Origin of the sequence: Streptomyces sp. CC208A (genome assembly GCF_030010625.1) — a bacterium.
Lineage (GTDB): Bacteria > Actinomycetota > Actinomycetes > Streptomycetales > Streptomycetaceae > Streptomyces.
This window is the reverse complement of the sequence record NZ_JASCXN010000005.1, coordinates 287,035-344,059: the sequence shown is the minus strand read 5'-3', so window position 1 is coordinate 344,059 and position 57,025 is coordinate 287,035. Positions and strand designations below refer to the sequence as shown.

Sequence of the window (57,025 nt, the reverse complement as noted above, 5' to 3'; positions counted from 1 at the left end):
GCACGAGCGAGGTGCCGATGTGCGGGGCGCCGTTGATCTGGGTGCCGACCACCAGCACGATCCGCTCGGGCGGGGAAGCCAGGATGCGCGGGGTCAAGACGTCCTCGGCGTGGTGGAGGGCATTGGCGAGAACGGTGTTCGGCGAGACGGGATGGGTGGTCACGAGGTGCCTCCCTGGGGGCCGGTGGTGTGGGGCGGCAGGGGCGCGGCCCCGTTCTTGGCACGGTCGAATGCGGCCCAAACGCACTTTCCGGGGCCCGTCCGCTCCTTCACGCCCCAGCTGTCGGCGGTCGCGGCGACGATCAGCAGACCGCGGCCGTTGACGGCGGACTCCTCGGGAACGCGCTTCGTCGGCCTGTTCTCGCCGCTGTCGTGGACCTCGATCCGCAGCTCCTCGTCGAGGGACTCGACGCGTACGAGGACCAGCCGGCCCACGGGCACCCCGTGGAGCACGGCGTTGGTGACGAGTTCCGAGGTGCACAGCCGCATGTCGTCGAGGCGGCTCGTCTCACCCCATTCGGTCAGTGTGGCGGCGACGAAGTCGCGAGCGGTACGCGGTGTGGTCCGGCGGCGGGGGAACAGCGTCGTGCGGTGCCGACCCGTGCCCGAAAGGAAGTCCGGGGCGGCGTCGGTTGCCTGGTGGGTGAGTCTGCTTGCCATGGCCAACAGCAAAGCGACTTAACTCATTTGGGTCGGGAGCCAGCACGGGGGCCAAGACAGGGGCCACTATGGGGGCCAGAGGTCACGTGCTCCTGGGAGACGGCATGGGCGACACCGGGATCGGAGCCTTGCTCGTCCGGCTGCGCACCGCGCGCGGCTGGAGCCAGCAGAGGGTTGCCGACGAGTACAACGCCCTGGAGGGGCGCTCCGCCAAGACCGGCAAGGAGATCGGGCGGTACGAGCGCGAAGCGCGAGTTCCCGTTCCCTACGCCCGGAAGTACCTGGCGCAGGTCTTCGGTGTCGATGTCGCCGTGCTCGACCATGCTGTTGCCGTCAGCAAGGGGCAGCGGGATGGCTCCGATGCCGCCGAGGTGGAGATCGTGCTGCCGGTGCTGCCGCCCGAGAACACCCATGTCCGTGGAGACCCACTCTCTGAGGACGCGGTGCGGTCGGCGGACTTCGCCCGCTTCATCGCGCAGCGGAACGCCGACGAGTTCGTTGTAGAGCAGCTGGAGGCAGACGTCGGCCGGCTCGCCCGTACGTACGTCAGCCACCCGCTGATGGAGCAGTACGTCGAGATCAGGCGGTTACGGGACGGGGCCTTCGAGCTGCTGCGCGGGCGCCAGCACCCCCGGCAGACCGCTGACCTCTACCTCTCCGCTGCTCGCCTCTGCGGCCTGTCCGCGCACGTCTGCCTTGACCTTGGCGCCTACGACTCCGCCGCCACCCACGCCCGCACCGCTCGGGCCTGTGCCGAGGCGGCCGGGCACGAGGGGATGCTGGCCTGGGTACGGGCCGTGGAGTCGTTAATCGCGTACTGGACAGGGCGGTACGAGCAGGCGGCCCGGCTTGCGCAGGCCGGTCGGCGGCACAGGACGAATGGCAGTATCGGCGCACGGCTGGCGAGTCTGGAGGCGCGGGCGTTGGCGATAGTCGGCGACTCGGCAGGCGCGCTCGCCGCCCTGTCGGATGCCGAACGATCGCGCGAGGCGATCTCGGGTGGGGACGAGGTGCTGGGAGTCTTCGACTTCCCTGCGGCCAAGCAGTTCGCTTACGCCGGAACGACCCTCTTGGCCGTGGGCGGACAGGAACACGTCCACCGGGCCATCGTCAGCGCGGAGACGGCGATCCGCCTCTATCGAAGCGCGGAAGGAGACGACCAGTCGGTTGGTGACCTGTTCGCCGCGCACCTCGACCTCGCCAGTGGCCACCTACTCCTGGGCGACCTGGATGGCATGGAAGAGATGCTCGGCTTTGTGCTCCAGTCCTCGCCGGAGCGCATGTCGGCCAGCATCGTGCGCCGGCTCACCATTCTCGGGCGGGAGCTGGAAGGGCCGCAGTACGGTGGAGCCGCGCAGGCGGTGCACCTGCGCGAACGACTCCAGCACACGGCCGTCCGTGCGTCCCTGCCCACCGCCCGCCCTCCGGAGTTGCCGACGTGACCGACCTGTCCGCTGCCCACGACGCCGCCGTCACCGACCGGGCCCGCTTGGCGGGCAGCGCCTACAACGGAGACCGGGACTTGGCCGCCCGGCAGTCGCTCTACCAGTGGCAGACACCGCGGTACGACCTCCCCGGCCTCGTGGCCGAGCAGCTGGGCGACGTACGTGGGCGGGTCGTCGACATCGGCTGCGGCAACGGCAAGTTCATCCAGCGGCTCCGCCAGGACCGCCCGGACCTGTCCCTGCTCGGCTTCGACATCGCCCCCGGCATCCTCGCCGGCGTCCCCGGCCCGGTCGCCGTGGCGGACGCCACGCGGCTTCCGCTGGCGGCGGGCAGCGTCGACGCCGCTCTCGCGCTACACATGCTCTACCACGTGCCTGACATTCCCCAGGCGGCCAGGGAGGTGGCCCGGGTCGTGGCCCGCGACGGGCTGGTGGTCGCCTCCACCAACAGCGACCGCGACAAGGCCGAACTCGACGACCTCTGGCAGCGGGCCGCCGGCGACGTCCTCGGCGTCGAGCGCGGCCCGGCCCGAATCTCGCTCAGCGCCCGCTTCTCCCTGGAGAAAGCCCCGGCCTTCCTCGGGGAGGAGTTCAGGCAGGTCGAGGTCGTCGAACTGCCAGGGACCATCACCGTCCGCGACCCTGAGCCCGTCATCGCCCACATGGCTTCGTACCGAGCCTGGGCAGACCAGCAGGACGTGCCCTTCGACGCGACCATTGATCGGGCCCGTGCCCTCGTCGCCGACGACATCGCCCGCAATGGCGCGTATGAGATCACCTGCCTTGGCGGCATTCTTGTCTGCCGCCGCTGACAGGGAGAGTCGCTACAGCTCGTCGGTCACACTGCCGTCGGGGTGGTGGCGGTAGAAGTACACGCGGCGCTCGTCCGAGGGCTTCTGCTGTTCGGCTTCGTACCAGGGAACCAGGCGAGCCCACGCTTCCCTTTGCTGACGGACGTTCGCTTCCAACCAGTCCGTGAAGCGGATGTAGACCCGAGACGGTTCGGCATCACCCTCGGAGTAGGTCCACACCTCTGGATCGGGCCCTTCGCCGCGCAGGAACTCGAATTGGTAGCCCTGGTGCATGAAGATCACGCGATCGGAGCTGCGCAGGTGAAAGGGCTCTTGGTTCTCTCTCAGCAGCTCGTCCGCTGCTTCCCGAAGGCCGATGACGTGGGGGTAGAAGACGCCACTGCCTTGAAAGAAGTAGCCGGCACCGCCACCGACGAGGCGGAGGAAGCAGGCGTAGGCCGCACTCAGAGGAGCAGGCTGGTCCCGTTCGATTTCGTCGAGCTCGTCGGCTGACAGCCCGCGCAGCCCGTCTGCCGTAGCCGTCGTGCCGTCGGCGACTGACGCCACCAGAGCGCGAACCAGCGCCTCGGGGGAGATGCCTGCTGTCCCGTGCAGGGGAGTAGCAGACGCGGCTATCGCATTCTCGGACTTACGCCGGCTCACACCCTGCTTGGCCTTCTTCCAGAACTGCACGCGATCCCACCCCAGCACTCTGGCCGATCCTGCCCCGGTCCGTCGGCCTGAGGCTAACGGACATCTGCCGCCTCGGTTCGAGTCCTTGCTAGTGCGTGGGTCGGGCCGTGACCAGGAGCGGCGAGGGCATCAGGGCGTTGCTCGAGAGTGAGCCGTCTGTGGTCTGTGGCACGTATCAGCGGCGCTGGTGTCGGAGTCGGCTGGAACACTGCGGTCGTGATCAACGAGATGACCCCAGACCTTCCCGGTACTCCCGCCGGCTCCCTGCCACCCAGAGCACAGGCAGAGCTCGCCGGCACCGCCTGGGAAGAGCTGTCGCACGTCTGTACGGGCCAGCACGGTGTGCCTGACACACCGAACATCCTCAGCGCTGTGCTTGCCCCCGCCCCGGCCCGCCGGGTACGGGCGGTAGGCGATCTGTATCGGCTGCTCCTCAATCAGGAGCAGGTGTTTCCGGCGACCGCTCCGGCAGCCTTGGTCCTGGCCGGTCTCCTCGACGATCCGCGCACCCTCGCCGAAGACCGGTGGGAACGCAGGGCCGGTCGGCGGTCGCTTCGCGCCGAACTGCTGAACTGGCTGGCTTCGTTCGCCGACATCGCCCGCCTGGACGTCGAGGACGGCGCCGGCACGGCACAGAATCTGGCCGCCGCCCGTGCGGCAAGGCCAATACTCCACGACAGCATCGCGGACTTCTGCGACGCCGACGATCCACTGGTGAAGGAGGCCGCGCTCGCGGCCACCGCCCTTCTCCTGGCCGACCCCGCCCTCGCCTCGTCCGTACCCCGGTACGCGCCCGCCGTTCGCGAGGTCCTTGCCGTGAGCGCGGACTCGTACTACCGGTGGATCGCCCGGGAACGGCTGGCTGCCTGGGGTGAAGATGTCACCAGTCTCGTCACTACGGAGGAGGAGCGCCGCGCGGCCCTGGACCGGGCACACGTTCTGGCGGAGGACCCATTCGGGGAGGGGCAGGAGCAGGCGATCCGCTGGCTGGAAGAGCAACCCGAGGACACCGCGGCTCCGGAACGACTCGGCCGCCGACGTGGGCACCGGACCGCACCTATACCGGCCGCCCTGCACGAGCCGGCACCCGAGCTGCCCGTGGCCGCCTTGGGGAGCGAGGTGGGGTACCGCGGCCCGTGGCGGATCGCCCGGGAGGAGGAGCGCGCCGAGTGGACGTTCACGCCGTACGTAGGCGTCGGCCCCCTGCACTTCGGGATGACCTTGGAGGAGATCACCCGTGCTCTCGGCGAAGGACCGGCTGTCTCGTCCTACTCCCACCACGGCGAAGACCAGCAGCTCAACTACGCCGACTTCGCTGAGTGTGGGATCAGGGCCCTCTTCCGCAACGGCCGCCTGGGGTGCGTCGCCGCAGACGCCCTCACCGGCCCCCAGGTGAGCCTGGAAGCGGCCCCGCTGACCGGCTGCGCACCTTCCCACGTGGAGGACTGGCTCGTCCACCGCGCAACACGGCCCGGCAGCCTTACGTACAGCGTCGCCGGCGATCCGGTCTTCGCCGACCTCGGCCTGGCAATCCGCTCCCAGCGGGCCGGCGACGTCGTCCTGACCCGCCCCCTCTTCCTACTCCACGACTGGCTCGACCTGTGGCACGCGCTGCCCAGCGAGGAGTGGAACTGCTCCTGAAACGTGGTTCGCCGGTCGGCCTCACCTGAGCGCGAGGCCGACCGGAACGACATCTTGTCCACTCGAGCGATACCGGGGTCAGCGGTGTCGACTGCGCTCTTCGGGACTCGTAGCCACTGGTGTGACCGGAGGGTGTGGCATGGCGGACGTGGGCAACGTTCCGCTGGTGGTGCTTCGGCTGCGAGCGGCTTGCGTCCGCCTGTTTGGTTGAGCGGTGATGCGCCAGTTGAGGACCTCGGCGGGGTGCTCGGCGCTGTCGAGTTCCCGTTGGGTGCCCATCTCGGCCAGTAGGCGTCGGGGGTTGTGGCCGGCGGTTTCGGCGTGGGCGAGGGTTGTGGTCAGGGCGGTCCAAGTGGGGTCGGCGAGGATTCGGTCGGCGTGGTCGGGGAGGGCCGCACGAACGTCCTGCTCGTAGCGGCTGGCGGTTGCGGCTCGCGGTGCGCGGAGGGCCAGGTCCGCCAGGACGGGGGCGGCGGCCTGTTGGTAGCCCGCCTGGAGGTGGCGGAGGGCTTCCTGGGCCGCTGTGGCCTGCTGCTCGTGGCCGCGTTGCTCGTGCCACTTGGCGGCGGCGCGGGCCAGGTGCACGGTGGCGAAGAGCAGGGCGATGGCGAGTCCGCCTGGCTGGTTGGAGGCGTAGGCGAGTTCCTTGGCGGCCTTGCGCAGGGCGGTGGCGGCTTGGTGGTCGGCGCGGGTGGCGGAGCGGCGGGCGCGGTTGAACGCCATCGCCGCTGCCTGCAGTTCCGCCTGGTGTGGGCCGGTCGTGGCGCTGGCGATGTTGTACAGGGCGTCGCCGAAGGCGGCCAGGTGTCCCTGGGCGGCGGCATCGTCATCGGAGTCGAGTACGGCGCGGGCCGTGTGTATGGCGGTGGTGGTGTGGCGCCATGGGTCGGCGGGGTCCGCCACATGCCGGGGGCGGTCGGCCATCTCCTGGCCAGGGAGGCGTTCGCGTAGGCGGTTGATGGAGAGGTCGGGGGCGAGTTTGGAGCCGCCGTACCAGACGGGTTCGCCGGCCGCGTTGGTGTCGCCGGGGGCGGCGAGGCTGTAGCCGATGACGTCGCCGGTCTCGGGGCCGAGGCGTGTTTTGACCTTGATGCCGAGGGACTGCAGGACGGTGAAGTAGTCGGCTTCGTTGCGTACGGCGGCGGCGACCGCGTACGCCTGCTCTCGCAGCCAGTGCCGTGCCGTGACCGTCTGGCCCTGGCGCTCGGTCTTGGCGCGTTCAGCGCCGGTGGGGGTGCGGGGCGCGGTGAGGTCGCCGGACTTCAGGCGGCGCAGGCCGAACTCGGCTTCGATCTTGCGGCATTCGGCTTGGGCGCGCTGTCCGTCGTGGTGGGTGCGGGGGCGGCGTCCGTCGGCGCGGACGGTGGTGGCCATGATGTGGATGTGGTCGTCGGCGTGCCGCACCGCGATCCACCGGCATGCCTTGTCGTCGCCCTCGGGGGCGATGCCGGTGGCGTGCACGATGCGGCGGGCGACCTCCGCCCACTCGGCGTCGGTGAGGTAGCGGTCGCCGGGCGCGGTACGGACCGGGCAGTGCCAGACGTGCTGGGGTGGCTTCTTGCCGCCCAGCTCGCGGGTGCGCAGGTCGACGTGGTGGTCGAGGCGCTTGGCGAGCTGGGAGTAGGTGGCTGCCGGGTCGCGGCCCGGGTCCGGGGCGCCGGCCATGTCCCAGGCGGCGACGATGTGAGGGTCGGTGTGTTCGTCTCGGCGGCCGGGGCCGAAGAGGTAGACGATGAGTCCGCGGGTGTCGGAGCCGGTGGAGACGTCAGGAACCATGCACGGTGCCTTCCGTCAGGAGCTGGTCGATCAGTCGGTAGCTGCTCTCGGCTGCTTGCTCGACGCGGTCCAGCACCTCCTCGGCGCGCTCGGGCACCGTTCCTCGGTGGATGGCTGCGGTGATCTGGTTGAGGTTGCCGCCGATGCGGTTCAGCGCGACCGTGTGTGCCTCGACGGCCTCGATCAGCGGGCGGACCGGGTCGTCCTCCGGGCTGCCGACCAGCTCCGCCTTGCCGAGGGCGACGGCGAGGGCGGCGTCGCCGACGAATCCGGCGAACTTCTGACCGCGCTGGTGGGCGGCGGCGCTGATCGTGCTCACAGCGGTCCGGGTGAAGCGGATGGTCTTCTCCTGGTCGCGCTTCTCCACGGTGCGCTTGCGGTTCATCAGTGCGGGCAGGGCGGGGGCGTCGAGGTCCCGCCAGGAGGGCTGCTCGACGGGCGGTTGGACGTCGGTCGGTGCCTGGGGACGGAGGGCGGCGGAGTCGGCTATGACCCCTTCCAGCTCGGGCGCCCCCTGGCGCTCGGCCTTCTCGTCCGCCACCCCTGGGGCGGGGGCAAGCGCGGACGAAGCCTCGTTAGAGGCTCGTTCGCTCCAGCTTGCTGCTGATCGGCGGGTCAGGCCGAAGAGCTTCTTTCGGCGGCGGGTGGGGGAGTTGTCGGTGCTCGTGTCGGGCATGGTGGTGCTCCGGTGGTCGTGTGGGGTGGGGCTTCGTCACGTCCGTTGCATCCGTCCCGTAGCTGGTCAGGACAGGTACGGAGGCGGTCGCAGGTACGGAGTGATCCGTATCGGCGAGGAACTCCGTCCCCGCGCTGACCTGCGCGGGGACGGATGCGACGGATTGATACGGAGCTAGTGTCAGCGAGTGGGCCTGGGGCCGGCAGGCCCGCCGGGCGGGCCGATGGGCAGGGTCCCGGTCGGAGGGGTCAGTGGCTTGCCCTGGGCTCGACGTGCGACCACGGTCTCGCCGGCTGCGGTTGCCGGTGGGACGGGGTCGGGGCAGTAGCGGGCCCAGGCGTCGAGGAACTGGTTGCGGGCGTACGCCTTCGCCTGCCTGCCGTTCTCGAAGCGGTGGTTGGCCGGACTGATGCCGAAGTCGCGCAGCAGGTTGGCCAGGTGGTAGGCATTCAGGCCCTTCGTCCCGTACTCGGCCCACGGCGCCTCGGCGTCCTGGATGAGCGCGGCGAGCAGGTCGTGGCTGCGCAGCGCTTCCTGGTCGCCCTGCTGCTCGAAGACTCGGCGGATGTCCCGTAGCAGCCGGGTCTTCAGCGTCGTCTGCTCGTCCTGGACCACCTCGTTGCGCGTCATGGCCAGGCAAGCCGCACGGGCCCGTGAGGGCCAGTGCCCGCCGGCCAGGTCGGCGACGATGACCAGCGGTTCCCACGTGTCGGCGGCCCGGTCTTCGACCGGCATCTGCGGAACCAAGCCCTCTGCGGTGCTCCGCAGCGGGCCCAGCCAGGCGGTCAGCCGGTCGCGCAACGCGTTCAGTTCCGGGACGGAATACCGCGAGCGGAACGGGGCTATGCGCTCACCCGGCTTTCGCTTCTGCATGCGGAGCACGACCGCCCGGTCCATGATCGTGTCCGGCAGGTCGCCGATGCCAGCCAGCGCGGCCATGGCGAAGGTCGGGAACGCGGTCGCCTTGTGTTCCGGGCCGGAGATCCGCCAGGCGGGGCGATTGCGCTGGTGTCCGGCGTTCAGCAGGCCACGCAGGTCCTCCTTGTCGCCGGCCTTGGGGCCGAAGATGGTGTCGGCCTCGTCCACCAGCAGCGTCGGCGGGTCCTCGCCGATGACGCGGAAGACCACCGCCGGTGAGGTGTTTACCGTCATCATCGGCTTGTGCACGGTCTCGTGGAGCACGTCCAGGACGCGGGACTTGCCGCAGCCCTTCGTTGGTCCCACCACCGCCAGGCGCGGCGCGTGCTGGAGGGCGGGCTGGATGTGGGAGGCCGCCACCCACAGGGTGACCGCGGTCAGGGCCTCCTCGCTCGGCAGCACGACGTACCGGCCGATCGCGGCGCGCAGATCGTCCAGTACGGCGGTCCCGTCCGGGTCCCGGTCCGCCGTGAGGCTGACACTCTCGCGGTCCCCAGTTCCCCTGCCGGGTTCGGGGACCGTCCCCGGAGCACCGTGGTCAACCCGGACCGGCGGTCCGGGTTCGCCGTCCGACTGACCGGAATTCTCCGTCCGGTCCTCGGCTTCCGGACCGGGCCCATGGTCCGGGTTCCCGGTCCGGTCCGGTAGGCCGCTGAGCTGCGCGTTCTCCGTCGGTCCGGGTTCCTGGTCCGGGCTGACCGGATCTCCGGTCCGCGTTTCGGTCGCGGGTCGGTCCGGTCGATCGTCGGTCCCGAGAAGGGCGGGCCGGCCGTCCGCTCGGTCCGGGTTGAGCCACGGGATGCCCTGGCCGGGGACCGCGGCGGCAGGCCAGACGGCCTTGTGGGATGTGTTCGAGGTGGCGGGGGACGTAGAGTCCTCCATCGGCGTTCCTCTCAGGTGAGGGACGGGACGTGCAAGGTCCCGCCATTCACTGGTTCGTTCGTTCAGGGATGGGCGATGTGCAGGGGAATCTCCGGCCCTCGGCGTTGGCGCGCCGGGGGCCGTTGCTGTGTCCGGGGCTGGCGGCGGCTCACGAGGCCAGGCCCCATTCCTCCTGGCCGGCGATCAGCGTGCGCTCGTAGCGCAGCAGCTCGGCCTCGGGGTACAGCACCCGCTTGCCGACCTTGATGCCGCGCGGCCCCTTCTTGATCTGGCGCCAGTAGCGGACTGTGCTCTCGGCGGTGCGGTAGCGCTCGGCGACCTCGGCGGTGGTCAGGTATCGCATGCATTCCCATTCGGCTAGGTGGCGATTCGATCTGCATAGAGTTGTACCCGACGATCCCCGGTTACCCAAATCGGGAAGCGCATGTTTCAATTTGGATAGCAAGGGTGACGATGGAGGTTCGATGGCAGGCGACAGGCCCGAAGGCGGCGAGGTGCCGCTGCTCTACAGCGAGGGGAACGTGGCCGCGCGCGTGGCGCTGGAGCGCGAGGTCAGAGGGTGGAGCACGACCGAGCTGGCCGAGCGGGTGACCAGAGCCGGCGTCAAGATGAACCAGACAGCGGTCTGGCGCATCGAGAACGGCACTCCCCGTCGTCGCATCAACCTCGACGAGGCCCTCGCCTTCTCCCGCGTCTTCGAACTCCCCCTCGAAGAGCTGATGTCACCGCCCCTGGAGGGGCTCGACATCGACAGTCGGCGCCTCGTCCAGGAGGCCGTCGAGGCGTTCTACGAGGCCCGAGACGCGCGCGACCGCCTGCACCACGCTGTGGTCGCCATCGCCGACCACATCAAGGCTCATCCCGACAGCTCGCGGGCGATCCACGACCAGTGCCTCCGCCTCATGGGCGACGAGCGCGACGCGCGCACGCTCAGCAACGACATCGCGGACGGCGGCCACTACTGACAACCGACACGAAGGAGAAGCCACTTGGCCAACATCCAGAAGCGCCCCAACGGCAAGTGGCGGGCCCGCTACCGCGATCTCGACGGCAAGGAGCACGCCCGCCACTTCGAGCGGAAACTCGACGCCCAGCGCTGGCTCGATGAGGTCACGGCGAGCATGGTCACCGGCCAGTACGTCGATCCGCGCGCCGGTCGCGTCACCTTCGAGAAGTACGCCGAGAAGTGGGAGGGCTCGCTCATCGCCAGCGAGGCGGGCGAGCGCATCACCGACAACGCGCTCCGGCTCCACCTCGTACCTGCGCTGGGCGCCCGGTCCATGGCGGCGATACGTCGCAACGACATACAGGTGCTCTTCAAGCACCTCTCCGACCAGCTCGGCCCCGGCAGCGTGCGGAACGTCTACGACGTCCTCGTGCGCGTTATGACGGCGGCCGTGGACGACAAGGTCATCGCCTCCAGCCCATGCCGCCGGATCACCCTCCCGGCCATGCCGGACGAGGAGGTCACCCCGCCCACGGTCGAGCAGGTCGAGGCGATGGCGCGCGTGATGCCGCCGTACATCCGCGCGGCGATCGTCACCCTTGCCGGATCAGGGCTGCGCATCGGTGAACTGCTCGGCCTGAAGGTGTCGGACGTCGACTTCAAGGCCGGCACCATCCGCGTCGAGCGCCAGCGGCTCCAGTCGGGGAAGGTCGGCCCGCCGAAGACCGCCAAGTCCCGGCGTACGGTCCCGGTCGGGGAGGTCGTCACCGACGCGCTCCTCGCGCATCTTGCCGCACGTCCGTCCAGGGAGTGGCTGTTCACCATGGAGGAGGGGGAGCCGCTGAACTACCGGCGGTGGAAGACCGAGTGGAACGGGGCTCGCAAGGCGCTCCAGGCGGCCGAGAACGGGGCCGCCGAGCAGGAGGGGCGTAAGCCCGTTGCGCTGCCGCACATGGTCACCCACGACCTGCGGCACTTCTACGCCTCCGCGCTCATCGCCGGCGGCGCGAGCGTCAAGCAGGTGCAGGTGGTCCTCGGGCATGCGTCCGCCGTCATCACGCTGCGGATCTACGCGCACCTGTGGCCGGGGGAAGAAGACCGCACCCGGGCCGTCATGGACGCCGTGCTCGGCGGCCTGCGGACCGGGTGCGGACAGCTAAGCGGCACGACCCGCGAAAGTGCAGGTCAGGCCGCCTAGAGGGAGATCAAGCCTTCTTCGTCTCCCAGAAGATGCGGTCGATCTCGGCGATGAGCTCCAGGGCCTTCTCGCCGGTCTTCGGGTCGGTGGACGCCTTGGCGGCCGAGAGGGCCTTCAGGGTGTCGTTGACCAGCTGGTTGAGCTCGGGGTACTTCTCGAAGTGCGGGGCCTTGAAGTAGTCGCTCCACAGGACCGAGACGTGGTGCTTCGCGAGCTCCGCGCGCTGCTCCTTGATGACCGTGGCGCGGGCCCGGAAGTGCGGGTCCTCGTTCGCCTGGTACTTCTCCTGGACAGCCTTGACGGACTCGGCCTCGATACGGGCCTGGGCGGGGTCGTACACGCCGCAGGGGAGGTCGCAGTGGGCGCTGACCTTGACCTTGGGGGCAAACAGGCGGGAGAGCATTGAGCCGTCCTTCCTCGTGATCGTCTTCTCAGGTGGGAGATTACTCGGTGAGAAGGGCGTTTTCGCGAGTGCCCCCTGGGGCTTAGGTCAAAAGTCCGGGGTTCGGACGGGACTCGTGTACGAGTCGACGAGAGGAGCGGGTGTGGAGCGGGAGGCTGCGGCGCCGGCCGGGGCGCCGTTCGGGATCGCCGAGGTGACGGGGGTGTCGATGGTGCCGACGCTGTTGCACGGGGACCGGCTGTTCGTGCGGTACGGGGGGCGCGTGCGGGTCGGTGACGTCGTGGTGCTGCGCCATCCGCTCCAGCAGGATCTGCTCATCGTGAAGCGGCTGGTCGGGCGACGGGACACCGGGTGGTGGGTGCTCGGGGACAACCCGGCGGCCGAGGGCGACAGCCGGGTCTTCGGAGCCGTACCGCCCGAACTGGTGCTCGGGCGGGTGGTGGTCCGGTACCGGCCGCTGACGCCGGGGCGTCAGCGTTCGGCGGGGGTGGTGCTCGGCTGGCTGTTCTCCGTGGTGCGACTGGTGCGGTCGGCGCCGTCGGCCCGTTCGGCCTCCAGGCGTTTGCGGGCCCGGTAGGCGGCCACGTTGGCGCGGGTGGCGCAGCGGTCGGAGCAGTAGCGCCGGGAGCGGTTGGTGGAGGTGTCGAGGTAGGCGTTGCGGCAGGGCGGGGCCTGGCAGAGGCCGAGCCGGTCGGCGCCGAACTCGGTCAGGTGGAAGGCGAGCCCCATGGCGGAGATGGCCGCGTAGCCGGCGGTCGCGTTGGAGGAGTGGTCGGCGAGGTGCATGTGCCAGCGGGGCCGGCCCTCCTCGTCGAGGGTGTCGTGGCCGGAGATCTGCGGGCTGACCGGGAACTCCAGGAGGAGGGAGTTCAGGAGGTCGACCGCGCCGGTGTGGTCGCCCTCGTCCGCCGCGGTGAAGACCGCCCGCAGCCGGCTCCGGATCGCGCGGAAGCGGGTCAGGTCGGCGTCGGTGACCCGGCGGGCCATCTGGGACGCCTCGCCGAAGAGCTCCTTGACCGCCTCGACGGAGGTGAGGCCGTCCCTGCCGCGGGCCGGCTCCTCGGTGTTGACCAGACGCACGGCGTAATCCGAGTAATAGGCCAGTTCCACTTGTAGTCCTTACGGTGGCGGGCTAGGGTCGGCGTCGAGGGGGTAACCGGTGTGCCCCCTTCGAGGGTATTACGTTCTCGGGTTTTCTGTGGCTTCGACGGCGGAGGATACGGACATGGGCGGCACCGACTGGGCGGGCTGGCAGCGGAGCTGGGACCGCCAGCAGGAGTGGTACATGCCGGACCGCGAGGAGCGGTTCCGCGTGATGCTCGACATGGTCGAGGCGCTGGTGGGACCGGAGCCCCGCGTCCTCGACCTCGCCTGCGGTACGGGAAGTATCACGGACAGGCTCCTCCGGAGGTTCCCGGGCGCGGTCTCCACCGGCGTCGACCTCGACCCCGCGCTGCTCGCCATCGCCCGCGGCACCTTCGAGGGCGACGGACGCGTCACCTTCGTGACGGCCGACCTCAAGGACCCGGGGTGGACCGCGCGCCTGCCGTGCGACACGTACGACGCCGTCCTCACCGCCACCGCGCTCCACTGGCTGCACAGCGAGCCCCTCGCCGCCCTGTACGGGCAGGTCGCCGGGCTCGTCCGGGAGGGCGGGGTCTTCATGAACGCCGATCACATGATCGCCCCGGCCACCCCGCGGATCAACGCCGCCGAGCGCGCGCAACGGCACGCCCGGATGGACGAGGAGAAGGCCGCCGGGGTCCTCGACTGGGCCGAATGGTGGGCGCTCGCCGCGAAGGACCCGGTCCTCGCCGAGCCCACCGCCCGCCGCTTCGAGATCTACGGTGAGCACGCCGACGGCGACATGCCCTCGCCCGCCTGGCACGCCGAGACCCTGCGGACCGCCGGCTTCGGCGAGGCCCGGCCGGTGTGGTGCTCGCCCTCGGACACCTTGCTGCTGGCCGTGAAGTAGGCCGCCGCGCCGGGCGTACGGAGGGGACCGGCGGTACGGGTGGGGCGTGGCCGCTCTGGGCGTACGGGGGAGGTCGCTGGGGCGTGGTCGGCTCCGGGCGTGCGGGGTGGCAGGCGCGCGTGCCCGTGGCCGCCCCGGACCTGCGGAGGCGACCGTACGGCGTCCCGGCCGCCGGGTGCGTACGAAGGGGCGGTACGGGCGCCGGGCCCGTACCGCCCCTTTCGTATCGGCCCTTACAGCACCTTGGACAGGAACGCCTTCGTCCGGTCGTGCTGCGGGTTGGTCAGGACGTCCCTCGGGTGGCCGGACTCGACCACCACGCCGCCGTCCATGAAGACCAGCGAGTCGCCGACCTCCCGGGCGAAGCCCATCTCGTGGGTGACGACGATCATCGTCATGCCCGACTCGGCGAGGTCCCGCATGACGTCGAGGACGTCACCGACGAGCTCCGGGTTGAGCGCCGAGGTGGGCTCGTCGAAGAGCATCAGCTTGGGCTCCATCGCCAGCGCGCGGGCGATGGCGACGCGCTGCTGCTGGCCGCCGGAGAGCTGCGAGGGGTAGTTTCCCATCCGGTCCCGCAGGCCGACCCGGTCGAGCAGGCGCTCGGCCCGCTCGCGGGCGACGGCCCTCGACTCGCCCTTCACTTGAACGGGTGCCTCCATCACGTTGGCCAGGGCCGTCATGTGGGGGAACAGGTTGAAGCGCTGGAAGACCATGCCGATGTCCCGGCGCTGCGCCGCGACCTCGCTGTCCTTCAGCTCGTACAGCTTGTCGCCCTTCTGGCGGTAGCCGACGAGCTGACCGTCGACCGAGAGCCGGCCGCCGTCGATCCGCTCCAGGTGGTTGATGCACCGCAGGAAGGTCGACTTGCCGGAGCCGGACGGGCCGACCAGGCAGAACACCTCTCCGCTGCGGACCTCCAGGTCGATGCCGCGGAGGATGTGGGCGGCGCCGTAGGACTTGTGGACGCCCTCCGCCTTGACCATGGGCTGACCGGTCATGCCGATGCCTCCGGGGAACGCTTGAAGGTGGCGAGGTTCGTCCTCACCCGCTGCCACGGGGTGGGCGGCAGGTTACGGGTCGAACCGCGGGCGAAACGGCGCTCCAGGTAGTACTGGCCGACGCTGAAGACGCTGGTCAGCACCAGGTACCAGATGGAGGCGACGAAGAGCATCTCCATCACGGCGCCGGCGGTGCTGCCGATGTTCGAGGAGGCGCGCAGCAGCTCGGTGTACTGCACGGCCGAGACCAGCGACGAGGTCTTGAGCATGTTGATGAACTCGTTGCCCGTCGGCGGCACGATCACCCGCATCGCCTGCGGCAGCACGATCCGGCCCATGGTCTTCGTCTGGGACATGCCGAGCGCGTGCGCCGCCTCGGTCTGGCCCTCGTCGACCGACTGGATGCCGGCGCGGACGATCTCCGCCATGTAGGCGCCCTCGTTCAGGCCGAGGCCGAGCAGGGCCACCATGAACGGCGTCATGACGTCCACGGTCTCGTTCTTGTAGATCGGCCCGAGGTTGATGAACTCGAAGATCAGGGCCAGGTTGAACCAGATGAGGAGCTGCACGTAGACCGGCGTGCCGCGGAAGAACCAGATGTAGAGCCAGGCGACGGCACCCGTCACCGGGTTCTTCGACAGCCGCATCACGGCGAAGAGGACGCCGAGGACGAGACCCAGCGCCATCGCGGTGATGCTGATGAGGATCGTGTTCCACAGGCCGGTGATGATCGAGGGGTCGAAGAGCTTGTCCCCGACCGTGTCCCAGATGATGTTGCCCTGGGAGAAGGCGTAGACGAGCCAGCCGAGGAGGGCGACGACCACGACGCCGCTGACCCAGCGGCCGTAGTGCCGGACCGGGATGGCCTTGATCGCTTCGTAGGGGGTGCCCGAGGGGCCGGACCCGGCCGGCGTGGGGGCCGGGTCCTTGCTGAGCTTGTCAGTCACGACGACTGCCCTTCAGTGGTGCGAGGGTGAGCAGGCGGATCACTTGCCGGCGTTGATCGTGGCCGACGTGACCGCGCTGTCCTCGACGTCCCACTTCTTCAGGGCGTCGGCGTAGGTGCCGTCCTTGATGATGGCGTCGAGCGCCTCCTTGACGGCGTCGCGCAGCTGGGGCTTGTCCTTGGAGACAGCGATGCCGAAGAGGCCGACGTCGCTCTGGTTGCCGACGACCTCGAAGTCATTGCCGCCGCCGGAGGTCTTCGCGATGTACGAGGCGACCGGGTAGTCGTTCAGGTCGGCGACCGCGCCGCCGGCCTTCACGCGGGTCTGGGCCTCGGCGTCGGTGTCGAAGGCCTGGATCGTGAGCTTGTTCGAGCCGCACTTCTCGGCCTGGGCCTTGAAGGTGTCCTCGTAGATCGTGCCGCGCTGGACGGCGACGGTCTTGCCGCACAGGTCGTCGAGGGAGTTGACGTTCTGCGGGTTGCCCTTCTTGACCAGCAGGGAGACGCCGGAGGAGAAGTAGTCGACGAAGTCGACGCCCTTGCCGATCTTCTTCCCGTCGTCGTCCAGGCCCTCCTGGCGCTTCTTGTTGTCCGTCATGGAGGACATGACCAGGTCCTGGCGGCCGGTCTCCAGGGAGGTGATCAGGCCGTCGAAGGTGCCCGAGGTGAACTCGAACTTCACACCGAGCTGCTTGCCGAGGGCCGCGGCGATGTCGGGGTCGACGCCGACGATCTTGCCGTTCTCGACGAACTCCATCGGGGCGTACGAGGCGTCCGTGCCGACCTTGATGACGCCGGCCTTCTGGATGTCCGCGGGCAGCTTGGAGAAGAGCGGGGCGGCGTTGTTGGCGGTGCTGTTCTCCGGGGTGGAGCCGCCGCTGTTGGTCTGGTCACCGCAGGCGGTCAGCAGCATCGAGCCGGCGACCGCGATGGCGGCGACCGCGGCAAGACGGGAGGTGCGGGTCTTGGCGGCGGTCGTACAGCGCGTGGAGCGTGCGGTCATGGTCGGGATCCTCCGGCGTGTGGGAGTTGCCATAGGCGTTGCCAATGGACGCGTACTCGTCTTCGAGTGTCGCGACCTCGTGTGATTACGGCATCTTGCCATTCGGACCGCCTCAAACCGACGGCCACGGATGTCAAAATCGGGTAACGGGTGATGGCCGAACCCCGACAGGCCGGTACATCAAGGCCGGATCTTCTTTCGTTGTCCTCCCTCTTCGCCGAAGAATCTCTTGTTGATCTCGCCATTCGGACGACACGAAGGCCGTCAAACGGGTGGTGCGGCCATCTGTCCGGACATCCTGTGACGAGTCGTTCTCCGTCCTCCACCGGACGCGGTACGTATGAGTCGCATCACCGAGTGGATACGGACTCGTCTGCGGTGCCGTCTGTCCGGTAAGAAGGATCCTTACACCCCTCATCCGGGGCTCAGGGCGCGTTGTGCGGCGCGCCCGCGCGGCTGCCCGACACGGCGGCCGCGGGACCCGCCCACCGCTCCACACCAGGAGCGGCAACCCTCGACAACAGACATAAGGGGTCTCACCCACATGGCAGCGGAGATCGTCAATCCTCGCAGCGAGAGCGGTACGGAAGGAGCTCCCGAGGAGCCCTTCGACCCGGCTTTCGCCCTCCACCGCGGCGGCAAGATGGCCATTCAGGCCACCGTCCCCGTCCGTGACAAGGACGACCTGTCCCTCGCGTACACCCCCGGCGTCGCCAAGGTGTGCACCGCCATCGCCGAGCAGCCCGACCTGGTCCACGACTACACGTGGAAGTCCCAGGTCGTCGCCGTCGTCACCGACGGCACCGCGGTGCTCGGCCTCGGCGACATCGGCCCGGAGGCCTCCCTCCCGGTCATGGAGGGCAAGGCCATCCTCTTCAAGCAGTTCGGCGGTGTGGACGCCGTCCCGATCGCCCTGGCGACCACCGACACCGACGAGATCGTCGACACCGTCGTCCGGCTCGCCCCGTCCTTCGGCGGCGTCAACCTGGAGGACATCTCGGCACCGCGGTGCTTCGAGATCGAGCGCAAGCTCCAGGAGCGCCTCGACATCCCGGTCTTCCACGACGACCAGCACGGCACCGCGATCGTCACCCTCGCCGCCCTGCGGAACGCGGCGAAGCTGACCGGCCGGACCCTCGGCGACCTGCGCGCCGTCATCTCCGGCGCCGGTGCCGCCGGTGTGGCCATCGCCAAGTTCCTCCTGGAGGCCGGCATCGGTGACGTCTGCGTCGCCGACCGCAAGGGCGTCGTGAGCCGCGACCGCGAGGACCTCACGGACGCCAAGCGCGAGATCGCCGAGCTCACCAACAAGGCGGGCCTCGCCGGCTCCCTGGAGACCGCCCTCGCCGGCGCCGACGTCTTCATCGGCGTCTCCGGCGGTACGGTCCCCGAGGCGGCCGTCGCCTCCATGGCGAAGGACGCCTTCGTCTTCGCCATGGCCAACCCGAACCCCGAGGTCCACCCCGACGTCGCGCACAAGTACGCCGCCGTCGTGGCCACGGGCCGTTCGGACTACCCCAACCAGATCAACAACGTCCTCGCGTTCCCCGGCATCTTCGCCGGTGCGCTCCAGGTCCGGGCCTCCCGGATCACCGAGGGCATGAAGATCGCCGCCGCCGACGCCATCGCCGGTGTCGTCGGTGACGCGCTCGCCGCCGACTGCGTCATCCCGTCGCCGTTCGACGAGCGGGTCGCCCCGGCCGTCGCGGCCGCGGTCGCCGCCGCCGCGCGCGCCGAGGGCGTCGCCCGCCGCTGACACCCCGTCGGCTGAAGGTCCCTGGGAGGGCCCCGCTCCCGTCCGCCGCATCGGACGGGAGCGGGGCCCTCTCGTGTACCGCCCGGCCGGTCGCGGGTGGGGCGGCCCTCTCGCGTACCGCCCCGCCCCTGGTCGCGGGTGGGGCCCTCTCGCGTACCGCCCGGCCCCGGTCGCGAGCGGGGCCTCTCGGGGGCCACCCGGCCCCTGGCCGCGGGAGGGGACGCGCGTCACAGCGGGTGGTGGTTCCGTGCGGTCCCCGTCGCCGCCTAGGGTCGGGGCCATGTTCGCTGCCTACGCCGCCCGAATCGACCGCGACCAGCCCCTGAACGGCCTTGAGTTGGGTGAACGCCCCGAGCCCGACGCCCGCCCCGGCTGGACCACCGTCACCGTCAGGGCCGCCTCCCTCAACCACCACGACCTGTGGTCGCTGCGCGGGGTCGGACTGCCCGAGGAGAAGCTGCCGATGATCCTCGGCTGCGACGCCGCCGGCATCGACGAGGACGGCAACGAGGTCGTCCTGCACTCCGTCATCGGCCAGACCGGCCACGGCGTCGGGCCGAACGAGCCCCGCTCCATCCTCACCGAGCGCTACCAGGGCACCTTCGCCGAGCGCGTCACCGTCCCCGCCTGGAACGTGCTGCCCAAGCCGAAGGAGCTCTCCTTCGCCGAGGCTGCCTGCCTCCCCACCGCCTGGCTCACCGCCTACCGGATGCTCTTCACCAACGCCGGTGTCCGCCCTGGCGACTCGGTCCTCGTCCAGGGCGCCGGCGGCGGCGTCGCCACCGCCGCGATCGTCCTCGGCAAGGCGGCCGGCCTGCGGGTCTTCGCCACCAGCCGGGACGAGGCCAAGCGGAAGCGGGCCGTGGAGCTCGGCGCCGTCGAGGCGTACGAGCCCGGGGCGCGGCTGCCGCAGCGGGTGGACGCCGTCATCGAGACCGTCGGCGCCGCCACCTGGTCGCACTCGGTCAAGTCCCTGCGCCCCGGCGGCACCCTGGTGATCTCCGGCGCCACCAGCGGCGACCGCCCCTCGCACGCCGAGCTGACCCGGATCTTCTTCCTGGAGCTGAAGGTGGTCGGCTCCACCATGGGCTCCAAGGACGAACTGGAGGACCTCCTCTCCTTCTGCGCGGCCACCGGCGTCCGGCCGGTGATCGACGAGGTGCTGCCGCTGGACCGGGCCCGCGAGGGCTTCGAGAAGATGGCCTCCGGCGAGCTCTTCGGAAAGATCGTGCTGACGACCTCTTGATAGTGGGTCGCTCGTCCTGATGGGATCTCCGGCACGCGAAAGGTGAACAACGCTCACATCCTCGTGCCGGAGGTCCTCCGTGTCCCGCTCGTCGCGCACCACCCTCCTCGTGGCGACCGCCGTCGCCGCCTCCCTGCTCACCGCAGCCGTCCCCACCGCCACCGCCACCGCCGCTGCCGCCGGGCCTCGTGCGGAGAGCGGAGGGGACGGGATACCCGCCCTCACCGACTCCCGCGGACGCGTCCTCACCCTGCGCGGCTGGAACGTGGAGGACAAGACCAACCGCGGCGACGCCGCCCTCTCCGCCGTGACGGAGAAGCACTTCCGCGACATGCGCGCCAAGGGCTTCAACTTCGCCCGCCTCCTCGTCTTCTGGGACGACCTGGAACCACAGCCCGGCCGCTACAGCCAGACCTACCTGCGGAAGATCGAACGGATCCTGGACTGGGCCGAGAAGCACGACGTCAAAGTCCTGATCGACGCTCACCAGGACGTCTTCGGCCCCGCCTTCGGCCACCGGGGCATCCCCGCCTGGGCCACCAGGACCGACGGACTGCCCTTCACCCCCCACCCCGACGACTGGTTCTCCGAGTACTTCGAACCCGCCGTCCAGCGCGCCTTCACCCACCTCTACGAGGACGAGGACCTCCGCCGAGCCCAGGCCCGCATGTGGCAGGTGCTCGCCGAGCGCCTCGGCGACCATCCGGCGGTCCTCGGCTACGACCCGATCAACGAGCCCATGGGGGAGATCCGCGAGGGCGAGGACCTGCCCACCGCCGCCCGCCGGATCGAGCGCGAACAGCTCACCCCCCTCTACAACCGCCTCGCCGACGCGATCCGCGAGGTCGACCGGGACGCCTGGATCTTCGTCGAGCCGACCCCGATCGTCGGCGAGGGTGTGCCCACGGGCCTGGGCCGGATCGACGACCCGAAGATCGTCTACGCCCCGCACTTCTACAACACCGGCATGGAGGCCGGCGCCGACTACGACCCCACCGCCGGTTGGATCGAGAGCTACGAGCAGGCCGTCACCCTCTACCCCAAGGAGTACAAGGTCCCCGTGGTGGTGGGGGAGTGGGGCCCGCTCAACAACTCCCTGCCGAACATGAACCGCTTCTACCGGGACGCCATGGCCTCCCTCGGCCGCTACACCTCCGGCTGGGCCGGCTATGTCTGGTGCTACGGCGGCGGCTACTGCGCCGTCGACGGCACCGGCGCCTTCCGCACCAACAAGGAGCTGACCGCCGAGCCGTACGCGGAGGCCGTCGCCGGCCGGGTGAGCTCCGCCGCCTACGACCCGGCGACCGGCGTCTACCGCCTGGAGTACGCGGCCGCCGGCCCCCGCGGCTCCCGGTTGACCGAGCTGGCCCTGCCGCCCGGCGACTGGAAGGTCACCGCCCGCGGAGCCCTCGTCCTCCACGACCGCGACCGCGGCCGGGCCCGTGTCGTCGCCGCCCCGGACTCCCGGGTCACCGTCACCGCGACCCGGACCGGCACCGACGTCCTCCCCTGACCCGGCGGGCGGGCGCTCAGGCGTCCGAGCGGGGGCGGAGCATCCGGGTGAGGTGGGCCGCCGTCGTGCCGAGGTGACGGCGGGCCTCGGCCAGCTGGGCGTCCGTCACCCCGTGATCCCGGGCCGCGTCCCGGACCTCGTCCCGGAACCGGTCGAGCAGCCGGTCCAGGTCGCGGGCCGGATCGCCCGACCCCGCCGTGTCCCGCGCCCACGCGGGTATCCCGACCGGTTCGTCCGCCCGCGCTTCCCGGGCTGCGGTCGCCGTGTCCGCCGCCGCGTCACGGGCCTTGGGGTGGTGGCCCGTGACGAGGTCGCCCAGCTGGGCGGTGATCCCCGACAGGCCCTCCCACATGGTCTGCGGCCACTCGCCCCGGGCGAAGCGGCTCTGGACCTCGTCCTGCACCTGCTGGGCGATCCGCTGGAACTCCTTCGCCTGGAGCTTCGCCGAGCGGGCCTCCTCCTTCGCCTGCCTGGCCTGCTCCTTCCACTCCCGCTTGGCCTTGCGCAGCTCCTCCCTGGCGTCGGCGAAGGAGCCCCCCTCGGCCGTCCGGGCCCGGCTCGCCGCCGCGCGCATCTCGCTGCGCACCCGCCCGGCCGCACCCCGTACGTCCTCGCGGATCTCGGCGGCCAGCTCGGCGACGGAGTCCCGGATCTCCCGCTCCAGGGCATCCAGTTCGGCCTCCCGGCCGGCCAGCTCGGCGCGGCCCGCGTCGGTGATCGAGTAGACCTTCCGGCCGCCCTCGCTGGTGTGGGTGACCAGCCCCTCGGCCTCCAGCTTGGCCAGCCGCGGGTAGACCGTGCCGGCCGAGGGGGCGTACAGCCCCTGGAAACGCTCCTCCAGGAGCCTGATCACCTCGTAGCCGTGACGAGGGGCCTCGTCGAGCAGCTTCAGCAGGTAGAGCCGGAGTCGGCCGTGCGCGAAGACAGGGGGCATGTCAGAGCACCTTTCCTGAGGTGGGGGCGGAGGCGGGGTCGGCGGGCTCCGGGGCCTCGGCGGACTCCGGGCGGCTCAGGAGGGCGATCGAGCCGGAGACCGTGGTCGCCTTGAGGGTGCCGCTGCCCGCGCCGAGCGTCCCGGTGAGGGACTTGGTGCCCCACCCGCCGCTCACCCGCAGGTCCTCGAAGGCGCTCGACACCGCGCCGCTCGTGGTGCTCGCCTCGACCCGGGCGTCCGCCCGGTGCGGCAGCCTGATGGCGACCTCGCCGGAGACGCTGGTGAGCCGGATGTCGGCGGGTGGGGCACCGGCCGGCGCCGGGTCCAGATCGAGGACCATGTCCCCGCTGACCGTCTCCGCCCGCACCGCGGCGCCGGAGCCCTCGATCACCGTCACGTCACCGGTCACCGAGCTCACCCGCAGCGCGCCCGTCACCGACTGGGCCTCCAGGGAGCCCGAGACGCTCTCGGCGCGGACCGGTCCCGAGAGCCCCACGAGCGTGGTGGAGCCCGTCACCCCGCGCACCTCGGTGCGGCCCCGCAGCCCGGACAGCACCGCGTCCGCCGTGACCACGCCCACCTCGACCTCGGCGCCCGCGGGGACGGCGACCGAGACCACGGCCCGTCGCTTGTGGGCCTGGGTGTCGAGCCACTTGAGGATGCCCTTCCAGTGCAGGTCCTCGTAGGTCACCGTCAGGGTGGAGCCCTCCTGGGTGACGATCAGGGGCGGGCCCTCGATCTCCGAGACCTCCACGCGTGCCGTGCTCTCGTCGGTGCCCACCACGTTCACCGCGCCGCCCACGACGCGGATGCGCAGCCGTGACACGGGGTCGGCGGGCGTGAGTTTCACCGGCTCGGTGACGGACCACTCGGTCATGGTGGCGACCTCCCGTTTCCTCGGATTCCTCGAAGCTCTCGTCGAGCGGTACGACGCGACGCAACATATCGCGACTTCTCGATTCACGATATATCGTGGTGACGCGAGGTCAACCCTGATTCATCCCTGACAGGGTGGGAGCAGTCGCCCCCATACCTGGACAAACTGGCCTAGCGTGGGCTCATGAACGCGACATCCGGACCGAGCCCCGCCGGGGCGCTGCTGCTGTGCCGGGCCGAACCTCCGGCTGTCCGGCCGCCCGCACAGCTCCTGCGGGAGGGGCTGCTGCTCGCCCCCGCCGGAGCCGACTGGAGCGTCCTCGTACCGGAGGACAGGCCCTGGCAGGACGGCGGGGAGCCCGTCGAGCGGGTCGTCACCGGCTGGGCCACCGCCCTCGCCGTGTCCGCCGCCACCTGGCCGGTCCTCGCCCTCTGGTGGGACGCCGACCACGCCGGGATCACCCTCGCCGCGGGCTTCCGCCGGACCGTCGGCTACACCTGGCTCGCGGACGGTACCCCGGCCGGCGAGGACGAGGCCATGCGGACCTTCGCCGACCGCCTCGGCCTCGACCCCGTCCTCGACGTCCAGGCACTGGAGCCGCTCACCCTCCCCGACCCCGAGGGTGACTTCCGTACCCGCCTCCTCGGCCTCGTCGCCGTCCTCGCCCGCACCGGCCTCGACCTGCCCGCCGGCCTCATCCCCGGCGAGACCCCCGGCCGGCTCCGCGAGGCCGCCCTCGCCGCCGGCGCCGAGCACCTGGAGTGGCCCGGTCTGTTCGACGCCGTCCGTTCCGAGCTCGACGCCGTGGAGGAGAGCCCCCTCGGCCCGTACCTGCGCGGCCCCAGGGCGCGCGTCCTCGGCGGAGCCCAGCTCGCCGCGGGGGTCCCGCTGCTCCTCTGGGGGCTCGCCCGGCGCAGCGGCGGCTGGGCCGCGGCGGGCGCCCTCCTCGTCGCCCACGGCGCCCTGGGCCTCGCCTACGACCGCCTGCGCGAGCGCTGACACGCGCGGCCCGCGGCGTACAACGCATGAAAACGCCGAGGGCCCCTCCCACGTGGGAGGGGCCCTCGGCGAGGGCACTGCCTACTCGTCGTCGTCCTCGTCGTCGAGGCGGGCCAGCCAGGTCGCGAGGCGCTCGACGGGCACCTCGAAGTCGGGGTTGAGATCGACGAAGGTCCGCAGCTGCTCGGCGAGCCACTCGAAGGTGATCTCCTCCTCGCCGCGCCGCTTCTCCAGTTCCTCGATGCCACGGTCGGTGAAGTACATGCGATCCAGGATAGGCCCGTCCGGACACGCCGGAGGCCCGGCACCCCCGGACGGAATCCAGGGGACCGGGCCTCACGCGCGGTGCCGGGTTCAGGCCTCGAAGACCTCGTTGACCAGCTGCTGCTGCTCCGCCTGGTGGCGCTTGGCGGAGCCGACCGCCGGGGACGAGGAGTGCGGGCGGGAGATCCGGCGCAGGCGCTCGCCCGCCGGGATGTCCGCTCCGACCGCCAGGTCGAGGTGGTCGATCAGGTTGAGCGCGATGAACGGCCACGCACCCTGGTTCGCCGGCTCCTCCTGCGCCCAGATGTACTTCGCCGCGTTCGGGTACTTGGCGATCTCGGCCTGGAGCTCGGCACCCGGCAGCGGGTACAGGCGCTCCAGACGGATGATCGCCGTGTCCGTGACACCGCGCTTCTGCCGCTCGGCCTCCAGGTCGTAGTAGACCTTGCCCGCGCAGAAGACGACCTTGCGGACGCCCGCCGGGTCGACCGTCGAGTCGCCGATCACCGGGCGGAAGCCGCCGGAGGTGAACTCCTCCACCTTGGACGCCGCGGCCTTCAGACGCAGCATCGACTTCGGGGTGAAGACGATGAGCGGCTTGTGGTGCGGGTTGTGCACCTGCCAGCGCAGGAGGTGGAAGTAGTTCGACGGCAGCGTCGGCATGGCGACCGTCATGTTGTCCTGGGCGCACATCTGGAGGAAGCGCTCCGGGCGGGCGGACGAGTGGTCCGGGCCCTGGCCCTCGTAGCCGTGCGGCAGGAGCAGGGTGACGCCGGAGGTCTGGCCCCACTTCTGCTCGGCCGAGGAGATGAACTCGTCGACGACGGTCTGCGCGCCGTTGACGAAGTCGCCGAACTGGGCCTCCCAGATGACCAGGGAGCTCGGGCGGGCCAGCGAGTAGCCGTACTCGAAGCCCATCGCCGCGTACTCGCTGAGCAGCGAGTCGTAGACGTTGAAGTGGGCCTGGTCGTCGGTCAGGTAGAGCAGCGGGGTGTAGTCCTCGCCGGTCTCCTGGTCGACCAGGACCGCGTGGCGCTGGCCGAAGGTGCCGCGGCGGGAGTCCTGGCCCGAGAGGCGGACCGGGGTGCCCTCCATCAGCAGGGAGCCGATGGCGAGGGTCTCGCCGAAGCCCCAGTCGATGGTGCCGTCGTCGATCGAGGCCGCGCGGCGCTGGAGCTGCGGCAGCAGACGCGGGTGGACCGTGACCCGCTCCGGGATGTTGACCTGCGACTCGGCGATCCGCTTCACGACCTCCTGGGAGACCGCGGTGGTGACGGCGACCGGGAACTCGGCCTGCGCGTCCGGCACGGCGGCCGGCGCCGGGGCGGAGGTGGCCTCGCGGACCTCCGCGAACACCTTCTCCAGCTGGCCCTGGAAGTCCTGGAGCGCCTGCTCCGCCTCCTCCAGGGTGATGTCGCCGCGACCGATGAGCGACTCGGTGTACAGCTTGCGCACCGAACGCTTCTTGTCGATCAGGTTGTACATCTGCGGGTTGGTGAACTGCGGGTTGTCGCCCTCGTTGTGACCGCGGCGGCGGTAGCAGATGAGGTCGATCACGACGTCCTTGTTGAACGTCTGGCGGAACTCGAAGGCGAGCCGCGCGACGCGGACCACGGCCTCCGGGTCGTCGCCGTTCACGTGGAAGATCGGCGCCTCGATCATGCGGGCCACGTCGGTGGCGTACATGGACGAGCGGGACGACTCGGGAGCCGCCGTGAAGCCGACCTGGTTGTTGATGACGATGTGGACCGTGCCGCCGGTGCGGTAGCCGCGCAGCTGCGACATGTTGAGGGTCTCGGCCACCACGCCCTGGCCCGCGAAGGCCGCGTCGCCGTGGAGGGCCACCGGCAGGACGGTGAAGTCCGTGCCGCCCTTGTTGATGACGTCCTGCTTGGCGCGGACGACACCCTCCAGGACCGGGTCGACCGCCTCCAGGTGGGAGGGGTTGGCGACCAGGGAGACCTTGATCTGCTCGCCGTCGAGGCCGGTGAAGGTGCCCTCGGCGCCCAGGTGGTACTTGACGTCGCCGGAGCCGTGCATCGACTTCGGGTCGAGGTTGCCCTCGAACTCGCGGAAGATCTGCGCGTACGACTTGCCGACGATGTTCGCGAGGACGTTGAGGCGGCCGCGGTGGGCCATGCCGATGACGACCTCGTCGAGGCGGGACTCGGCCGCGGAGTCGATGACCGCGTCGAGCAGCGGGATGACGGACTCGCCGCCCTCCAGGGAGAAGCGCTTCTGGCCGACGTACTTCGTCTGCAGGAAGGTCTCGAAGGCCTCGGCGGAGTTCAGGCGGCGCAGGATGCGGAGCTGCTCCTCGCGCTCCACGCGCGCGTGGGGACGCTCGACGCGGTCCTGGATCCACTTGCGCTGCTTCGGGTCCTGGATGTGCATGAACTCGATGCCGGTGGTGCGGCAGTACGAGTCGCGGAGCACGCCGAGGATGTCGCGGAGCTTCATCATCGACTTGCCGGCGAAGCCGCCGACCGCGAACTCGCGCTCCAGGTCCCACAGGGTGAGGCCGTGCTCGGTGATGTCCAGGTCGGGGTGCTTGCGCTGCTTGTACTCCAGCGGGTCGGTGTCGGCCATGACGTGACCGCGGACCCGGTAGGAGTGGATGAGCTCGAAGACGCGGGCGGCCTTGGTGACGTCGTCGTCGTGCGAGGCGTCGATGTCCTTGAGCCAGCGGACCGGCTCGTAGGGGATCCGCAGCGACTTGAAGACGCCGTCGTAGAAACCGTCCTCGCCGAGGAGGAGGTTGGAGACGATCCGCAGGAACTCGCCGGAGGCGGCACCCTGGATGACCCGGTGGTCGTAGGTCGAGGTCAGGGTCATGACCTTGGAGATGCCCAGCTTGTTCAGGGTGTCCTGGGAGGTGCCCTGGAACTCGGCCGGGTAGTCCATCGAACCGACACCCATGATGACCGACTGACCGGGCATCAGACGCGGCACGGAGTGGACGGTGCCGAGGCCGCCGGGGTTGGTCAGGGAGACGGTGACGCCGGAGAAGTCCTCCATCGTCAGCTTGCCCACGCGGGCGCGCTTGACGATGTCCTCGTACGCCTGCCAGAACTCGAAGAAGTTGAGCGTCTCGGCCTTCTTGATGCCCGCGACGACGAGCTGGCGGTCGCCGTTCGGCTTCACCAGGTCGATCGCGAGGCCGAAGTTCACGTGCTCCGGCTTGACCAGGGTCGGCTTGCCGTCCTTCTCCGCGTAGGAGTAGTTCATCGACGGCATGGCCTTGATCGCCTGCACCATCGCGTAGCCGATGAGGTGGGTGAAGGAGATCTTCCCGCCCCGGGCGCGCTTCAGGTGGTTGTTGATGACGATCCGGTTGTCGAAGAGCAGCTTCACCGGGACGGCGCGGACGGACGTGGCCGTCGGCATCTCCAGGGAGGCGTTCATGTTCTTCGCGACGGCGGCGGCAGGGCCGCGGAGCGTGATCAGCTCGGGGCCGACGGGCGCCTCGGCGGCGGGAGCGGCCGGGGCGGCCGGGGCGGGGGCGGCCGGGGCGGGCACGGCGGCGGTCGGAGCGGCAGCAGCAGGGGGCGCGGCGGTAGCCGCTCCGGTGGAGCCGGTGCTTGCACCGGACTGTGCGGGGCCCGCCTGCGGCGCCGAGGGCGCGGCCGTGGTGGTGGCGGCCGGGGCGGACGGGGTCTCCGCCGCACCCGGCTTGTAGTCGGCGAAGAAGTCCCACCAGGCACGATCAACCGAATTCGGGTCCTGGAGGTACTGCTGGTAGATCTCGTCGACGAGCCACTCATTGGCACCGAAGGCGGCTGCGGGGCTCACGCCACGCCCGTCTTGGTCGGCCGGGGAGCTCGGGGTACTGGGGGACTGAGACGACACGGCGGCAACCGCCCTCTTCCGCTTCGCAAGGTGATGGACAGCGGAAATAAAGGCTACGCCTGTCCGGCCGGGACGTGCAGGCCGGGCACTCCAACGTCGCGCAAGTCACACTTGACGGGGTGTTTCGGTGCCGTGAATGGCGGGAAACAAACGTGATTCCGCATGTGTGAGGGTACGGAAAAGCCCGGCTACGGCCGCCTTCGGCCGCATCCCTGACCACGTCCTGACCGTGTCCCGTTCATGTACACGCAGAACGTTCGCTTCCGGTTCGAACCCTACGTCAATCGCGGAGGGGAAGACTGCCCGGAAGGGTGACACGTATGCGGCATCCGCGTGAGGATTCGGCCACCCCGATTCCGCCACCGTGCAGATCCACGGCCCACCGCGCGATCGCGAGGCCGAGCCCCGTGCCGCCGTCGCTCCCCGGCCCCTGCCGGTCCGGGGCCGTGCCCCGGTTGAACCGCTCGAAGACCTTGTGCCGCTCCGCCTCGGGGATGCCCGGGCCCTCGTCCTCGACCACCAGCTCCAGCGACTCCGGGTACGGGCCGCGTCGGGCCCGCACCGTCACGCGCCCGTGCGGCGGGGAGTGCTTCACCGCGTTGTCGATCAGGTTCGCCATCACCTGGTGCAGCCGTTCCACGTCGGCGTACGCCGTCAGGTCGGAGGGCTGCACGTCCAGGTGCAGATGGACGTCCGTACGCCGGTGCAGACCGGACGTGGAAGGCAGCCCGCGCTGCGCGGCGGCCAGGTTCGCCTCCCGCAGCACCCCGGAGAGATACGGCCACACCTCGAAACGGCGGGTCCGCAGCTGTACGACACCGTTGTCGAGCCGCGACAGGTCGAGCAGCGTCTCCACCAGCCGGCCCAGCCGCTCGGTCTGCTTCAGTGCCGAGCGCATCGTCTCCGGATCGGCCTCCGAGACCCCGTCGACCACGTTTTCGAGCACCGCTCTCAGTGCCGCGATCGGCGTGCGCAGCTCGTGCGAGACGTTGGCGACCAGTTCCTTGCGGTGCCGGTCCACCGCCTCCAGGTCGTCCGCCATGCGGTTGATCGTCGAGGCCAGGTCGCCCAGCTCGTCGCGCCGGTCCGCGCCCCGCACCCGCCGCGAGAAGTCGCCCCGCGAGATCGACCCCGCCACCGCGTTCATCTCGTCCAGCGGCGCCGTCAGCGACTGCGCCACGAACTGTGTGATCAGCAGCGTCGCGATCATCGCGAAGATCGTGATGTACCGGAACTCGGTGGACGTGCGGATCGCCACCAGGGCCAGGCCGGAGGTCAGCAGCACCGCGCCGACGACCAGGGCCCCCAGCTTCGTCTTGATCGAGATCACGATCCGGCGCCGGGACCCTCCGGCGCGCCGCCCCGGCCGGCTCACGGCGCGGGGGTCTCCAGCGCGTACCCGACGCCGTGCACCGTACGGATCCGCTCGGCGCCGATCTTCCGGCGCAGCGCCTTGATGTGACTGTCCACGGTCCGGGTGCCGGAGGCGTCCGCCCAGTCCCACACCTCGGCGAGCAGCTGCTCCCGGGAGAGGACCGCGCGCGGGGTGTTGGCCAGACAGACCAGCAGGTCGAACTCGGTCGGCGTCAGGTGGACGTCCTCGGCCCGCACCCGGACCCGGCGCTGGGCGTGGTCGATCTCCAGTTCGCCCAGGCGGAGGATCCCGCTGCGCGGTGTGACGGCGGCGAGCGCGGCCCGCTCCACCCGGCGCAGCAGCACGTGCACCCGGGCGGCCAGCTCGCGCATGGAGAAAGGCTTCGTCATGTAGTCGTCGGCGCCGACGCCGAGCCCGACCAGCATGTCGGTCTCGTCGTCCCGGGCGGTGAGCATCAGCACCGGCACCGGGCGCTGGGCCTGCACCCGGCGGCAGACCTCCAGGCCGTCGAAGCCGGGCAGCATCACGTCGAGGACCATCAGGTCCGGCTGCCACGCCTCGGCCGCCTCGACGGCGGCGGGGCCGTCGGTGGCCGTCTGCACGAGGAAGCCCTCGGCCCGCAGCCGGGCGGAGACCGCCTCGACGATCGTCGCGTCGTCCTCGACGACCAGGACGCGCCGCTGGGCCCCCGGAGTCGCCGCCGCACCGTGGTGAGTGGTGTGTGTCTGCTCCATTGCCCCGCCTCGCGTCGCCGATGTCGGTGCAGCAGCCTAGAGGTACCGACGGCGTCCCGGCTACGCAGGCCGGATGCCCAGATGGACCACGTCGGGGACGCCCCGGGCAACGGGGATCTCTTCCGTCCGTACCCCGCTGAATCCGGCATTCCGCAAGGACTCCTCGAAAACGCCGGACGGCTGCGCGGACCACACGGCGAGCGCTCCGCCGGGGTTCAGCCGGGCCGCGCAGGACGCCAAGCCCCTTGCCCCGTACAGGGATTCGTTGTCCTCGGTGACGGTCCAGTCCGGCCCGTTGTCGATGTCCAGGCAGAGCGCGTCGTAGGTGTCGGTGGAGGTCTCCAGGTACTCCACCAGGTCCGTGTGCAGGATCACCGTCCGCTCGTCCGCGAGGGCGCGCCCGGAGATCGACGCGAGCGGCCCCTGCCGGTGCCAGTCGATGATCGCCTCCTCCCGTTCGGCCACCGCGATCCGCCCCCAGCGGGGGTCGGCGGCGGCGTGCGCCAGGGAGAAGCCGACGCCGAGCCCGCCGATCAGGACGGCGGCGCCGGTCCGCGCCGGCTCCGGCAGCGCCTCCATCGCCGCGTCCACGAGCAACCGCTCGGAGCGCCCGTCGGAGGTGTCCATCAGGAAGGTGCCGTTGGCGATGATCTCGAAGTCGGTGCGGTCCTCGGCGTCCCGCCGGCGCAGGACGACTTCGCCGTACGGGCCCTCGCGGCGGTCGAGGGTGACGGGGCCGTTCATTGATCACTCCGTGTCTCGTCGTGGGACGTGGCTGTCGCGGATACGGGTCGTCCCGGCCATCCTCGCGGAGCGCGGGCGACCGGGACAAACACGTTACGGAGTGGCTGGGTGACGCGAAGCGGGGTCGGGAAGTGCTGCCGGTGAGCGTGTGTGGGCGTGCTCCGGTGCGTGTGAGTGAGTGCTCTGGCCTGTGGTGGATGAGCTCGAGATCGGGAGACGGGAGTTCTGGAGTCGAATGGATGACCTTTCCGGTTGGCGGTCGTTGTATGGGGTGCGGTGTTTGCGGGCCTGGAGGGGAGGCGTGGTGGGTGCTCTGCGGGAGGTGGCGGCGGCGTTCGTTGCGCCCAGGCCCTCGGGGGTTACGGTCCGCGACCGGCTGAAGCACCTCACCGAGGCTGATGGGAAGGTGCTGCGTCTGGTCGGCGCGCATCTCGGCTCGCTTGCCGGGCGTGACCTGGCGGCCCGTTGCCGAGATGGGCTGGAGCATTCCGCGGAGACGTGGGCAGTGCGTAAGCGGGAGTTGACCGCTGCCTCGTCATCGCGTTGGGCCGGTTCGTTGACGAAGGCGACGCACGATCAGTGGGCGCTCGCCCGTCGCGGGCAGGCCGCGTACATCCAGTCCCTTGAGTCTGGTGTCAAGGCGATCTCGCACCGGTTGTCGCTGCCGGTCGGGGAGAAGGGTGCCAAGCGGTCGCCTGGCGGATACCGGTCGAAGCGTGAGTGGTTCCACAAGACCCGGCGCCTGCACATCCTCGAGAACCGTCTCGCTCAGGTCGGTGCGGACCGTGAGGCCGGTGTCGTGCACGTGGCACGTGGCGGCAGACGTCTGCTCAACACCCGCCACAACCTCGACGCGGCGAAGCTCACCGAGACTGAATGGCGGGAGCAGTGGGAGACGGAGCGCTGGTTTCTCCAGGCTGACGGCGAGTCCGGGAAACGCTTCGGGAACGAAACCATCCGCATCTCCCCCGAGGGGGAGGTGTCCATCAAGCTCCCGGCCCCGCTCACGCATCTGGCCAATGCCAGGCACGGCCGGTACGCGCTCGCCGCGAAGGTGCGCTTCCCGCACCGGGGGCAGGAATGGGCCGACCGCGTGGAGGCGAACCAGGCTGTTGCCTACCGCATTCACTTGGACGTCGGGCGCGGGCGCTGGTACGTGACCGCCTCCTGGACCTTCCCCGTCACCAGGACCATCCCGATGGAGACCGCCCTCTCCCAGGGCGTGATCGGCGTGGACACTAACGCCGATCACTTGGCCGCCTGGCGCCTGGACACCTACGGCAACCCGATCGGGCACCCGCGAAGGTTCTTCTACGACCTCAGCGGGTCGGCCGACCACCGCGACGCCCAGGTCCGCCACGCTCTGTCGCGGCTGCTGAACTGGGCCAAGACCTGCGGTGTGAAGGCGATCGCGGTCGAAGATCTCGACTTCACCGCTGAGAAGACCCGCGAGAAACACGGACGCCGGCGCCGGTTCCGGCAGCTCGTCTCCGGCATGCCCACCGGCAGGCTCCGCGCCCGGCTCACGTCGATGGCCGACGCCACCGGCATCGCGATCATCGCTGTCGACCCGGCCTACACCAGCAAGTGGGGCGCCCAGTACTGGCAGGCACCCCTCACCGGCAAGACCCGCAAGACCACCCGTCACGATGCCGCGAGCATCGCGATCGGGCGACGCGCCCAAGGGCACCCGATCCGGCGACGGACGACACCGCCCCGCGACGACCAGAGCGATCGTCGCGGGCATCGGATCGTCCAGGCCCGACCGGCAACCCTCGGGCGTGAGGAAACCCGCCCCCGCATCTCCGGACCACGCACCAGATGCGTGCAGCCGGACGCGGAGAGAACGCGGGCGACCAGGACACCCAAAACCGTTCGGGATGTCCGCAGCGATCAGGAACGGGTTCAAGACCCACTCCTGCTCACTGACTAGGAACGGTTCCACGCCTCCTCGCTCGCGCGTATCGCCCACGACTGCGGGACCACCCAGGGCGGCCTGCTGCACCACTTCCGCAGCAAGGAGGACCTGCTTCTCTCGGTTCTGGCGCAGAGCGAGGAACATGACGTCGACCGCCTGGAGGAGGCCGTCCGACGCGGCGAACTCCGCCCGGACACCGACTGCCGGAGCATTGCCCAGGAGTACCTGGCCGTCATGGACGGCCTCCAGATCCAGTGGGCCCTGGATCCCGACTCCATGGACATGCCCGTCCGCGTCCGGGACCACCTCCGGCGCCAGTACGCGGCGATCCGCGCGACGGAGGGGTAGGTCCCGGCGGGACGGCTCAGGGGGCGGTCGGCGGACCGCCGCCGGGGAGGGCGTCGAAGACGCGCTGGAGGGCGGGGGGCCGGTCGCCGTCGTCCGCGACGACGAGCCGGTGGTCGTGGGTCACGAAGTACTGGAAGCCGTCGGCGACGGTCGGGCCGGTCGGCCGGTCGGGCACGCGCGCGTAGGCGGGGTCCTGGAGGGCGGCGCGGAGTTCGGCCAGTCCGGCGGCGGTCATGCGCCCGGTGCGCGGGGTTCCGGTCCCCGACCGGACGGTCCAGCCGCCGTCCTCGTACACGACGAGCTGGTTGTTCACGCCGGCGAACCCGCCGTTCACCACGACCTCGACCAGTACGCCCCCGGCACGCGGCTCCGCCGTCGCGCCCGTGCCCGGCGTGCTCGTTCCCCCGGCCGGCGGCGGGACGTCGGCGTCGGCGCATCCGCCCACGCCGAGGACCAGCGCCGCCACGACCGCCGGCACCGCCGCCCAGGCCCGCCCGCGGCGCCACGCCCGGCCGCGTTCCGCAGCACATGTCATGGGCCGAGCATGCCCGCCCGACGGCCCCCGCGCAGCCGGAACACACGAGCCGGCGCATCGGGTTCCGTTGTCGCTTGCTGTTTCGCGTTGCGTCGGACGCAGCTCTTTAGCTGCGGGGCGAAGTGATGGGTTGCGCCGCGGCATGACGTTTTATGCAGGTCTTCTCTTCGTTTCCCGTCCGCTCTAGTCAGGGGCTCTCGGACGTGTCAGTGGTGGTTGCGATCCTGTGCGGCATGGACGATAAGAGCTTCTGGGCGCTGATGAACAAGTTGAGCTGCCGCCCCGGTGACCGCCACGAACGGCTGGAGTGGCTGCGCGGGGAGTTGCGGCGTCGGCCAGTCGCGGAGGGAGCGGAGTTTCAGGCACGTCTGGAGGCCGCGTGCGCGGCGGTCGCCACGGGTGCACTGTGGCGGGCGGTGGGCCGGATCGAGGGTGGCTTGTGCTCCGACGACGGCTTCGACTACTTCGCGCTCTGGCTGGTGGCCCAGGGGCAGGAAACGTACCAAGCGGTGCTTGCTGATCCGGATGCCCTCGCTGACGTGGCTGAGGTGCGGGCCCTGGCGGGACGGCACACACGGGAGTGGTGTGACGACGAGTGGCCGGAATGGGAGGAGCTCGACTACGTGGCCCAAGAGGTGTTCGACGAGCTGACGGGCCAGGAGGACGATTGCGGGGAGGCGTTCTACGAGGCAGTGGAAGCCGTCCAGGAGACATGGGTGCCTGAAGAAGAGATCGACACCATAGAGGCCACGGCGAGGGCTGGGACACCCCGGATCGATGCTCTCTTCCCTGTAGAAGCCAGCTCCTAACTGGTTGCTTTGGAAGCCTGGCGTTTCTCCGTGACTTCTTCGCGCATGAGGTCGTCGGTGCGTGTGCTGTGCCAGATGGTTCCTTCCCATTTCACGTACTGGGGTTCGCGATCTCGCAGGAGGACCGACTTGAGGTGGCTGTGAAAGAGGAGGGTTCGGCCCTGTTCCCGGCTGCGGCTGAACCACATCGTGCTCTTCTCGTGTCGGGCTAGCCGGTTCGCGGCGAGACCGGGGAGGCTGCCGCGCACTCGGCCGGGCGTGTAGGCCGTCAAAGGCTGGCTGGGCGGGCGCCAGGAGTCGGCGAGTGACCAATGAGCTATGGCGTCGCCGTGACCGGGAGGGCTGTAGGGGTAGGTGACGCGGTTGCTGACCTCGGTGAAGAACCGGGCTTGCTCGGCCTCCGTGCCGGCGGCCAGCTGCCGCCAGTAGGGTGAGGCGATCAGTGGAGCCAGTGCGACGGCTTCGGGGTAGATCGCTGCGAACAGCCGCGAGGTGCTGTAGCTGGGGTAGTCCTGCGTCTCCCGGTTGAACGGGATGAGGAGGTCGATGCGGTCTTCCCAGGTGTCCCAGGTGCCGAACACGGCACTGGAGGGACGGCCGTCCACGGACCAGATGTGCGCGCAGAGCATGAGGGCGCTGAGCACGGCGTCGTAGGTGGCTGCCCAGCCGTAGCGGCTGAGGAGGCGCAGGTGCTTGCGCTGGGCGTCGACGATTTCGGGTAGCCGGGTGAGGTCGACGGCGGGCTGGTCGATGTCGGGCGGGCCGATCCAGGTGCGGTGGCGCAGGCAGACGTAGCGGTGGTGGGGCAGGAGCCGGGTCACCTTGCCGCCGGGGTGCCGGGCGTCGCAGCGGTGGCAGCCGGTCTGGGGCTGGTGCCGGAACATGGCCCAGGCGGGCTGGGGGCTGCGAAGCTCGGGCATTGCGCCGGCGAGGGCATGGACGGTGCGGCCGGTGAGCGCTGCGAGGCGTTCGGGGACGACGACGCGGCGCATACCGCCGGACTTCTCGCGCTCGGTGACCTGGGTCCAAAGGCCGTTGATGTCGAGGCCGTGGAGCGTGGCCAGACGGCCGATGTAGGAGGCGGGGATCTCGTGTCGGGCGGGCGGGACGGGATCGGGCAGTCGGCGGATGAGCATCAGGCCACGCGCCTCCGCCGGGCGGCAGGCTTGGCGGGTGCGGTGCGCTTCTCGGACTGCTCGGCCGCGTAGTCGACGGGGACGATCTCCAGGAGGTCTTCGGTGATGCGCTCGCTCTCGTCTTCGATGGCGAGGACGGCGGCGCCGCGGACGAGCTGGGAGAGGCTGCCGATCATGCCGCCGGTGCGGTGGAAGAGGTACTCGCTCAGACCGGTCAGTGTGCCGGGGGTGTGGTCGTGCAACCGGAGCGTGGATTCCAGAGTGCCCACCAGGGCCCGCCAGGTTTCCTGATCCTCGGCGGTGACGTGCGCAAAGGGGGTGGCGGGGACGACGACGAAGCGTCCGGCGATCTGCCGTCCCCGGGTGCCAGCGAACAAGCCGTTGGACTCGACGTCCATGCCCGCGTAGGCGAACGTCGCGGGCAGCCGTTCGGCGAAGTACTTCAGCTGGTCAGAGGCTTCGGCGCCGGAGCGGGTGGTGAGGGTCAGGTTGTGGATTTCGTCGACGAGAACCAGGTCGACATGAACATGGGCGGCGGTGGCGCAGACGGCATCGACGACATCGGTGATGTTGGCCCGGGAAGGGAAGGTCAGCCCGAAGAAGCGGGCGAACTCCATCGCGAGCATCTTCGGTGTGGCCGCGGGCGGGACGGTGACGTAGACGACCGGGAGCCGGTTGCGGTCGTGGGGGTGCCGCTTGCGGACGGCCAGCTCGTGGGCCCGCCCCAGCTGGGTCAGGGCAGTCGTCTTCCCGGTGCCGGAGGCACCAGAGAGGATCACACCGCGTCGGGCGGAGATCTGGTTGCGGTTGAGCTGGATCAGCAACCGGGAGGTGGCGGTGACCTTGCGGATGACCGGGGTGTTCACCATCGGCAGATCAGCGTGATACCCGCGGCGCCGCTCCTCCTCGCGTAGCCGTTCGCGCGGGCTCAGCGCCGCCCGTTCGCTGGAGGTCAGCAGACGGGGCGGGACCGGCTCATGGCCGACGAAATAGTGCCACCCCTCCTTCGTGGTCAGCGGGTTGTCCGGCGGAACCTGTGAGGCCGGGTTCGTGCCCGGGGCGGACGGGGAGAACGTGCTCATAGCCACCTCTCGGCTTCTGCGTGAGCGTCGAAGATCCCGAACTCCGCCACCGCCACGGACGGCAGGACTGCGGGCGCCGACTCCGTGCGATGTTCGGTCTCGGGCGCCGCTGCGGGCGTGGGGATGGTACGGACCGTGCGGGTGCGCGCGGCCACCTTGGCCGACCGGGTGTCAGGGCCGTGCTCGGCGCGCGTGAGCAGACCATCCAGGACACGGGCGACGGCCGTCTCGTTGGTGTCGTCCAGTCCGGCCTCGGCCGCCAAGCGACGCGCGTGCTGCCAGGTGAAGTCTGCGAACGGCGCGTTCACCAGCGGCCACTGCGTCCAGGGCACGGTGATCCAGCCGTGTGTCGTGCGGACGAACACCTGGGACAGGTCGTAGGGGTCGTAATGCACTTCCCAAAGACCGCGCTTGGCGGTGATCCCGGAGTGCTCGCGCCGATGCGGCCCCAGGTCGGGGCAGTCGTAGGTGCGGTAGCTGATCTGGATGCCGTAGTCGTTGATCGCCCGCCAGGCGACCGGCAGCAATTCCAGGTAGTCCTCGCCGCGGAGGACGAGCGGCAAATAGCCGCAGGCCGCCACCAGCGAGGTGTACTTGTCGTTCGGCGATATCGCCCTCTTCGGGCGGAACGGGTCGCGCAGAGCGCTGTGCGGCCGGGCCTGCCACCCGGCCAGCAACCACTCATCCAGCAGATCCTGAAGCTCCGGAACCGTCCAGACGGCCCGGTCCTCGACACGCTCGCCGCGGCGGGAGACATCCCGCCCGGTGTAGCCGGCCAGATGCTGGGTGAACAGCGTGTTGATCGAGGAGAAGGTCGCCTCCGCGATCGCCTTGTCGGTCGGCGTGCGCGGACGTGCCCGCTGCACTGAGATACCGAGCCGTTCGCAGGCCCGGATGAACGTGTCGGAGATGAACACCTTCCCGCCGTCGATGACGACCGTGTCCGGCACAATCACCGGTTTCGCCGCGGCCTGCTCCATCCGCGTGTCCACGTCCAGCAGCCGCCGGTGCGGCATCCGTGACGCCGCCATGCGCAGCGACGCGGACCAGCCCGGCCGCATCGGCTCGGGCACCAGCATCCGTGCCAGCAGCAGGGAGGCGTCCACCGCCTTGGTACCCACCGGCCGCAGCACCGCCGCGCAGATCGTCCGTGTCGCGACGTCGACCGCGATCGTCAGATCCGCGCGGACTGTCAGCCCGGAGTCGAGCACCACCATCACATCCAGCGGGGTGGAGTCGATCTGTACCTGTTCCCCCGGCCGGTCCGCGAACGTCGGCGTGAACGGCCCCTGCGGGCGGTTCGCAGTCTGTCGCCGCGTGACCGCCGAACCGAAGGTGTGCCGGCCGGTGGAGAGCGCGTCGACCAGCTTGTAGAGAGTCCGCTGGCTCGGCAGCGGAACCACCCCCTCGCCGTGGGTGGCCTCCACCAGCTTCACCACCCGGCGGATCAGCCGCGACCGAGTCCCCGTCGACGTGTGCGTCTCCGTGTCCAGGACCTCCTGGACGGCCGCGACCAGCCGGGCGTCCGCCCGCCCCGTGGCCTCCCAGGTCCGGGTCGCCCGCTGGTCCACCAGCCCCCAGAGACCTTGCTGGACGTAGCGCGACCGCCGACTCTGCACCGTACGAACCGTCACCCCCAGCTCGCTCGCCTTCGCGGCCATCCGTTCCATCAGCGAGAAGGCAGCGGGGTCATACCCAGGGCGCGGCTCGGAGCCCGCCACGGCATCCGGCGGTAGCCCGGTCTCGACCTCCACCATGTGCCGTTCCCACTCCCGTGCCGCCTCCCGCACCGAGTCGGGCAACGTCCCCAGCAGTCCCGACGGCTCCAGGGCGGGCAGCGGCTCCGTGCCGGTGACGGCGAAGTCCGGTGCCGCCATCAGGTGCGAGGCCAGCACCACCGATTCCACCCCGGCCTGCGACCGCAGCCGCACGGACGTACCGGCGAGCCCCACCACCTGGTGGTCCTCGTTGTCGTAGGTGATCCAGTCACCGGGCCGCAGCACGGCCCCACGCTCAGCAACCACCGGCAACCCTCGCAGACACCAACGCCGCCGCATGCAGCGGAACCGACACGTCCACGGCCAGTTCGTGCGTCCACAGCAGATGGAACAGCACCGGCAGCACCGCGATCTCATCACCCACCGACGACGCCCCGTCCATCAGCGGCCGCGGCTCAACGAACGCCGCCAGCAACTCGCAGACCACCGGCTCCAGCCGATACCGGGGGTGCCGGTACCCGGCCAGCCAGCGCACATTACGCACCACGATCGCGTCAGGGGCCCCTACCAGCAGGAACTCCCACCCCACCCGTGTGCAGGCCGCTCGCGTCGCCTCGAACTTCGCCAAGTCCCTCGGTCTTCGACGGTCCGCCGGCCGGCAGTCGACCACCACCGCAGTGCCGTCCTCCCGGCGAGCGAAGTAGTCCGGCGCGTGCGAGACGCCCTTGCCCGCCTCTGACTGCCAGAACAGCCAGAACGGTTGTGACGAGATCCCCACGACGGACGGGTCGAAGTCCAGCAGCATCACATGATCGCGCTCCAGCCAGGACTCGTACCCGATGTGACCGCCGACCGTCGCCGACCACCACAGGCCCGGCAGATGGCGCTGGCCCTTGTACGACTTGAACGCGCGTACCGGCGCTACGTCCTCGAATCGCACAGCCCGGGCGTCCGCCAGCGGCAGGCGGAACTCCGACCCACACCTGTCGGCGTACGCAACCTCGAATCCCTCGGTCGGTGGCCCGGACACCCCACCCGACAGAACCCCTAACGCACGTGCCACGACTCGCTAACCCCACCCCGCGACGAAAGGTCACTCTGCAAAGCGAACGATCACACGAAGAGTAAAGCTGCGAAACGAAGAGATCGGCGTCACAGGACATCCGTACATGATCGCTCACAGCGAACAGGCCCCGGGGAACAATCCCGCACTCACATGCATTGAGTCGGCATAGCTCAACTTGACTGCCGAAGGGGAGATCATGGCTTCTGAGTCCAAGCCGTCCGTGCCGCTGACGCTGCCTGTGCTGCCGCTCGACGACGAGGTCGTGCTGCCCGGGATGGTGGTGCCGCTGGATCTGTCGGACAACGACGTGCGGGCCGCCGTGGAGGCCGCGCAGGCCGCCGCTCGCGGAGCGGGCGGGAAGCCGCGGGTGCTGTTGGTGCCGCGGGTGGACGGGACGTACGCCGCGACCGGTGTGCTCGGGATCGTCGAGCAGGTCGGGCGGCTGTCCGACGGGGACCCGGGAGCCCTCATCAGGGGCATCGGACGGGTGCGGATCGGGGCCGGGACGACCGGGCCCGGCGGCGCGCTGTGGGTGGAGGGGAGCGTGGTCGAGGAGACCGTGCCCGATCCCCTGCCCGGCGCCGTGACCGAGCTCGTCAAGGAGTACAAGGCACTCGCCACCAGCTGGCTGAAGAAGCGCGGCGCCTGGCAGGTCGTCGACCGCGTGCAGCAGATCGACGGGGTCGGCGCGCTCGCCGACAACTCCGGGTACTCGCCCTTCCTCACCGTCGAGCAGAAGGTCGCGCTCCTGGAGACCGCCGACCCGGTCGCCCGCCTCAGGCTCGCCACCGCCCAGCTCCGCGAGCACCTCGCCGAGCAGGACGTCGCCGAGACCATCGCCAAGGACGTCCAGGAGGGCGTCGACAAGCAGCAGCGCGAGTTCCTGCTCCGCCGTCAGCTCGAAGCCGTGCGCAAGGAGCTGCGCGAGCTGAACGGCGAGAAGGACGGCGAGGAGTCCGACGACTACCGCGCGCGCGTGGAGGCCGCCGACCTGCCGGAGAAGGTCCGCGAGGCCGCGCTCAAGGAGGTCGAGAAGCTGGAGCGGTCCAGCGACCAGTCGCCCGAGGGTTCCTGGATCCGGACCTGGCTCGACACCGTCCTCGAACTGCCGTGGAACGAGCGGACCGAGGACCGGTACGACATCCAGGGCGCCAAGGCCGTCCTCGACGCCGAGCACGCCGGCCTGGAGGACGTGAAGGAGCGCATCACCGAGTACCTGGCGGTCCGCAAGCGGCGCTCCGAGCGCGGGCTCGGGGTCGTCGGCGGGCGGCGCGGAGGCGCCGTGCTCGCGCTCGTCGGGCCGCCCGGCGTCGGCAAGACCTCCCTCGGCGAGTCCGTCGCCCACGCCATGGGACGGAAGTTCGTCCGGGTCGCCCTCGGCGGCGTCCGCGACGAGGCCGAGATCCGCGGCCACCGGCGGACGTACGTGGGCGCCCTGCCCGGCCGGATCGTCCGCGCGATCAAGGAGGCCGGGTCCATGAACCCGGTCGTGCTCCTCGACGAGATCGACAAGGTCGGCTCCGACTTCCGCGGCGACCCCGCCGCCGCCCTCCTCGAAGTCCTCGACCCGGCGCAGAACCACACCTTCCGCGACCACTACCTGGAGGTCGAGCTCGACCTCTCCGACGTGGTGTTCCTCGCCACCGCCAACGTCCTCGAAGCCATCCCGGAGGCCCTGCTCGACCGCATGGAGCTGGTCCGCCTCGACGGCTACACCGAGGACGAGAAGGTCGTCATCGCCCGCGACCACCTGCTGCCCCGGCAGCTGGAGCGGGCCGGTCTGGAGACCGGCGAGGTGACCATCGACGAGGCCGCGCTGCGCAAGCTGGCCGGCGAGTACACCCGCGAGGCCGGTGTCCGCACCCTGGAGCGGTCCATCGCCCGGCTGCTCCGCAAGATCGCGGCCCAGCACGAACTCGGCGACCGCGCGCTGCCGTTCACGGTCACGCCCGGGGAGCTGCGGCCCCTCATCGGACGGCCGCACCACGTGCCCGAGTCCGCGCAGGACCCGGCCGAGCGGCGTACCGCGGTCCCCGGCGTGGCCACCGGGCTCGCGGTGACCGGCGCCGGCGGCGACGTCCTCTTCGTGGAGGCGTCCCTCTCCGACCCGGAGACCGGCGCCGCCGGGCTGACCCTCACCGGTCAGCTGGGCGACGTGATGAAGGAGTCCGCGCAGATCGCGCTCTCCTTCCTCCGCTCGCACGGCGCGGAGCTGGAGCTGCCCGTCACCGGTCTCAAGGACCGCGGCGTGCACATCCACTTCCCGGCGGGCGCGGTGCCCAAGGACGGCCCGAGCGCGGGCATCACCATGACGACCGCCCTCGCCTCGCTGCTCAGCGGCCGGCTCGTCCGCACCGACGTGGCCATGACCGGCGAGGTCTCCCTCACCGGCCGGGTGCTGCCCATCGGCGGCCTGAAGCAGAAGCTGCTCGCCGCGCACCGGGCCGGCATCACCACGGTGGTGATCCCCAAGCGGAACGAGGCCGACCTGGACGACGTCCCGGCCGAGGTCCTGGAGAAGCTGGAGGTCCACCCGGTGACGGACGTCCGCCAGGTCCTGGAGCTCGCCCTGGCCCCGGCGGAGGTCCCGGTGACGGCCGCGGCCTGAGCCGACGCCTGGGTCGACGGCGGAGGGCCCTCGGTACGCGCGCGTACCGAGGGCCCTCCGCGCTCACGCCGGGGTCGTACGGCGCACGGCCTCGACGATCACCGAGGCCAGCGAGGGGTCGCCGGCGTGGGCGGCGCGCTGGAGGTCCGCGCCGGTGCCCCGGGTGAGGACCCGGGCCACGCCCTGCTCGGCGCGCTTCAGGTCGTCCGCCTCCTCCAGGGCGGGGCGCACGTGGTCGAGCAGGGCGGACAGCACCTCGCCGGCCGGGGCGGGCCGCCAGCTCAGCGGGTGGAGCAGCTCGCCGCCGAGCCCGTACCGGCTGGCCCGCCAGGCCGCGAGCCGCAGCACGACCGTCGAGACGGGGTCGGGGAGCCGGCCCCGGCGCCACTCGCGGGCCGCGGTCTCGACCAGGGCGCGGCTCAGCACGGCCAGGAGGACCGTGTCCTCGACGTCCAGGCAGACGTCGCCGACCCGGATCTCCACCGTCGGGTAGCGGCGGGAGAGCCGGGCGTCGAAGTAGACCATGTGGTCGTCGATCAGCACGTCGCTGGCGAGCATCTCCCGCGTGGTCCGCTCGTACGCCTCCACGTCCCCGTACAGCTCGCTGGGGCCGGACATCGGCCAGCGCTGCCACAGCTGGTGGCGCCAGCTCGCGTAGCCGGTGTCGACGCCCTGGAAGTAGGGGGAGTTGGCGCTGAGCGCGAGGAGCGGGGCGAGCCACGGCCGGATCCGGTCGAGGACGCCCACCCCCTCCTCGGGCGAGGCGAGGTGGACGTGGACGTGGCAGGCGCAGGCGAACTCCTCGTCGACGAGGTGGGCGTACCGGTCGTGGATCCGCCGGTAGCGGTCGTCCGGGGTGAGCAGGGGACCGAAGTCCACGGGCGGGGTCGCGAGCGCCGCGACCGCCGCTCCGGCCTCCTTGGCCGCCGCCGCGGCGGCGAGCCTGGCCCGCCGCAGCTGGTCGGCGAGCTGGGAGGTGGTCGTACAGGGGGAGGTGCCGATCTCCAGCTGCTCGGAGTACAACTCGGGCTTCGCCGGTTCCGGCCCCTCGGTCCTGGGCTCGTCGCCGCTGTGCCAGGCGGCGGCGTGCCAGGCGGCGATCTCGGTGACGGTGCCGGCGAGGGGCTGCGGGAGCCCGGTCTCGGGATCGACCAGGAGGAGCTCCTCCTCCACCCCGAACGTGCGCAGCCCTTCCCCGCGGTGGTAGACCCACCGCTGCTGGTTCCGCATGGAGCGCTCTCCTTCACGGGCGGACGGTGGTGCGCTGACGGCCGTTCGAACAGAGCTTTCTCCAAGGCTGTCCACGAACGTCCCGTCTTCCACCCGTCCCGGTATGAATGGCGCGAAAACGCCCCCTGGAGAGTGGCTCCAGGGGGCTCCATTCGGCTTCCGGCTCCTCTGGGGGAGAGGTCAGGAGGCGTCGCGGCGGCGGCCCAGGAGCAGGCTGCCCGCGCCGAAGGCGGCGAGCGCGCCCGCGCCGGCCAGAGCCAGGGGCAGCGGGGATGCCGGGGCCTCGGCCGCCTCGGCGGAGAGCGCGGGCGGCTGCTCGTCGCCGCCGTGGCCCGCGTGGCTCACGGTGGACATGTGGGCACCGGCGGCCAGTTCGGCCTCGGACGGCGCTTCGGCCCTGGCGGAGGTCGCGGCGGCCGCCGGACCGAAGGTGACGTCCGAGCAGCTGTAGAACGCCTCCGGGCTGTCGTTGCGCTGCCAGACCATGTAGACGATGTGACGGCCGGAGCGGGCCGGCAGGTTGCCGGTGAAGGAGTAGTAGCCGTCGGTGGCGGTGCGGGTCGTGTGGTGCACCGCGACCGGGGTGGCGTCGAGGTCGGACCACTTGAGCGGCTGCGTCGGGTCGAAGCCCGCCTTGGTGAGGTACATCGTCATCGTCCCGGAGTGGGGGGCGGTGACCCGGATGTTGAATCCGAAGGAGCCGGTGGAGACGGGGGTGGCGGGCCAGTCGGTACGCGCCCAGTCGAGGGCCCGGTACTTCTCGCGGTTCGCCGAGCAGAGCCTGCCGTCGGGGATGAGGGCCTGGTGGTTGCCGTCGGCGTTGGCGATGTTGACCTCGTTCCAGTCGTAGAGCGGCTGGGTGCCGGAGTCGGCGACGAGGTCCTTGCACACCTGCGAGTCGGGGCTCTCGGGGTTCTCGGCGTAACAGGCGGCGATCCGGCTCACGGGGTTGAAGACGGCTCCGTGGGCGGCGGCGGTGGTGGGGGTGAGGCCCACGAGGGCGGCCGCGGCGGACAGGGCGGCGACGCCGGCGGCGGTGCGGCGGGTGGAGGGCATGCGGAGGCTCTCTCTCGTGCGTGGGGGAGTACGGGACGAGCAACGCGCGCGTGGCACACGGAAGTTGAAACCCGTGCGGTCGGGGTAGAGAGTCGCATTGGTCCATACCAATCGGCAAGGGGGTGGGCGGAAAAAGCGCGGGCGCACGGAACGGCGGCTCCGGGGCGCCGCCGCACCCCGGGGCCGCCGTCCAGCGGGCGGGCGTCAGCCGTTCGCGAGCGCCTGGACCCGCGAGAGGTCGCCGTTGAAGCGGTTGTGGTCGCCGACCGTCGGGCCGGTCGAGGTGTACTGCCACATCGTGTAGTACGGCCAGCCGGCCGGGAGCTCGCCCACCGTGGAGGCGTACCGCGCGATCCACAGCGGGTTGGTGGTGGCGAAGCCGGAGTAGTTGCCGGTGCACTGCTTCCACCAGCTGGTCGCCGTGTAGATGACGGCGTCGCGCCCGGTCCGGTACTTGTACCGGTTCAGGAAGTCGCGGATCCAGGAGACCATCCCGGACTGGCTCTTGCCGTAGCAGGTGGCGCCGTACGGGTTCCACTCGATGTCGAGCACGCCGGGAAGGGTCTTGCCGTCCTTGGACCAGCCGCCGCCGTTGTTGACGAAGTAGTCGGCCTGGGCGGCGCCGGTGGTCGTGTCCGGGGTGGCGAAGTGGTACGAGCCCCGGATCATGCCGATGTTGTACGAGCCGTTGTACTGCTGCGTGAAGTAGGTGTTCTTGTAGTACGTGCCTTCCGTCGCCTTGACGTAGGCCCACTTGACACCGCTGTTCCAGAGGGTGGACCAGGCGACGTTGCCCTGGTGGCTGGAGACGTCGACGCCCTCGGTCTGGACGGCGAGGGTGGAGACGCCGCCCGGGGCGGCCTTGCCCTGGCCGTCGTGCCGGAGGACGCCCATGCCCATGTGGGCGGTGCCGCGGGCGGGGACGGCGCCCCGGGCGCCGGGGTCGGCGGCGCCGGCCTGACCGGCGAGGGGGAGGGCGAGAGTGGTGGCCGCGAGGCCGGCGAGCAGGGTGGTGGGGACGGATCTGCGCACACGCATGGCGTGACTCCCGAGGGGTCGGTGAGATGGTGTGGACATGACAGTCACGTGCTCGCCGGTGACTCTACGCACGTAGACAGGTGGGGTGGAAGAGGGCCCGGGCGCCGCCGTTGGTCTACGCCTGCGAAATACTGAAGGAGCTGCGGCGATGCCCGCCGCGGCGGGAAACTTTCAGCCGGCGGAACAGGTGTGGGAGGTGCGGCGTGCGCGCAGGCGGTACGAGCGGTGAGGGCGGCGCCGCGCCCGGAGGCGGGGCCGCGGCCGGGGGAAGCAGCGGTGACGGTGTGGCCGGGGGAAGCGGCGGTACCGGTACGGCCGGCGGGGCCCCGGCCTCCGCGGGAGCCCCCCTCCCGCCCGCCGCCGAGCGGGAGTTCCTGGCCCTGGAGCGGGAGCTCGCCGTCTTCCTGCGCCGGGCCCGCGCCCAGTCCGGGGAGATGGCCCGTGAGGTCCACCCGGAGCTGGAGCCCGCCGCGTACGGGCTCTTCGTCCGGCTCGACGACGCCGGGCCCCAGCGCGCCACCGACCTCTCCGCCTACTTCGGCGTCGGCAAGGCGACCATGAGCCGCCAGCTGCGCGCCCTCGAACAGCTCGGCCTGGTCGCCCGCGACCCCGACCCCGCCGACGGCCGCGCCTCCCTGGTCCGGCTCACCGACGAGGGCCGCGCCCGCTTCCGGCACGTCCGCGACGCCCGCCGCGAGCGGTACGTCCGCAAGCTCGCCGGCTGGGACCGCGCCGAGGTCGCCGAACTGGCCCGGCTCCTCCACCACTTCAACCAGCGCTCGGAGGGCTGAGCCGGGCCGGGGACCCCGAGAACGGCGGGATTCAGAAGGCCACGTACACCGCCGTGGCGTCGTCGTGGAGCTTCCAGCGCCGTACGCCGCCCGCCGCCGCGTCCGCCGTCTCCAGGGTCCGGACCCGCTGGAGCAGCCCCGAGGGACCCTCCTTCGCCAGGACGCCGGCGCACTCCGCCCAGTCGCCCGCCCCGAACAGCTCCACCCAGCGGCTCGCCCCGTCCGTGAGCGCCGCGAGGGCCCGTACCTCCGCCAGCGGGGTCGTACCGGTCACCGCCCGCTCCGCCACCGACGGGTCCGCCGCCGCCGTGAAGAAGCCGCCCTCCTGGTTGCGCAGCCGGTCCGTCGCCTCGTGCGAGCGGAGCACCTCGCGGGGGACCCGGTCCAGCCGGTCGTCCCGCACCGCCCGGACCGCGCCGTCCGGGGCCTGGAGCAGCAGGACCGAGTCGGAGAGGACGAGGTGTTCGACGGCGGTCGTGTCCCAGCGGGCGAGGACCACCGTTGCCTGAGGCGTTCGCACGTGAGAAAGGTCACAGGTTTCCGCGTGGAGCTCCGCGGTGCGCCGGATTGCCAGCGACAGAATCTCGGACAGCGTCAGATCGGCCCGGGAAACCGACAGTTCGGTCAAAGATCCCCCGAGGTGGGTGGTGAACCACGGCACCGTGTGCACACAGCCCACATCACCCGCGGGGGGTGTGACGCCGTCCAGGAGGATGAGCGTCCCCCGCCGTTCGGGCCGGGCAGAGCAGCGGCTGCCCAGTCCTCGTTGGGGCGTTCGGGGCTGCCGGGGAGGGTGGCGACTTCGCTGCGCATGATGTCCAGTGTGCCCGGCCGTCGCGGCGTCTTCACAACGTCTGCAAAGGGCCGAAAATGGACTGTACCAACCGGTCGTGACCGGAATCGAAGGCGGAATCGCGACCTCCGGCGAGCTGCGGGCGGGCATCCTGCCAAAGCCCGCCCCGAAGATCCAGCCGGGGCCCGTCACGGCCTCCCGGCGGCGCCCTCCGGAAGTTGTTCGCCAACTCAGGAGTGTTGTTCACTCGTTCGGGTGGCGGAGCGGCCGATGCCCGTCTCCTACCCGGAAGCGCTGGAATGGTCGGAAGCCGTACCAGGGGTGGGGGCGGAGCCTCGTGACCGGCCGTCACCTCTGCTGTGTGGGCGGACGAGTCAAGAATGCGAGCACCGGTGCAGAAGAAGCGGCCTCGGAGCATGAACGGCGCGCGGAGCCAGACCCCCGGTGAGCCGCCGACCCCCGGCACCGCGCCGTTCCCCGGCACCGCGCCGGCCCAGGCCACCGCGCCCGCCCCCGGGACCCCGAACGGAAGCACAGCCGGCACCCCCGGCGGCCGTACCAAGCGCGTCCGCACCCGCCTCGTCGCCGGTGTCGCCCTCGTCGGCGTCATCGTGCTCGGCGCCGGAGCCCCCGCCGTCCTCACCGCCTCCGCCGACCTGAACGAGTCCCGGCGCCTGGTCACCCTCGCCGAACTCGACCGGCAGGCCGTGACCCTCGCCCACTCCCTCGCCGACGAGCGCGACGAGGTCGTCGCCTTCGTCGCCGCCGGCCGCGACGAGCAGACCGGCCCCAAGAAGAAGCGGCGGGCCCTCACCCCCGCCAAGCCGGCCCGCGTCGACCGCCAGATCGACGAGATCCGCGCCGCCGCCCCCGACGCGCTCCGCCGCGAGCTCGCCAGCGTCGCCTCCGTCCGCCGCGCCGCCGTCACCGGCAAGGGCACCGCCCTGGAGGCCCACCGGGCGTACAGCGACGTCATCGCCAAGCTCCAGGACCTCGCCGAGGAGCTGGCCGAACGGACCCCGCCCCGCGCCGCCGACCCCGGCCTCACCGGCTCCGGCCGGTCCCCCGCCGACCTCGGCCGCGCCGTCGAGCAGGCCTCCGCCACCCGCGGCCTGCTCCTCGCCGCGCTCGCCGTCCCGCAGCCCGAGCCCACCGGCGACCTCCACTACGACCCCGCCACCAACACCTACGTCGCCGACGAGCCCGAGGGCGCCGAGGAGGCCGCGCGCGCCCGCGACCAGCTGAGCGCCGCCGCCCAGCAGGCCCGCGTCCGCGAACTCGCCGCCCTCGGCGACTTCGACCGCTCCGCCGGCGCCGCCGCCCGCGACTCGCTCGCCCAGACGGTCACGGGACCCGAGGTCAAGACCGCCGAACAGGCCCTGGCCCGGCTGACCGACCAGCCCACCCTCTCCGAGGGCGAGACCCGCACCTCCCCGTCCGGCCTGGACGCCGCGCTCTCCGCCCGCATCGAGCAGATGCGCGGAGTCGAGTCCACCCTCGCCGCCAAGCGGGTCGAGCGGCTCACCGCCCTGCGGGACGACGACGTCACCGCCCTCGAACTGCGGTTCGCCCTCCTCGGCGGCTGTCTGCTGCTCGCGGTCGCCGTCTCCACCTACGTCGCCCGCAGCCTCACCCGCCCGCTCTCCGTCCTCCGCCGCGGTGCCGCCCGGCTCGCCGCCGCGCCCGATCCCGCCGCCGAGGAAGCGGTCCGCTTCACCGGGCGCAACGACGAGTTCGCGCAGGTCGTCCGCTCCCTCAACACCCTCCACGGGCAGCTCGCCGCCCTGGCCGCCCACACCGGCCGGCTCACCGGCGAGCGGACCGGACTGCTCGCCGCCCAGGAAGCCGCCCAGGAGGCCGCGGAGGCCGAGCTCGCCGCCCAGCGCGCCGAGCTCCAGAGCCGGATCGCGGTCCTCACCGCCGACCTCGAACGGCTCCGTGACACCGTCCGGCACAGCTTCGTCAACCTCTCGCTGCGCAGCCTCGGCCTCGTCGACCGCCAGCTCGGCGTCATCGAGAAGCTGGAGGAGCGCGAGCAGGACCCGGACCGCCTCGCCACCCTCTTCAAGCTCGACCACATGGCGACCGTCATGCGCCGCCACAGCGAGAACCTGCTGGTCCTCGCCGGCCACGAGCACGTCCACGGCCACGCCGGGCCCGTCCCGCTGGTCGACGTGCTGCGCGCCGCCGTCAGCGAGATCGAACGGTACGAGCGGGTCACCATCCAGTCGCTGCCGCCGCACGCCCAGATCGCCGGCTTCGCCGCGGACGACCTGAGCCACCTCGTCGCCGAACTCCTGGAGAACGCGACCTCGTTCTCCCCGCCGGACGCCGAGGTCCAGCTCTCCGGCTGGCTCCTGGAGACCGGCGAGATCATGCTCTCCGTCCAGGACTCCGGCATAGGGATCCCCGAGGCCCGGCGCGCCGACCTCAACGCCCGCCTCGCCGCCGCCGACCCGGAGGCCTTCGAGGGCGAGGGGCTCGGCATGCGGGTCGTCGCCCTGCTCGCCGCCCGCCACGGCGTCGGCGTCGAGCTGCGCGACCAGAAGCCGGGAGGCACGGCCGCCGTCGTGGTGCTGCCGCTCCCGCTGCTGCCGACCGCGCCGCCGGCCGCCGTCACCGAGCCGGTACGGATCGCGGGCAACGGCCCCGTACCCGTGCTCCACCTCCCCGGCTCGGAGGCCGAGGCCAACTCCAACGCCCTGCCGTCCCGCACCCGCGACCCGCTCGTGGAAGCCGCGGAGCGCGCCTTCCGCGAGGCGGAGCCCGTACCGGCCGAGCCCCCGGCCGCGGAGCCCGTACCGGCGGAGCCCGTACCCCTCGTGACGGAGAAGGACGGAAAGGGCGGATTTGAGGAGTCGTACGGCTCCGAGCCCGCTGCCCACGTGGAACCGGAACCGTCCGGCGTACCGCACGTCGCACCGCCCGCCGAGTCCGTCTCGGAGACCACCCTCCAGGTACGCCTCCCCGACCCGCCGCCCGAGCCGGACCGCCACGAGCGCGTCGTCGAGCCGCCGGTCACGGCCGTACCGGAGCAGACCGAGCAGACGCAGACCGAGCAGGCGCAGGTCCCCGGGCCGCGTCCCGCGCAGTGGGAACGCGTGACCGACAAGGGCCTGCCCAAGCGGACCCCCCAGGTGGTCCGCGCTCCCGCGGCGACCCCCGCCCCCCGCCGGGGCGCGGTCGACGCCGAGGCACTCCGCCGCCGCCTGGGCGGCTTCCACCGGGGCGCCGTGGCGGGCCGCCGCGACGTCGAGGCGCAGATAGCCGCCGAGAGCACCGCGCGTACAGAGGAGATGACGGGGGACACAGTCGAGGAGGCACGCAGTTGACCGCCACGGGAACGAGCACCACCAGTACGACCGCAGCGACCGGCACCACCGGGGCGTACGGACCGAGCACGGAGGCCCGCAACCTGCAATGGCTGCTGGGCAACCTCGTGGAGGAGGTGCCGGGCGTCCGCTCGGTCGCCGTCGTCTCCTCCGACGGGCTCCTGCTGCTCTCCTCCGACCCGGACGAGCGCCCGGGCCCCGCCCCCGAGACCGCCCGGCCCCGGGGTCCGCGCGGCTCCAGCGCCGACCTCGCCACCATCGTCTCCGGCATCGGCAGCCTGACGGTCGGCGCCGCACGGCTCATGGACGGCGGCGGGGTGAAGCAGACCATGGTCGCCATGGAGGAGGGCAACGTCTTCGTCATGTCGATCAGCGACGGCTCGCTGCTCGGCGTGCACGCCGCCCCCGACTGCGACATGAGCGTCGTCGCGTACCACATGGCGCTCTTCGTGGGCCGCGCGGGACACGTCCTCACCCCCGAAGTCCGCAGCGAGCTGCGGAAGTCCATGGAGAGCTTCCGGTGACCTCGCTGACCGCCGCCGCCCACCGGCTGCCCGTACGGGGCGAAGGACGGCGCCCCGCGCGCGTGCGCCCGTACTCGCTGACCGGAGGACGCACCCGGTTCGCGCACGTGCTGCTCGTCGAGACCTTCGTGGCCGCCCTGGAGGCGCCGATCGCCCGCAAGGCCCTCACGGACGGCGGCCCCGGCGCCCGCGGGCTCATGCCCGAGATGCGCGCCATCGTCGAGATCTGCCGCCGGATGCGGACGGTGGCGGAGATCTCGGCCCTCCTCAAGATGCCGTTGGGTGTCGTCCGGGTGCTGCTCAGCGACCTGGCCGACCAGGGAAAGATCCGCGTGTACGGGACCGGTCACGGCACCGACCGGCCCGACCGCGCGCTCCTCGAAAGGGTGCTGAGTGGACTCCGCCGTCTCTGACGCCACCGCCGTCGACACCACCGCCGACCCCGCTGTCGACACCGCCGATCCCGCCGTCCCCACCGCGGTGATCCCCGCCCAGCCCGGGCCCACGACCGGGGAACCCGACCCCGAGGACGGCGCCCAGGACTGGCAGCTCGACCACTCCCGCGCCCCGATCGCGACGAAGATCGTGGTCGCGGGCGGCTTCGGCGTCGGCAAGACCACCTTCGTCCGCGCGGTCTCGGAGATCACCCCGCTCCAGACCGAGGCGCTGATGACCCGCGCCAGCGAGGAGACCGACGACCTCACCGCCACCCCGGACAAGCTCACCACCACCGTGGCGATGGACTTCGGCCGGATCACGCTCGCCGACGACCTCGTCCTGTACGTCTTCGGCACCCCCGGCCAGCAGCGCTTCTGGTTCATGTGGGACGACCTGGTACGGGGCGCGATCGGGGCGATCGTGCTCGCCGACACCCGCCGCCTCACCGACTGCTTCCCGGCGCTCGACTACTTCGAGAGCTGCGGTCTGCCGTACGTCGTGGCGGTCAACCACTTCGAGGGCACCGAGCGGTTCGAGGAGGAGGACGTCAGGGAGGCCCTGACGATCACCTCCGAGGTCCCCGTGGTGATCATGGACGCGCGCAAGCGGTACAGCGTCGTCGAGACGCTGCTCACCATGGTCGAGCACGCGCTCGCCGCCACGCCCGAATAGCCGGGCCCGAAAAGCCGCCTCACGCGCGCGTGCCCGCCGCCGCGCCCTGCCCCCGCCGCCGCCCCCCGCCCCACCTTTCGCCTTCGCCAGGAGCCCCGCCATGCGGAAGATACTCATAGTCGGCGCCGGACAGTCCGGCCTCCAGCTCGCCCTCGGCCTCCAGTCCCGGGGATACGAGGTCACCCTCATGTCCAACCGGACGGCGGACGAGATCCGCTCCGGCCGCGTCATGTCCACCCAGTGCATGTTCGACACCGCGCTCCAGCACGAGCGCGACCTCGGCCTGAACTTCTGGGAGCCGCAGGCCCCGAGGATCGAGGGCCTCGGCGTCTCCGTCGCAGGGCCGGAGTCGGCCCGCGTCGTCGACTGGGTCGGCAGGCTCGACGGCTACGCCCAGTCCGTCGACCAGCGCGTGAAGATGGCCGGCTGGATGGAGACCTTCGCCCAGCGCGGCGGCCAGCTCGTCATCCACGGCGCGGCCGTCGGCGACCTCGACTTCTTCGCCCGCCGCTACGACCTGGTCCTCGTCGCCGCCGGCAAGGGCGAGCTGGTCTCCCTGTTCGACCGGGACGCCGAGCGCTCCCCGTACGCCGAGCCGCAGCGCGCGCTGGCCGTCGCGTACGTGCACGGCCTCGGCCCCCGCCCCGAGGCTGAGTCATTGGGGAGGGGCGACTTCGACGCGGTCCGCTGCAACCTCGTGCCCGGTGTCGGCGAGCTCTTCGTCATGCCGACCCTCACCACGAGCGGCCGCGCCGACATCCTCTTCTGGGAGGGCGTCCCCGGCGGCCCCGTCGACGCCTTCCGGGGCGTCAAGGACCCCGCCGAGCACCTGGCCCTGACCCTGGAGCTGATGGAGAAGTTCACGCCCTGGGAGTACGCGCGCGCCACCAGGGTCGAGCTGACCGACGCCGGCGGCACCCTCGCCGGCCGCTACGCCCCCACCGTCCGCAACCCCGTCGGCCGGCTGCCCGGAGGCGGCCTGGTCCTGGGCGTGGCGGACGTCGTCGTCGCCAACGACCCGATCACCGGCCAGGGCGCGAACTCGGCGTCCAAGTGCGCCGCCGCCTACCTCGCGGCGATCGTCGAGCGCGGCGACGAGCCGTTCGACGAGGCGTGGATGCGGTCCGCCTTCGACCGCTACTGGCGGACCGCCGAGCCCGTCACCAAGTGGACCAACGCGATGCTGGCCCCGCCGCCGGAGCACGTCCTCCAGCTGATCGGCGCGGCGGGACAGCTCCAGCCGGTGGCCGACCGCTTCGCCAACGGCTTCGATGACCCCGCCGACTTCGAGGAGTACTTCTTCGACCCGGAGAAGGCCTCCGCCTACCTGGCCTCGGTGGCCTCCGGCGGCTGATCCGCCAGAGCCTCGTCCGATCCCTCCCGGGCCGATTCCGGGAGGGGCGGCGGGGCGTACGACTCAAGGGGCGTGCCGCCCGGGTCCGGCCGTACGGCTCCGAGCAGCGGGTTGGCCGCGATGGGGGAGACCTTCACCCGGGCGCCGGGACGCGGGGCCTGGACGACCAGCCCCCCGCCGAGGTAGAGGGCCACGTGGGTGGCGCCGGGGAAGTAGACCACCAGGTCGCCCGGGCGCAGTGCGGAGAGCGGGACGCGGGGGAGCTCCGCCCACTGCGCCTGGCTGGTGCGGGGGATCGTCCGGCCCGCCGCCGCCCACGCCCGCTGGGTGAGTCCGGAGCAGTCGTACGCGTCGGGGCCCTCCGCCCCCCACTCGTACGGCTTCCCGAGCTGGTCCACCGCGAAGCGCAGGGCTTCCGCGCCCGCCCGCGAGGGGGTGAGGGCGTGGTCCAGGACGCCGGAGCCGAGGAGTTCGCGCTGGGCGCCCGCGGTCTGGGTCCGCTCCAGTTCGGTCAGGCGGGCCAGCTGCTCGGCGGAGAGCGAGGCGAGCAGCGCCTCGACCTCCGCGAGCTTCTTCCGCGCCTCGTCCCGCCGGCTCCGCTGCTGCCCGGCGAGGGCCTTCTGCCGGTCGAGGGCGGTCCGGGAGGCGGCGACGAGCCCGGCCGCCCGGCGCTCCGCGGCCCGGAGCCGGGGGACGGCGGAGACCCGGTCCCGTACCGTCCGGTCCATCAGGTGCCGCGCGTCCAGGGCCGACTGCGGGTCCGGGGCGAAGAGCAGCCGCAGCGGCGAGGAGTACGAGGTCCGCCCCTGGTACTGCTCCCGGGCGAGCCGCCCCGCCTCGGCCCGCCCGCGCTCCAGGGCGGCACGGGCGTCCTCCAGTGCGGCCGCGACCCGCTTGCTGTCGGCGGTCTGGAGCCGCAGCGCCTCCTCGGCGGCGTTGAACCGCTCCGTGGCCTCCTCCGCCTGCCGGTAGAGGGTGCGGAGCCGGGTCAGCAGCGCGGCCACGGAGTCCCCGCCGGGGGCCGGGAGCGCGGCGGCGTCGTCGTCGTCGGCGGCGGGGGCCGGGGCCGGGGCCGGCTCCGCCGAGGGGAGTGGTGGCGCCGGTGCGGCCGACGACGCCGTGCCGGTCAGGACCGTCAGCGCGGCCAGCGCTCCCGTACAGACCGTGCGCAGCAGCCTCCGCGACACCTCACCACCACCTCCAGAGCGGACTCTGGAGGCATCATGACGCGCCGATTAATCCGATGAACGCACGAATCGGGGTGTGCCTCGGGACATCACCCATTCGGTCCACCCGGCTTGGACCAGGGCCACTTCAGCTCGCGCCGTTCACGCCCCCCGGGGGCGTACTCGTACACCCAGCCGCGCTGGAGCCCCAGCCGCTTGGTGTACCCCGCGGGCTCGCGCCGGTACGTGTACAGCATGGGCGGCCGGCCGTCGTGGGCCGGCACCGGTACCTCGTACCACTTCGGCGGATGGCCGGTCGGGCCGACCAGGATCGGCAGGACCCGCCCGTCGAGCGGGCCGCCACGGAAGGGGGTGTTCTCGCTTCTCACCGCATCAGTTTCCCCCGCCACGGAGGACACGGCAGGCGGGCGGCCCCGCCGACGGACAGCCCCACGCACAGCGGCCGTTCTCCCGGTGCCTCGTGACTCGACGTCTCGAAGCGTGGAGAACGGCCGCCTCCGCCGTCCCGGAAGGAACCGCGGATCAGCAGGTCGGGTGACCTGCGACGTGGAAGGTCAGACGTGGAAGGTCAGACGTGGAAGGCCAGGCTCAGCCGAAGGCCTTCTTGTCCTGCCAGCCGGAACCGATGACCGTCTTCACCGGCCCGTTGGTGTTGGTGGTGGACGGGTGGTAGATGCTCATGTGGCCGTCGGACGGGAAACGGGCCCAGATGTCCGGGATGCCGTCGTTGTTGATGTCCGGGATGCCGATCGCCACGTCGACGTTGGCCTCGGTCCAGCTGCCGCCGTACACCTCGTCTCCGTTGACGGCGTTGGCGGCCAGCTTCAGGGACTCGAGGTCGACGCTGCCCGTGCCCGAACCCGGCTTGCCGCGGCGGAGGTACATGTTGCCGTTGTCCAGGTTGCGCCAGAGCAGGTCGGGGGTGCCGTCCTTGTTGATGTCGGCGAGGTTGACGATGTCGCGGCGGGCCCAGGCGTTGGAGTTCATCAGCGTCGCGCTCTGGAAGCCGGCGCCGGTGTAGCCGGAGAGCACCCAGAAGCCGCCGTCGGCGGTGCGGACGGTGACGTCGGGCAGCTTGTCGCCGGTGATGTCGCCGAGGGCCTTCAGCTGGATCCAGGTCGACGGCGCGGGGGCGTTCGACGGGAGGCGGACCTTCAGGCGCCGGTCGACGTCGAAGCTGCCGTAGCCGTCGCCGGGGTAGAGCCAGAAGCCGCCGTCCGGGGTACGGGCGAACAGGTCGGTGGTGCCGTCACCCGGGTAGGTGTCCTGGTAGTGCGAGATCAGGGCCGCCCCGTTGTTGAGGGAGGAGCCCGCGTCGTACCAGTGGCCCTTCGGGTTGAGGACCGCCTTGCCGTCGGTGCCGATGCGGTACGAGGCGGCCAGGCTGCCGTAGAGCTCGCCGTGGGGCTGGCCCGCGTAGGACCGCAGGTTGCCGCTGGCGTCGATGACCAGGAGGTCGGGCGTGCCGTCACCGCCCACGTCACCGGGGCCGTCGGCCGCGTCCTTCGGGGGTACGTAGAAGGTGTAGTCCGTGCGTGCGCTGCGGTTGCCGACGCTGTCGAAGGCGTAGAGGTGCAGTGTGTTCGGGCCGGCGTTCGGCGGCTGCAGGGCGGTCACCTTGGCGCTGCCACTGGCGTCGGCGTTGATCGTGATCGCGCCGACACCGCCCCAGGAGTACGTGAACTTCTTCGCTCCCGTCGAGGAGAAGCTGATCGGGCCGGTCTGGCCGAACTTCACCTCCGCCCAGGTGGCGCCGTCGGAGGTGGCGGGCTTGAACGGGGTGGTGTCCTCGTCCACGATCGGCGCCGGGGGCGCGGTCGGGTCGACGGTGATGCGGCACGGCTCGGTGCCGGGAGGGAAGAAGGTGGAGACGGCGTTGAGCTGGTCCTCGGCCCTCACGTCCCACGAGTACGTGGTGTTGGTCGTGATGTCCTTGATCAGCGGGTCGGTGGCCGGGATGGTCAGCGAGACGTATCCGCCGGAGGCGGGAGCGGTGACCAGGGTGCCGGCCGGGACCGTGCCGCCGGTCTTCCAGAAGCGGAAGCGGACCTTGCCCAGGTTGTTGTCGGGGTCCTTGGCGTAGACCTTGAGGACGATGTTGGTCCTGCCGATCGTCACGCCGCCGCCCGGACCGGGCACACAGGC

The 57,025-nt window shown here is 71.3% G+C and carries 51 protein-coding genes and 2 pseudogenes (2 of these 53 running past the window's edge); 22 read left to right on the top strand and 31 right to left on the bottom strand.

What is annotated here, in order from left to right:
• Positions 1–163, bottom strand: the 5' end (the start) of a protein-coding gene (locus QK442_RS09270) for a hypothetical protein (RefSeq protein ID WP_282693378.1). 953 nt of this gene lie to the left of the window's left edge; the window shows 163 of its 1,116 coding nt (coding positions 1–163); its start codon is at positions 161–163; the stop codon falls past the left edge of the window.
• Complete coding sequence (locus QK442_RS09265; RefSeq protein ID WP_282693377.1) at positions 160–660, bottom strand: ATP-binding protein; 501 nt, start codon at positions 658–660, stop codon at positions 160–162. Before QK442_RS09265 ends, QK442_RS09270 begins: the two co-directional genes overlap by 4 nt.
• 104 nt (positions 661–764) lie before the next feature.
• On the opposite strand from QK442_RS09265, the gene QK442_RS09260 reads away from it, so the two are divergent.
• Complete coding sequence (locus tag QK442_RS09260; protein WP_282693376.1) at positions 765–2,102, top strand: helix-turn-helix domain-containing protein; 1,338 nt, start codon at positions 765–767, stop codon at positions 2,100–2,102.
• Complete coding sequence (locus QK442_RS09255; protein ID WP_282693375.1) at positions 2,099–2,917, top strand: class I SAM-dependent methyltransferase; 819 nt, start codon at positions 2,099–2,101, stop codon at positions 2,915–2,917. Before QK442_RS09260 ends, QK442_RS09255 begins: the two co-directional genes overlap by 4 nt.
• A gap of 12 nt (positions 2,918–2,929) precedes the next feature.
• Here the strand turns inward: QK442_RS09255 and QK442_RS09250 are convergent, their stop codons facing one another.
• The gene (locus tag QK442_RS09250; RefSeq protein WP_282693374.1) at positions 2,930–3,589 is read right to left on the bottom strand and encodes an SMI1/KNR4 family protein; all 660 of its coding nucleotides are present in this window, start codon (positions 3,587–3,589) and stop codon (positions 2,930–2,932) included.
• A 372-nt stretch (positions 3,590–3,961) separates the two neighbouring features.
• Between QK442_RS09250 and QK442_RS09245 the strand changes: the two genes are divergently transcribed.
• Positions 3,962–5,230 (top strand): hypothetical protein, encoded by a 1,269-nt coding sequence (locus QK442_RS09245; RefSeq protein WP_282693373.1) that lies wholly within the window; start codon positions 3,962–3,964, stop codon positions 5,228–5,230.
• Between the two features lie 78 nt (positions 5,231–5,308).
• Here QK442_RS09245 and QK442_RS09240 read toward each other — a convergent pair whose 3' ends face one another.
• The 4 genes from QK442_RS09240 to QK442_RS09225 all read right to left on the bottom strand — a co-directional run bounded on the left by QK442_RS09240 (position 5,309) and on the right by QK442_RS09225 (position 9,825).
• Positions 5,309–7,006 carry a mobilization protein gene (locus QK442_RS09240; RefSeq protein WP_282693372.1) on the bottom strand — a complete coding sequence of 566 codons (1,698 nt, stop codon included), beginning with the start codon at positions 7,004–7,006 and terminating at the stop codon, positions 5,309–5,311.
• Entirely contained in the window at positions 6,996–7,547 is a 552-nt protein-coding gene (locus QK442_RS09235) for a hypothetical protein (RefSeq protein WP_282693400.1), read from the bottom strand. Before QK442_RS09235 ends, QK442_RS09240 begins: the two co-directional genes overlap by 11 nt.
• A gap of 315 nt (positions 7,548–7,862) precedes the next feature.
• A complete protein-coding gene (locus QK442_RS09230) occupies positions 7,863–9,038 on the bottom strand; it encodes a DUF3631 domain-containing protein (protein WP_282693399.1) in 1,176 nt (391 codons plus the stop codon).
• A gap of 592 nt (positions 9,039–9,630) precedes the next feature.
• On the bottom strand, positions 9,631–9,825 hold the full coding sequence (locus QK442_RS09225; RefSeq protein WP_116158880.1) for a helix-turn-helix domain-containing protein: 195 nt from the start codon (positions 9,823–9,825) through the stop codon (positions 9,631–9,633).
• Positions 9,826–9,946: 121 nt separating this feature from the next.
• On the opposite strand from QK442_RS09225, the gene QK442_RS09220 reads away from it, so the two are divergent.
• Positions 9,947–10,447 (top strand): helix-turn-helix transcriptional regulator, encoded by a 501-nt coding sequence (locus QK442_RS09220; RefSeq protein ID WP_282693371.1) that lies wholly within the window; start codon positions 9,947–9,949, stop codon positions 10,445–10,447.
• A 24-nt stretch (positions 10,448–10,471) separates the two neighbouring features.
• A complete protein-coding gene (locus QK442_RS09215) occupies positions 10,472–11,626 on the top strand; it encodes a site-specific integrase (protein ID WP_282693370.1) in 1,155 nt (384 codons plus the stop codon).
• A 7-nt stretch (positions 11,627–11,633) separates the two neighbouring features.
• On the opposite strand, the gene sodN is transcribed toward QK442_RS09215, so the two are convergent.
• Entirely contained in the window at positions 11,634–12,029 is a 396-nt protein-coding gene (sodN, locus tag QK442_RS09210) for a superoxide dismutase, Ni (protein ID WP_030207400.1), read from the bottom strand.
• Between the two features lie 142 nt (positions 12,030–12,171).
• On the opposite strand from sodN, the gene sodX reads away from it, so the two are divergent.
• On the top strand, positions 12,172–12,606 hold the full coding sequence (sodX, locus tag QK442_RS09205) for a nickel-type superoxide dismutase maturation protease (RefSeq protein WP_282693369.1): 435 nt from the start codon (positions 12,172–12,174) through the stop codon (positions 12,604–12,606).
• Here sodX and QK442_RS09200 read toward each other — a convergent pair.
• A complete protein-coding gene (locus QK442_RS09200; RefSeq protein ID WP_282693368.1) occupies positions 12,501–13,139 on the bottom strand; it encodes a CGNR zinc finger domain-containing protein in 639 nt (212 codons plus the stop codon). The genes sodX and QK442_RS09200 overlap by 106 nt on opposite strands.
• 115 nt (positions 13,140–13,254) lie before the next feature.
• On the opposite strand from QK442_RS09200, the gene QK442_RS09195 reads away from it, so the two are divergent.
• A complete protein-coding gene (locus QK442_RS09195) occupies positions 13,255–14,004 on the top strand; it encodes a class I SAM-dependent methyltransferase (protein WP_282693367.1) in 750 nt (249 codons plus the stop codon).
• A gap of 233 nt (positions 14,005–14,237) precedes the next feature.
• On the opposite strand, the gene QK442_RS09190 is transcribed toward QK442_RS09195, so the two are convergent.
• The 3 genes from QK442_RS09190 to QK442_RS09180 are packed head-to-tail and all read right to left on the bottom strand — an operon-like array spanning position 14,238 to position 16,954.
• The gene (locus QK442_RS09190) at positions 14,238–15,005 is read right to left on the bottom strand and encodes an amino acid ABC transporter ATP-binding protein (protein ID WP_282693366.1); all 768 of its coding nucleotides are present in this window, start codon (positions 15,003–15,005) and stop codon (positions 14,238–14,240) included.
• Positions 15,002–15,952, bottom strand: coding sequence for an amino acid ABC transporter permease (locus QK442_RS09185; protein WP_282693365.1), 951 nt, complete (start codon positions 15,950–15,952; stop codon positions 15,002–15,004). The genes QK442_RS09190 and QK442_RS09185 overlap by 4 nt, the downstream gene beginning before the upstream one ends.
• Before the next feature lie 39 nt (positions 15,953–15,991).
• Positions 15,992–16,954, bottom strand: a complete 963-nt coding sequence (locus tag QK442_RS09180) for an ABC transporter substrate-binding protein (RefSeq protein WP_282693364.1) — start codon at positions 16,952–16,954, stop codon at positions 15,992–15,994.
• Positions 16,955–17,498: 544 nt separating this feature from the next.
• Between QK442_RS09180 and QK442_RS09175 the strand changes: the two genes are divergently transcribed.
• The 3 genes from QK442_RS09175 to QK442_RS09165 all read left to right on the top strand — a co-directional run bounded on the left by QK442_RS09175 (position 17,499) and on the right by QK442_RS09165 (position 21,469).
• Entirely contained in the window at positions 17,499–18,710 is a 1,212-nt protein-coding gene (locus QK442_RS09175; RefSeq protein WP_282693363.1) for an NADP-dependent malic enzyme, read from the top strand.
• 280 nt (positions 18,711–18,990) lie between these two features.
• Positions 18,991–19,956, top strand: a complete 966-nt coding sequence (locus QK442_RS09170) for a zinc-binding dehydrogenase (RefSeq protein ID WP_282693362.1) — start codon at positions 18,991–18,993, stop codon at positions 19,954–19,956.
• A 211-nt stretch (positions 19,957–20,167) separates the two neighbouring features.
• Positions 20,168–21,469, top strand: coding sequence for a cellulase family glycosylhydrolase (locus QK442_RS09165; RefSeq protein WP_282693398.1), 1,302 nt, complete (start codon positions 20,168–20,170; stop codon positions 21,467–21,469).
• A gap of 16 nt (positions 21,470–21,485) precedes the next feature.
• On the opposite strand, the gene QK442_RS09160 is transcribed toward QK442_RS09165, so the two are convergent.
• Positions 21,486–22,403 (bottom strand): PadR family transcriptional regulator, encoded by a 918-nt coding sequence (locus tag QK442_RS09160; protein ID WP_282693361.1) that lies wholly within the window; start codon positions 22,401–22,403, stop codon positions 21,486–21,488.
• A gap of 1 nt (position 22,404) precedes the next feature.
• Positions 22,405–23,280 (bottom strand): DUF4097 family beta strand repeat-containing protein, encoded by an 876-nt coding sequence (locus tag QK442_RS09155; RefSeq protein WP_282693360.1) that lies wholly within the window; start codon positions 23,278–23,280, stop codon positions 22,405–22,407.
• 183 nt (positions 23,281–23,463) lie between these two features.
• On the opposite strand from QK442_RS09155, the gene QK442_RS09150 reads away from it, so the two are divergent.
• On the top strand, positions 23,464–24,279 hold the full coding sequence (locus QK442_RS09150; RefSeq protein ID WP_282693359.1) for a hypothetical protein: 816 nt from the start codon (positions 23,464–23,466) through the stop codon (positions 24,277–24,279).
• A gap of 81 nt (positions 24,280–24,360) precedes the next feature.
• Here the strand turns inward: QK442_RS09150 and QK442_RS09145 are convergent, their stop codons facing one another.
• The 5 genes from QK442_RS09145 to QK442_RS09125 all read right to left on the bottom strand — a co-directional run bounded on the left by QK442_RS09145 (position 24,361) and on the right by QK442_RS09125 (position 31,245).
• Positions 24,361–24,600: a DUF6104 family protein gene (locus QK442_RS09145; protein WP_349239639.1), complete on the bottom strand. Its 240-nt coding sequence runs from the start codon at positions 24,598–24,600 to the stop codon at positions 24,361–24,363.
• Between the two features lie 33 nt (positions 24,601–24,633).
• Positions 24,634–28,392: a multifunctional oxoglutarate decarboxylase/oxoglutarate dehydrogenase thiamine pyrophosphate-binding subunit/dihydrolipoyllysine-residue succinyltransferase subunit gene (locus QK442_RS09140; protein ID WP_282693358.1), complete on the bottom strand. Its 3,759-nt coding sequence runs from the start codon at positions 28,390–28,392 to the stop codon at positions 24,634–24,636.
• A 280-nt stretch (positions 28,393–28,672) separates the two neighbouring features.
• Positions 28,673–29,767, bottom strand: a complete 1,095-nt coding sequence (locus QK442_RS09135; protein ID WP_282693357.1) for an ATP-binding protein — start codon at positions 29,765–29,767, stop codon at positions 28,673–28,675.
• Complete coding sequence (locus QK442_RS09130) at positions 29,764–30,501, bottom strand: response regulator transcription factor (RefSeq protein ID WP_282693356.1); 738 nt, start codon at positions 30,499–30,501, stop codon at positions 29,764–29,766. Before QK442_RS09130 ends, QK442_RS09135 begins: the two co-directional genes overlap by 4 nt.
• Positions 30,502–30,561: 60 nt before the next feature.
• On the bottom strand, positions 30,562–31,245 hold the full coding sequence (locus QK442_RS09125; RefSeq protein WP_282693355.1) for a spermidine synthase: 684 nt from the start codon (positions 31,243–31,245) through the stop codon (positions 30,562–30,564).
• A gap of 304 nt (positions 31,246–31,549) precedes the next feature.
• Here QK442_RS09125 and QK442_RS09120 point away from each other — a divergent pair, with 304 nt between their 5' ends.
• The 3 genes and pseudogenes from QK442_RS09120 to QK442_RS09110 all read left to right on the top strand — a co-directional run bounded on the left by QK442_RS09120 (position 31,550) and on the right by QK442_RS09110 (position 33,511).
• Entirely contained in the window at positions 31,550–33,178 is a 1,629-nt protein-coding gene (locus QK442_RS09120; protein ID WP_282693397.1) for a transposase, read from the top strand.
• A gap of 18 nt (positions 33,179–33,196) precedes the next feature.
• A pseudogene (locus QK442_RS09115) lies at positions 33,197–33,271 on the top strand (TetR family transcriptional regulator); the annotation flags it as partial.
• Positions 33,245–33,511 (top strand): TetR family transcriptional regulator C-terminal domain-containing protein, encoded by a 267-nt coding sequence (locus QK442_RS09110; protein ID WP_349239638.1) that lies wholly within the window; start codon positions 33,245–33,247, stop codon positions 33,509–33,511. The pseudogene QK442_RS09115 and the gene QK442_RS09110, both read left to right, overlap by 27 nt.
• Positions 33,512–33,527: 16 nt before the next feature.
• Here QK442_RS09110 and QK442_RS09105 read toward each other — a convergent pair whose 3' ends face one another.
• On the bottom strand, positions 33,528–34,046 hold the full coding sequence (locus tag QK442_RS09105; protein WP_282693354.1) for a hypothetical protein: 519 nt from the start codon (positions 34,044–34,046) through the stop codon (positions 33,528–33,530).
• 233 nt (positions 34,047–34,279) lie between these two features.
• On the opposite strand from QK442_RS09105, the gene QK442_RS09100 reads away from it, so the two are divergent.
• Positions 34,280–34,855, top strand: coding sequence for a DUF4240 domain-containing protein (locus QK442_RS09100; RefSeq protein ID WP_282693353.1), 576 nt, complete (start codon positions 34,280–34,282; stop codon positions 34,853–34,855).
• Here the strand turns inward: QK442_RS09100 and QK442_RS09095 are convergent.
• The 4 genes from QK442_RS09095 to QK442_RS09080 are packed head-to-tail and all read right to left on the bottom strand — an operon-like array spanning position 34,852 to position 39,821.
• On the bottom strand, positions 34,852–35,991 hold the full coding sequence (locus QK442_RS09095) for a hypothetical protein (RefSeq protein ID WP_282693352.1): 1,140 nt from the start codon (positions 35,989–35,991) through the stop codon (positions 34,852–34,854). The genes QK442_RS09100 and QK442_RS09095 overlap by 4 nt on opposite strands.
• A complete protein-coding gene (locus QK442_RS09090; RefSeq protein ID WP_282693351.1) occupies positions 35,991–37,073 on the bottom strand; it encodes an ATP-binding protein in 1,083 nt (360 codons plus the stop codon). Before QK442_RS09090 ends, QK442_RS09095 begins: the two co-directional genes overlap by 1 nt.
• On the bottom strand, positions 37,070–39,130 hold the full coding sequence (locus QK442_RS09085) for a Mu transposase C-terminal domain-containing protein (protein ID WP_282693350.1): 2,061 nt from the start codon (positions 39,128–39,130) through the stop codon (positions 37,070–37,072). The genes QK442_RS09090 and QK442_RS09085 overlap by 4 nt, the downstream gene beginning before the upstream one ends.
• Positions 39,087–39,821, bottom strand: a complete 735-nt coding sequence (locus QK442_RS09080; protein ID WP_282693349.1) for a TnsA-like heteromeric transposase endonuclease subunit — start codon at positions 39,819–39,821, stop codon at positions 39,087–39,089. Before QK442_RS09080 ends, QK442_RS09085 begins: the two co-directional genes overlap by 44 nt.
• A gap of 232 nt (positions 39,822–40,053) precedes the next feature.
• Here QK442_RS09080 and lon point away from each other — a divergent pair, with 232 nt between their 5' ends.
• Positions 40,054–42,465 carry an endopeptidase La gene (gene lon, locus QK442_RS09075; protein WP_282693348.1) on the top strand — a complete coding sequence of 804 codons (2,412 nt, stop codon included), beginning with the start codon at positions 40,054–40,056 and terminating at the stop codon, positions 42,463–42,465.
• 63 nt (positions 42,466–42,528) lie between these two features.
• On the opposite strand, the gene QK442_RS09070 is transcribed toward lon, so the two are convergent.
• The 3 genes from QK442_RS09070 to QK442_RS09060 form a co-directional block, all read right to left on the bottom strand.
• Entirely contained in the window at positions 42,529–43,695 is a 1,167-nt protein-coding gene (locus QK442_RS09070) for a glutamate--cysteine ligase (RefSeq protein ID WP_282693347.1), read from the bottom strand.
• Positions 43,696–43,875: 180 nt separating this feature from the next.
• The gene (locus tag QK442_RS09065) at positions 43,876–44,751 is read right to left on the bottom strand and encodes a lytic polysaccharide monooxygenase (RefSeq protein ID WP_282693346.1); all 876 of its coding nucleotides are present in this window, start codon (positions 44,749–44,751) and stop codon (positions 43,876–43,878) included.
• Positions 44,752–44,955: 204 nt separating this feature from the next.
• On the bottom strand, positions 44,956–45,789 hold the full coding sequence (locus tag QK442_RS09060; RefSeq protein WP_282693345.1) for a lysozyme: 834 nt from the start codon (positions 45,787–45,789) through the stop codon (positions 44,956–44,958).
• A 203-nt stretch (positions 45,790–45,992) separates the two neighbouring features.
• On the opposite strand from QK442_RS09060, the gene QK442_RS09055 reads away from it, so the two are divergent.
• Complete coding sequence (locus QK442_RS09055) at positions 45,993–46,580, top strand: MarR family transcriptional regulator (protein ID WP_282693344.1); 588 nt, start codon at positions 45,993–45,995, stop codon at positions 46,578–46,580.
• Between the two features lie 31 nt (positions 46,581–46,611).
• Here the strand turns inward: QK442_RS09055 and QK442_RS09050 are convergent.
• Positions 46,612–47,393: pseudogene (locus QK442_RS09050) on the bottom strand (hypothetical protein).
• A 396-nt stretch (positions 47,394–47,789) separates the two neighbouring features.
• On the opposite strand from QK442_RS09050, the gene QK442_RS09045 reads away from it, so the two are divergent.
• The 5 genes from QK442_RS09045 to QK442_RS09025 all read left to right on the top strand — a co-directional run bounded on the left by QK442_RS09045 (position 47,790) and on the right by QK442_RS09025 (position 53,693).
• The gene (locus QK442_RS09045) at positions 47,790–50,705 is read left to right on the top strand and encodes a nitrate- and nitrite sensing domain-containing protein (protein ID WP_282693343.1); all 2,916 of its coding nucleotides are present in this window, start codon (positions 47,790–47,792) and stop codon (positions 50,703–50,705) included.
• Complete coding sequence (locus QK442_RS09040; protein WP_282693342.1) at positions 50,702–51,229, top strand: roadblock/LC7 domain-containing protein; 528 nt, start codon at positions 50,702–50,704, stop codon at positions 51,227–51,229. The genes QK442_RS09045 and QK442_RS09040 overlap by 4 nt, the downstream gene beginning before the upstream one ends.
• Positions 51,226–51,642 (top strand): DUF742 domain-containing protein, encoded by a 417-nt coding sequence (locus QK442_RS09035; RefSeq protein ID WP_282693341.1) that lies wholly within the window; start codon positions 51,226–51,228, stop codon positions 51,640–51,642. The genes QK442_RS09040 and QK442_RS09035 overlap by 4 nt, the downstream gene beginning before the upstream one ends.
• A gap of 67 nt (positions 51,643–51,709) precedes the next feature.
• Positions 51,710–52,339, top strand: a complete 630-nt coding sequence (locus tag QK442_RS09030; RefSeq protein WP_282693395.1) for an ATP/GTP-binding protein — start codon at positions 51,710–51,712, stop codon at positions 52,337–52,339.
• Between the two features lie 100 nt (positions 52,340–52,439).
• Entirely contained in the window at positions 52,440–53,693 is a 1,254-nt protein-coding gene (locus tag QK442_RS09025) for a styrene monooxygenase/indole monooxygenase family protein (RefSeq protein WP_282693340.1), read from the top strand.
• On the opposite strand, the gene QK442_RS09020 is transcribed toward QK442_RS09025, so the two are convergent.
• From QK442_RS09020 to QK442_RS09010, 3 genes are all read right to left on the bottom strand, one after another.
• Positions 53,663–54,880, bottom strand: coding sequence for a C40 family peptidase (locus QK442_RS09020; RefSeq protein ID WP_282693339.1), 1,218 nt, complete (start codon positions 54,878–54,880; stop codon positions 53,663–53,665). The genes QK442_RS09025 and QK442_RS09020 overlap by 31 nt on opposite strands.
• An 89-nt stretch (positions 54,881–54,969) precedes the next feature.
• The gene (locus QK442_RS09015) at positions 54,970–55,248 is read right to left on the bottom strand and encodes a hypothetical protein (protein ID WP_282693338.1); all 279 of its coding nucleotides are present in this window, start codon (positions 55,246–55,248) and stop codon (positions 54,970–54,972) included.
• Between the two features lie 220 nt (positions 55,249–55,468).
• Positions 55,469–57,025 carry the final stretch of a DNRLRE domain-containing protein gene (locus QK442_RS09010; RefSeq protein WP_282693337.1) on the bottom strand. The gene runs 1,608 nt beyond the window's last position, so 1,557 of the gene's 3,165 nt are visible here — the last part of the coding sequence; its start codon lies off the right edge, out of view; its stop codon occupies positions 55,469–55,471.

Coding starts and splice junctions, on each gene's coding strand:
- QK442_RS09070 (WP_282693347.1), bottom strand. CDS start 43,695: ATGCGGAACCAGCAGCGGTGGGTCTACCACCGCGGGGAAGGGCTGCGC.
- QK442_RS09175 (WP_282693363.1), top strand. CDS start 17,499: ATGGCAGCGGAGATCGTCAATCCTCGCAGCGAGAGCGGTACGGAAGGA.
- QK442_RS09090 (WP_282693351.1), bottom strand. CDS start 37,073: ATGAGCACGTTCTCCCCGTCCGCCCCGGGCACGAACCCGGCCTCACAG.
- QK442_RS09085 (WP_282693350.1), bottom strand. CDS start 39,130: ATGCGGCGGCGTTGGTGTCTGCGAGGGTTGCCGGTGGTTGCTGAGCGT.
- QK442_RS09240 (WP_282693372.1), bottom strand. CDS start 7,006: ATGGTTCCTGACGTCTCCACCGGCTCCGACACCCGCGGACTCATCGTC.
- QK442_RS09095 (WP_282693352.1), bottom strand. CDS start 35,991: ATGCTCATCCGCCGACTGCCCGATCCCGTCCCGCCCGCCCGACACGAG.
- QK442_RS09100 (WP_282693353.1), top strand. CDS start 34,280: ATGGACGATAAGAGCTTCTGGGCGCTGATGAACAAGTTGAGCTGCCGC.
- QK442_RS09260 (WP_282693376.1), top strand. CDS start 765: ATGGGCGACACCGGGATCGGAGCCTTGCTCGTCCGGCTGCGCACCGCG.
- QK442_RS09065 (WP_282693346.1), bottom strand. CDS start 44,751: ATGCCCTCCACCCGCCGCACCGCCGCCGGCGTCGCCGCCCTGTCCGCC.
- QK442_RS09225 (WP_116158880.1), bottom strand. CDS start 9,825: ATGCGATACCTGACCACCGCCGAGGTCGCCGAGCGCTACCGCACCGCC.
- QK442_RS09195 (WP_282693367.1), top strand. CDS start 13,255: ATGGGCGGCACCGACTGGGCGGGCTGGCAGCGGAGCTGGGACCGCCAG.
- sodN (WP_030207400.1), bottom strand. CDS start 12,029: ATGCTCTCCCGCCTGTTTGCCCCCAAGGTCAAGGTCAGCGCCCACTGC.
- QK442_RS09105 (WP_282693354.1), bottom strand. CDS start 34,046: ATGACATGTGCTGCGGAACGCGGCCGGGCGTGGCGCCGCGGGCGGGCC.
- QK442_RS09155 (WP_282693360.1), bottom strand. CDS start 23,280: ATGACCGAGTGGTCCGTCACCGAGCCGGTGAAACTCACGCCCGCCGAC.
- QK442_RS09265 (WP_282693377.1), bottom strand. CDS start 660: ATGGCAAGCAGACTCACCCACCAGGCAACCGACGCCGCCCCGGACTTC.
- QK442_RS09220 (WP_282693371.1), top strand. CDS start 9,947: ATGGCAGGCGACAGGCCCGAAGGCGGCGAGGTGCCGCTGCTCTACAGC.
- QK442_RS09060 (WP_282693345.1), bottom strand. CDS start 45,789: ATGCGTGTGCGCAGATCCGTCCCCACCACCCTGCTCGCCGGCCTCGCG.
- QK442_RS09160 (WP_282693361.1), bottom strand. CDS start 22,403: ATGCCCCCTGTCTTCGCGCACGGCCGACTCCGGCTCTACCTGCTGAAG.
- QK442_RS09170 (WP_282693362.1), top strand. CDS start 18,991: ATGTTCGCTGCCTACGCCGCCCGAATCGACCGCGACCAGCCCCTGAAC.
- QK442_RS09045 (WP_282693343.1), top strand. CDS start 47,790: ATGAACGGCGCGCGGAGCCAGACCCCCGGTGAGCCGCCGACCCCCGGC.
- QK442_RS09190 (WP_282693366.1), bottom strand. CDS start 15,005: ATGACCGGTCAGCCCATGGTCAAGGCGGAGGGCGTCCACAAGTCCTAC.
- QK442_RS09150 (WP_282693359.1), top strand. CDS start 23,464: ATGAACGCGACATCCGGACCGAGCCCCGCCGGGGCGCTGCTGCTGTGC.
- QK442_RS09125 (WP_282693355.1), bottom strand. CDS start 31,245: ATGAACGGCCCCGTCACCCTCGACCGCCGCGAGGGCCCGTACGGCGAA.
- QK442_RS09180 (WP_282693364.1), bottom strand. CDS start 16,954: ATGACCGCACGCTCCACGCGCTGTACGACCGCCGCCAAGACCCGCACC.
- QK442_RS09025 (WP_282693340.1), top strand. CDS start 52,440: ATGCGGAAGATACTCATAGTCGGCGCCGGACAGTCCGGCCTCCAGCTC.
- lon (WP_282693348.1), top strand. CDS start 40,054: ATGGCTTCTGAGTCCAAGCCGTCCGTGCCGCTGACGCTGCCTGTGCTG.
- QK442_RS09130 (WP_282693356.1), bottom strand. CDS start 30,501: ATGGAGCAGACACACACCACTCACCACGGTGCGGCGGCGACTCCGGGG.